Source organism: Rubrivivax sp. A210 (assembly GCF_904426505.1).
GTDB lineage: Bacteria > Pseudomonadota > Gammaproteobacteria > Burkholderiales > Burkholderiaceae_C > Rubrivivax.
Genome location: NZ_CAJGBN010000012.1, coordinates 501,960 through 557,959 on the forward strand (window position 1 = coordinate 501,960; position 56,000 = coordinate 557,959).

49 protein-coding genes (2 of these 49 cut by a window edge) are annotated in these 56,000 nt (G+C 70.9%); 18 read left to right on the forward strand and 31 right to left on the reverse strand.

The genetic code is table 11. The features are described 5' to 3' along the window. Positions 1-482, forward strand: partial view of an FAD binding domain-containing protein gene (locus tag JMV16_RS11005; protein WP_201494275.1) — the 3' portion only. It extends 304 nt beyond the left edge of the window; the window shows 482 of its 786 coding nt (coding positions 305-786); the start codon falls outside the window, past its left edge; it ends in the stop codon at positions 480-482. Between the two features lie 12 nt (positions 483-494). Here JMV16_RS11005 and JMV16_RS11010 read toward each other — a convergent pair whose 3' ends face one another. The 3 genes from JMV16_RS11010 to JMV16_RS11020 are packed head-to-tail and all read right to left on the reverse strand — an operon-like array spanning position 495 to position 3,445. Further along, on the reverse strand, positions 495-1,685 hold the full coding sequence (locus tag JMV16_RS11010; RefSeq protein WP_201494276.1) for an SUMF1/EgtB/PvdO family nonheme iron enzyme: 1,191 nt from the start codon (positions 1,683-1,685) through the stop codon (positions 495-497). Continuing rightward, positions 1,666-2,343 carry a response regulator transcription factor gene (locus JMV16_RS11015; protein WP_201494277.1) on the reverse strand — a complete coding sequence of 226 codons (678 nt, stop codon included), beginning with the start codon at positions 2,341-2,343 and terminating at the stop codon, positions 1,666-1,668. The genes JMV16_RS11010 and JMV16_RS11015 overlap by 20 nt, the downstream gene beginning before the upstream one ends. A 7-nt stretch (positions 2,344-2,350) precedes the next feature. After that, a complete protein-coding gene (locus JMV16_RS11020; RefSeq protein ID WP_201494426.1) occupies positions 2,351-3,445 on the reverse strand; it encodes a histidine kinase in 1,095 nt (364 codons plus the stop codon). 350 nt (positions 3,446-3,795) lie between these two features. Between JMV16_RS11020 and JMV16_RS11025 the strand changes: the two genes are divergently transcribed. The 9 genes from JMV16_RS11025 to JMV16_RS24230 all read left to right on the forward strand — a co-directional run bounded on the left by JMV16_RS11025 (position 3,796) and on the right by JMV16_RS24230 (position 14,554). Further along, the gene (locus JMV16_RS11025) at positions 3,796-4,200 is read left to right on the forward strand and encodes a hypothetical protein (protein WP_201494278.1); all 405 of its coding nucleotides are present in this window, start codon (positions 3,796-3,798) and stop codon (positions 4,198-4,200) included. A 51-nt stretch (positions 4,201-4,251) separates the two neighbouring features. Further along, positions 4,252-4,614, forward strand: a complete 363-nt coding sequence (locus tag JMV16_RS11030) for a response regulator (protein ID WP_201494279.1) — start codon at positions 4,252-4,254, stop codon at positions 4,612-4,614. Between the two features lie 23 nt (positions 4,615-4,637). Continuing rightward, positions 4,638-6,848 carry a chemotaxis protein CheA gene (locus JMV16_RS11035; protein WP_201494280.1) on the forward strand — a complete coding sequence of 737 codons (2,211 nt, stop codon included), beginning with the start codon at positions 4,638-4,640 and terminating at the stop codon, positions 6,846-6,848. A gap of 34 nt (positions 6,849-6,882) precedes the next feature. Further along, positions 6,883-8,472, forward strand: coding sequence for a methyl-accepting chemotaxis protein (locus tag JMV16_RS11040; RefSeq protein ID WP_201494281.1), 1,590 nt, complete (start codon positions 6,883-6,885; stop codon positions 8,470-8,472). A gap of 31 nt (positions 8,473-8,503) precedes the next feature. Further along, complete coding sequence (locus tag JMV16_RS11045; protein WP_201494282.1) at positions 8,504-9,805, forward strand: methyl-accepting chemotaxis protein; 1,302 nt, start codon at positions 8,504-8,506, stop codon at positions 9,803-9,805. A gap of 138 nt (positions 9,806-9,943) precedes the next feature. Then, the gene (locus JMV16_RS24530; RefSeq protein WP_201494283.1) at positions 9,944-11,683 is read left to right on the forward strand and encodes a methyl-accepting chemotaxis protein; all 1,740 of its coding nucleotides are present in this window, start codon (positions 9,944-9,946) and stop codon (positions 11,681-11,683) included. 89 nt (positions 11,684-11,772) lie between these two features. After that, a complete protein-coding gene (locus tag JMV16_RS11055) occupies positions 11,773-12,324 on the forward strand; it encodes a chemotaxis protein CheW (RefSeq protein WP_201494284.1) in 552 nt (183 codons plus the stop codon). A gap of 175 nt (positions 12,325-12,499) precedes the next feature. Next, the gene (locus JMV16_RS11060) at positions 12,500-12,955 is read left to right on the forward strand and encodes a cache domain-containing protein (RefSeq protein ID WP_201494285.1); all 456 of its coding nucleotides are present in this window, start codon (positions 12,500-12,502) and stop codon (positions 12,953-12,955) included. Positions 12,956-13,006: 51 nt separating this feature from the next. Next, positions 13,007-14,554 carry a methyl-accepting chemotaxis protein gene (locus JMV16_RS24230; protein ID WP_201494286.1) on the forward strand — a complete coding sequence of 516 codons (1,548 nt, stop codon included), beginning with the start codon at positions 13,007-13,009 and terminating at the stop codon, positions 14,552-14,554. A 20-nt stretch (positions 14,555-14,574) separates the two neighbouring features. On the opposite strand, the gene JMV16_RS11070 is transcribed toward JMV16_RS24230, so the two are convergent. Continuing rightward, positions 14,575-17,106, reverse strand: a complete 2,532-nt coding sequence (locus JMV16_RS11070) for an ABC transporter permease (RefSeq protein WP_201494287.1) — start codon at positions 17,104-17,106, stop codon at positions 14,575-14,577. A 163-nt stretch (positions 17,107-17,269) separates the two neighbouring features. Between JMV16_RS11070 and JMV16_RS11075 the strand changes: the two genes are divergently transcribed. Beyond that, a complete protein-coding gene (locus JMV16_RS11075) occupies positions 17,270-18,106 on the forward strand; it encodes a dioxygenase (protein ID WP_201494288.1) in 837 nt (278 codons plus the stop codon). Between the two features lie 25 nt (positions 18,107-18,131). On the opposite strand, the gene JMV16_RS11080 is transcribed toward JMV16_RS11075, so the two are convergent. From JMV16_RS11080 to lipA, 3 genes are all read right to left on the reverse strand, one after another. Next, entirely contained in the window at positions 18,132-19,154 is a 1,023-nt protein-coding gene (locus tag JMV16_RS11080) for an adenosine deaminase (RefSeq protein ID WP_201494289.1), read from the reverse strand. A gap of 16 nt (positions 19,155-19,170) precedes the next feature. Further along, entirely contained in the window at positions 19,171-20,253 is a 1,083-nt protein-coding gene (locus JMV16_RS11085) for an ABC transporter substrate-binding protein (protein ID WP_201494290.1), read from the reverse strand. Positions 20,254-20,441: 188 nt separating this feature from the next. Then, entirely contained in the window at positions 20,442-21,419 is a 978-nt protein-coding gene (lipA, locus tag JMV16_RS11090) for a lipoyl synthase (protein ID WP_201494291.1), read from the reverse strand. A 151-nt stretch (positions 21,420-21,570) separates the two neighbouring features. Here lipA and JMV16_RS11095 point away from each other — a divergent pair, with 151 nt between their 5' ends. After that, positions 21,571-23,193, forward strand: a complete 1,623-nt coding sequence (locus JMV16_RS11095; protein ID WP_201494292.1) for a DUF4139 domain-containing protein — start codon at positions 21,571-21,573, stop codon at positions 23,191-23,193. A gap of 12 nt (positions 23,194-23,205) precedes the next feature. Here the strand turns inward: JMV16_RS11095 and JMV16_RS11100 are convergent, their stop codons facing one another. From JMV16_RS11100 to JMV16_RS11110, 3 genes are read right to left on the reverse strand one after another with little or no spacing between them, the layout of a single operon-like run. Further along, positions 23,206-23,538, reverse strand: coding sequence for a polyhydroxyalkanoic acid system family protein (locus tag JMV16_RS11100; protein WP_201494293.1), 333 nt, complete (start codon positions 23,536-23,538; stop codon positions 23,206-23,208). An 18-nt stretch (positions 23,539-23,556) separates the two neighbouring features. Further along, a complete protein-coding gene (locus JMV16_RS11105; RefSeq protein WP_201494294.1) occupies positions 23,557-24,621 on the reverse strand; it encodes an aminopeptidase in 1,065 nt (354 codons plus the stop codon). A gap of 28 nt (positions 24,622-24,649) precedes the next feature. After that, complete coding sequence (locus JMV16_RS11110) at positions 24,650-26,731, reverse strand: molybdopterin-dependent oxidoreductase (protein WP_201494295.1); 2,082 nt, start codon at positions 26,729-26,731, stop codon at positions 24,650-24,652. 106 nt (positions 26,732-26,837) lie between these two features. Here JMV16_RS11110 and JMV16_RS11115 point away from each other — a divergent pair, with 106 nt between their 5' ends. Continuing rightward, entirely contained in the window at positions 26,838-28,037 is a 1,200-nt protein-coding gene (locus JMV16_RS11115; protein ID WP_201494296.1) for a M20 aminoacylase family protein, read from the forward strand. A gap of 11 nt (positions 28,038-28,048) precedes the next feature. After that, positions 28,049-29,137: a M14 family metallopeptidase gene (locus tag JMV16_RS11120; RefSeq protein ID WP_201494297.1), complete on the forward strand. Its 1,089-nt coding sequence runs from the start codon at positions 28,049-28,051 to the stop codon at positions 29,135-29,137. A 19-nt stretch (positions 29,138-29,156) separates the two neighbouring features. On the opposite strand, the gene JMV16_RS11125 is transcribed toward JMV16_RS11120, so the two are convergent. Genes JMV16_RS11125 through JMV16_RS11145 form a run of 5 tightly spaced genes read right to left on the reverse strand, consistent with a single transcriptional unit; the run spans position 29,157 to position 35,288 of the window. Further along, the gene (locus JMV16_RS11125; RefSeq protein WP_201494298.1) at positions 29,157-29,918 is read right to left on the reverse strand and encodes an ABC transporter permease; all 762 of its coding nucleotides are present in this window, start codon (positions 29,916-29,918) and stop codon (positions 29,157-29,159) included. Continuing rightward, on the reverse strand, positions 29,915-30,841 hold the full coding sequence (locus tag JMV16_RS11130; protein ID WP_201494299.1) for an ABC transporter ATP-binding protein: 927 nt from the start codon (positions 30,839-30,841) through the stop codon (positions 29,915-29,917). The genes JMV16_RS11125 and JMV16_RS11130 overlap by 4 nt, the downstream gene beginning before the upstream one ends. A gap of 56 nt (positions 30,842-30,897) precedes the next feature. Further along, the gene (locus JMV16_RS11135; RefSeq protein WP_201494300.1) at positions 30,898-32,037 is read right to left on the reverse strand and encodes a zinc-binding dehydrogenase; all 1,140 of its coding nucleotides are present in this window, start codon (positions 32,035-32,037) and stop codon (positions 30,898-30,900) included. A 21-nt stretch (positions 32,038-32,058) separates the two neighbouring features. Continuing rightward, positions 32,059-34,251: a patatin-like phospholipase family protein gene (locus tag JMV16_RS11140; protein WP_201494301.1), complete on the reverse strand. Its 2,193-nt coding sequence runs from the start codon at positions 34,249-34,251 to the stop codon at positions 32,059-32,061. Between the two features lie 41 nt (positions 34,252-34,292). After that, on the reverse strand, positions 34,293-35,288 hold the full coding sequence (locus JMV16_RS11145; protein ID WP_201494302.1) for an AAA family ATPase: 996 nt from the start codon (positions 35,286-35,288) through the stop codon (positions 34,293-34,295). A gap of 242 nt (positions 35,289-35,530) precedes the next feature. Between JMV16_RS11145 and JMV16_RS11150 the strand changes: the two genes are divergently transcribed. Further along, the gene (locus JMV16_RS11150; RefSeq protein ID WP_201494303.1) at positions 35,531-35,686 is read left to right on the forward strand and encodes a hypothetical protein; all 156 of its coding nucleotides are present in this window, start codon (positions 35,531-35,533) and stop codon (positions 35,684-35,686) included. Positions 35,687-35,800: 114 nt separating this feature from the next. Here the strand turns inward: JMV16_RS11150 and JMV16_RS11155 are convergent, their stop codons facing one another. From JMV16_RS11155 to dusB, 8 genes are read right to left on the reverse strand one after another with little or no spacing between them, the layout of a single operon-like run. After that, positions 35,801-37,669, reverse strand: a complete 1,869-nt coding sequence (locus JMV16_RS11155) for a sensor histidine kinase (protein WP_201494304.1) — start codon at positions 37,667-37,669, stop codon at positions 35,801-35,803. A gap of 32 nt (positions 37,670-37,701) precedes the next feature. Then, entirely contained in the window at positions 37,702-38,397 is a 696-nt protein-coding gene (locus tag JMV16_RS11160; protein WP_201494305.1) for a dienelactone hydrolase family protein, read from the reverse strand. Between the two features lie 28 nt (positions 38,398-38,425). Then, the gene (gene ruvC, locus JMV16_RS11165; protein WP_201494306.1) at positions 38,426-38,974 is read right to left on the reverse strand and encodes a crossover junction endodeoxyribonuclease RuvC; all 549 of its coding nucleotides are present in this window, start codon (positions 38,972-38,974) and stop codon (positions 38,426-38,428) included. Further along, the gene (locus JMV16_RS11170) at positions 38,971-39,954 is read right to left on the reverse strand and encodes a phosphatidate cytidylyltransferase (RefSeq protein WP_201494307.1); all 984 of its coding nucleotides are present in this window, start codon (positions 39,952-39,954) and stop codon (positions 38,971-38,973) included. Before JMV16_RS11170 ends, ruvC begins: the two co-directional genes overlap by 4 nt. Further along, a complete protein-coding gene (locus tag JMV16_RS11175; protein ID WP_201494308.1) occupies positions 39,951-40,598 on the reverse strand; it encodes a lysophospholipid acyltransferase family protein in 648 nt (215 codons plus the stop codon). The genes JMV16_RS11170 and JMV16_RS11175 overlap by 4 nt, the downstream gene beginning before the upstream one ends. Positions 40,599-40,645: 47 nt before the next feature. After that, a complete protein-coding gene (purH, locus tag JMV16_RS11180; RefSeq protein ID WP_201494309.1) occupies positions 40,646-42,223 on the reverse strand; it encodes a bifunctional phosphoribosylaminoimidazolecarboxamide formyltransferase/IMP cyclohydrolase in 1,578 nt (525 codons plus the stop codon). Further along, positions 42,220-42,456 (reverse strand): helix-turn-helix domain-containing protein, encoded by a 237-nt coding sequence (locus JMV16_RS11185; RefSeq protein ID WP_201494310.1) that lies wholly within the window; start codon positions 42,454-42,456, stop codon positions 42,220-42,222. The genes purH and JMV16_RS11185 overlap by 4 nt, the downstream gene beginning before the upstream one ends. Further along, positions 42,453-43,496: a tRNA dihydrouridine synthase DusB gene (gene dusB, locus JMV16_RS11190; RefSeq protein WP_201494311.1), complete on the reverse strand. Its 1,044-nt coding sequence runs from the start codon at positions 43,494-43,496 to the stop codon at positions 42,453-42,455. Before dusB ends, JMV16_RS11185 begins: the two co-directional genes overlap by 4 nt. 139 nt (positions 43,497-43,635) lie before the next feature. Here dusB and JMV16_RS11195 point away from each other — a divergent pair, with 139 nt between their 5' ends. Both JMV16_RS11195 and JMV16_RS11200 read left to right on the forward strand, forming a co-directional pair. Continuing rightward, entirely contained in the window at positions 43,636-44,118 is a 483-nt protein-coding gene (locus tag JMV16_RS11195; protein WP_201494312.1) for a YqaA family protein, read from the forward strand. A gap of 60 nt (positions 44,119-44,178) precedes the next feature. Further along, positions 44,179-45,672: a carboxypeptidase M32 gene (locus JMV16_RS11200; RefSeq protein ID WP_201494313.1), complete on the forward strand. Its 1,494-nt coding sequence runs from the start codon at positions 44,179-44,181 to the stop codon at positions 45,670-45,672. A 10-nt stretch (positions 45,673-45,682) separates the two neighbouring features. Here the strand turns inward: JMV16_RS11200 and JMV16_RS11205 are convergent, their stop codons facing one another. From JMV16_RS11205 to JMV16_RS11215, 3 genes are all read right to left on the reverse strand, one after another. After that, on the reverse strand, positions 45,683-46,111 hold the full coding sequence (locus JMV16_RS11205; RefSeq protein WP_201494314.1) for a hypothetical protein: 429 nt from the start codon (positions 46,109-46,111) through the stop codon (positions 45,683-45,685). Between the two features lie 119 nt (positions 46,112-46,230). Continuing rightward, positions 46,231-47,484 carry a patatin-like phospholipase family protein gene (locus JMV16_RS11210; protein WP_201494315.1) on the reverse strand — a complete coding sequence of 418 codons (1,254 nt, stop codon included), beginning with the start codon at positions 47,482-47,484 and terminating at the stop codon, positions 46,231-46,233. 84 nt (positions 47,485-47,568) lie between these two features. After that, positions 47,569-48,171 carry a phasin family protein gene (locus JMV16_RS11215; protein ID WP_201494316.1) on the reverse strand — a complete coding sequence of 201 codons (603 nt, stop codon included), beginning with the start codon at positions 48,169-48,171 and terminating at the stop codon, positions 47,569-47,571. A 230-nt stretch (positions 48,172-48,401) separates the two neighbouring features. Between JMV16_RS11215 and JMV16_RS11220 the strand changes: the two genes are divergently transcribed. After that, the gene (locus JMV16_RS11220) at positions 48,402-50,405 is read left to right on the forward strand and encodes an SDR family oxidoreductase (RefSeq protein WP_201494317.1); all 2,004 of its coding nucleotides are present in this window, start codon (positions 48,402-48,404) and stop codon (positions 50,403-50,405) included. Between the two features lie 9 nt (positions 50,406-50,414). On the opposite strand, the gene JMV16_RS11225 is transcribed toward JMV16_RS11220, so the two are convergent. From JMV16_RS11225 to dmeF, 5 genes are all read right to left on the reverse strand, one after another. Beyond that, positions 50,415-51,455, reverse strand: coding sequence for an NADP-dependent oxidoreductase (locus JMV16_RS11225; protein WP_201494318.1), 1,041 nt, complete (start codon positions 51,453-51,455; stop codon positions 50,415-50,417). A 94-nt stretch (positions 51,456-51,549) separates the two neighbouring features. Beyond that, positions 51,550-52,752 (reverse strand): hypothetical protein, encoded by a 1,203-nt coding sequence (locus JMV16_RS11230; RefSeq protein WP_201494319.1) that lies wholly within the window; start codon positions 52,750-52,752, stop codon positions 51,550-51,552. Positions 52,753-52,784: 32 nt separating this feature from the next. Further along, positions 52,785-54,728 (reverse strand): bifunctional metallophosphatase/5'-nucleotidase, encoded by a 1,944-nt coding sequence (locus JMV16_RS11235; RefSeq protein ID WP_236580459.1) that lies wholly within the window; start codon positions 54,726-54,728, stop codon positions 52,785-52,787. A gap of 36 nt (positions 54,729-54,764) precedes the next feature. Further along, the gene (locus JMV16_RS11240) at positions 54,765-55,340 is read right to left on the reverse strand and encodes a PEP-CTERM sorting domain-containing protein (RefSeq protein ID WP_201494320.1); all 576 of its coding nucleotides are present in this window, start codon (positions 55,338-55,340) and stop codon (positions 54,765-54,767) included. A 161-nt stretch (positions 55,341-55,501) separates the two neighbouring features. Further along, positions 55,502-56,000 carry the end of a CDF family Co(II)/Ni(II) efflux transporter DmeF gene (gene dmeF / locus JMV16_RS11245; protein ID WP_201494321.1) on the reverse strand. Its footprint extends 581 nt past the window's final position, so the window shows 499 of its 1,080 coding nt (coding positions 582-1,080); its start codon lies beyond the right edge, outside the window — the gene reads right to left on this strand; it ends in the stop codon at positions 55,502-55,504.

Below are 56,000 nucleotides of genomic sequence, written 5' to 3' on the forward strand. Positions count from 1 at the left end.
TGCGCCATCGCGGCACCCTGGGCGGCAGCCTCGCCAACAACGACCCCGCCGCCTGCTACCCGGCCGCCGTGCTGGCACTGGGCGCCACCATCCACACGGATCGCCGCGCCATCGCCGCCGACGAATTCTTCGCCGGCATCTACACCACGGCGCTGGCCGAGGGCGAGTTGATCACCGCGGTCAGCTTCCCCATCCCCGAGCGCGCCGGCTGGCAGAAGTTCAAGCAGCCGGCCTCGCGCTTCGCGCTGGTGGGCGTCTTCGTCGCACGCGGTCCGGCCGGCGTGCGCGTGGCGGTCACCGGCGCAGGCGCCAGCGGCGTGTTCCGCGCCACCGCGCTCGAGGCCCGGCTGGCGGCCGACTGGTCAGCCGCCGCGCTGGAGGGCACCAGCGTCGATGCCGAAGGGCTGAACAGCGACATCCATGGCTCGGCCGAATACCGCGCCGCGCTGATCCCGGTGCTGGCGGCGCGCGCCCTGGCCTGAGGCCGCGGGCGGTCAGGCCGCGCAGCTGCGAAAGCCGCAGCTGGCGCCGTCTTCATCGGGCAAGGCAAAGCGGCGCGCCTTGACGTGGCGCCAGCGCGGCGGCGTGGCGAAACTGGCGCCGCGCAATACACCGATGAGGCCGATCGGGCCGGCGTCGGCGGCCGGTATCAGGTCCAGCGTGCCCGGCGACGGTGCTCCGGCGCCCGGCCAGGGGCGGGCGCCGCCGGCCATCCATTCGAGCACGTCGCCCCAGGCAAAGCCCTGGCCGCCAGCGCGGGTGGCGGCCAGCTCCCATTCCGGCTCGGTGGGCAGGCGGCGGCCGGCCCAGCGACACCAGGCCTCGGCCTCGAAGCGGCTTACATGCACGGCCGCCTGCGCCGGATGCACGCGCACGACGCCGCGGCCGCGCTGCACCAGCACGCCACCGTGCAGCTGCTCGACATGACGCGGCGCGCGCCGGCCGCAGGCCTGGGCCCAGGCCCAGCCAGCCACGCTCCAGAGCTCGGCGCGGTCGTAGCCGCCGTCGTCGGCAAACTCCACGTAGCGCGCCCAGCTCACCGCCTGGGCGTCGATCTCGAACTCGGGCACTGCCACCTCGTGGGCCCAGCGCTCGCCCCAGGGCTGCAGGCCGCCGGCGCGTGGCGAGCCCAGCGCCCAGCGCTGGGCAGGCAGCCAGATCGGCTCGCGCTGGGGACGCTGCGGCGGTGTGCCGTGGCGGCCGGCCTCGACCAGGGCCTCGACCACGCGGTCCTCGTGCTGCAGCGCGAGGCGGAAGAAATGCAGCGCCGCGTCGTCCTCGGTGCTGGCGGCCAGCAGATCGAGCGTGATCTCCAGCGTCTCGGCGAGGTAGCTGCGCAGGTCGGCCGGCGCCGGTGGCGGGCCCTCGGGCGCGCGCCAGGCGTCGATGGCCAGCTCGATGCCGGCCAGCCGCGTCGCCGCCGGGTCGCAGGCCTCGCCGCGCTGGCGCTGCACATGGCAGGCGATCCAGTATTCCTGGAACCAGCCGGCCCGGGCCGCCAGGCGCAGCGCCGGGGCCGATTCGTCCTCGGCCAGCAGGGCGAGCAGGCGGTTGCGGGCGTCGATCAGAGCCAGCGAGAGCAGCTCGCGCCCGGCCGTGCGGATGGCCAGCGGATCGTCGAGCGCACGCGACCTGCCCCCGACAACGCTGTCACCGATGCCGCCGCTACTGCCCCACGAGCCCATTGCGGATGGCGTAGACCGTCAGCTCGGAGTTGTTGGCCAGCTGCAGCTTCTCGAGCACGCGGGCGCGGTAGACCGACACCGTCTTGGGGCTCAGCATCAGCTCTTCGGCGATGTCGGCCAGGCGCTTGCCGCTGGCGATCATCACCAGGGTCTGCAGCTCGCGGTCGGACAGCTTCTGGTGCGGGTGCTCGGTGGCCGGCGCGGTGAGGCTCTCGACCAGCATCTGCGCGATCTCGGGCGTGACGTATTTGCGTCCCTGGGCCACCGTGCGCACCGCCTGCACCAGCAGCTGCGGGTCGCCGCCCTTGTTGACATAGCCGTAGGCGCCGGCGCGCAGCGCGCGGATGGCGTACTGGTCTTCCGGGTACATGCTCACCACCAGCACCTTGATGGGGCTGCCCTCGTCCTTGAGGGCGTGCAACGCGTCCAGGCCGCTGCGGCCGGGCAGGTTGATGTCCAGCACCAGCACGTCGCAGGCCGCGCCGTGGGGATGCTCGGGCTCGGCGCCCTCGGCGCCGCCCAGGTTGCGTAGCAGCGCGCGCAATTCGCCGTAGTCGCCGGCCTCGCCGATGACGCGGATGTCGGCGGCGTCGGAGAGGGTGTCGCGGATGCCGCGCCGGATCAGCGCATGGTCGTCGCAGAGGATGACGTCGATCATGGGGCCTTCAGTTGCTGGTCCAGTTGCGGGAAACGGGATCCTCGGGTGCGCCGGGGCCGTCGCCATTGTGGCCCGGCAGGCTGCCGGTGGTGACATCGTCCAGCGGCACCGACAGGATGAGCGAGGTGCCGGCCGCGCCGCTGCTCAGGTCGACCCAGCCGCCCACGGTGGAGGCGCGCTCGTGCAGGCCGCGGATGCCGAAGCTGCGCGCCTTGGCCAGGTCGTCGGCCGCGAGGCCACGGCCGTCGTCCGAGACTTCGAGCGAGAGCACGCCGCCGGAAATCGACAGATCCACCACCACCCGCGTCGCCTGGGCATGCTTGCTCACATTGGTGAGCGCCTCCTGCGCCGTGCGGTAGGCCACCAGGGGCACGCCAGGCGGCAGCGCGGCGCGCTCGTGGCTGGTGCGGAACTCGCACGGGATGGCGGTGCGCTTCTCGAAGCGGCTGGTCATCCACTGCAGCGCCGCCACCAGGCCCTGCTCGAGGATGGCCGGACGCAGGTTCTGCATGATGCGCTGGCTGGCCTCGATGGCGCCGGTCACGGTCTCCAGCGCCGCCTGCGCGCGCTGCTGCACCTTGGGCTGGTCGGCATGGCGGCGGATCCAGTCGAGTTCGAACTTCAGTGCCGTGAGCGAGCCGCCGACGTCGTCGTGGATCTCGCGTGCGATCGCGTGGCGCTCGGCCTCGACGCTGGTCTGCAGGTGCTGGGCCAGCTCCGACAGCCGCCGGCGCGAGATCTGCAGTTCACGGTCGGCGGCCAGGCGGGCGCGGTGGGCCTCACCGGTGGCGATGGCGTGCTCGACCGCTGGCGCCAGCCGCGCCAGGTTGTTCTTGAGCAGGTAGTCGCTGGCGCCGTTGCGCATGGCCTCGACCGCCGTGTCCTCGCCGATCTGGCCCGACACCAGGATGAAGGGCACGGGCGGCGCCTCGCCGGGCGCGCGGGCGCGCAGAAGCTGCAGCGCCTCGACGCCGGTGAAGCCGGGCAGGTTGTAGTCAGAGAGGACGACATCCCAGTGCTGGGCCAGCGCGGCCTCGAATTCGGCGCGCGACTCGATGCGCAGCGCCTCGAAGCAGATGCCGCTGCGCCGGAGATGGGCCATGGCCAGAGCGTGGTCGGGCTCCGAGTCCTCGAGGTGCAGAAGTCGGAAGGTGGGGGCTGCGGTCACCGGAAAACCTTTGTGCGGCGGGCGGCGAGGCTCCTCCGCTGCCGCGGCGGCCCTGCCGATCCTCGAGCCCCGCAGTATCGCAAAGCAGTGCAGGAAGGATGCCCGGTCGTGAAATGACGCGCGAACAGCCGCAACTTTCGCTCAATGTCGGGGGCCTCGCTGCCGAAAATCCCCAGACAGACGCCCTTCGGGCCGGTCGGCAGTACGCATTCGCGGCGCTGCCTCGGCCCGCCAGCGGCGGCAACAGCCTTGGAGCCCGGATGTACGCTCAGGAAGAATTCTCAATGCCGGATGACGGCGGCGGCGGCATGCCGCTGCTGCTGGCCGCCGACCTGCAGGACGATCTGATGATCGCCGGCAACGACCTCGAACGCCTGCAGCGCCTGCTCGACGACGCCAGCGAGCTGCTGATGGGCCACTTCAACGCCATCGCCGTGCGCCTGTCCGAGGGCGACGCCGAATCGCGCGCCTACATCACCGGCGCCATCACGGCGCTGCAGTTCCAGGACATGGCGGGCCAGCTCATCGCCCACACCACGCGCCGCCTGCGCAGCTGCGCCGACCGCCTGGCGCGCAATGCCATGGGTGACGACGACGAAGACGGTTTCGGCGTCTTCGTCGAGCCCCCGATGAACCCGAATCCCGTGACTCAGGACGAGATGGACGCCGGCTCGATCGAGCTGTTCTGAACGTGCCTGCCACCCCTGACGATCACACCTGATGCCCCCGGAGACCCGCTCATGCACTCGATCCTTGCAGTAGACGACAGCGCATCGATGCGCCAGATGGTCAGCTTCACGCTGAAGAACGCCGGCTTCCACGTCGTCGAGGCGGTGGACGGCCAGGACGCCTTCGAGAAGGCCAACAGCCGCGATTTCAACCTCGTGCTCACCGACCAGAACATGCCCCGCATGGATGGCATCAGCCTGGTCAAGAAGCTGCGCGAGAACCCGCGCTTCAAGAGCACGCCCATCCTCATCCTCACCACCGAGAGCGGCGACCAGATGAAGCAGGCCGGCCGCGCCGCCGGCGCCACCGGATGGCTGGTCAAGCCCTTCGACCCCGCCAAATTGGTCGAGGTCATCGGCAAGGTCATCCGCTGAACAACCCGTCGAGGAGCACCGCCATGTCCGAATCCAGCCACGAAGGCGCGCACCTGTCCGCCGGCATCGACCTCACCCAGTTCTACCAGGTCTTCTTCGAGGAGGCGGGCGAGAACCTCGAGAAGATGGAGCAGATGCTCCTCGAGCTCGACATCGAGCACGCCGACGAAGAGCAGCTCAACGCCATCTTCCGTTGCGCCCACTCGGTCAAGGGCGGCGCCGCGACCTTCGGCTTCTCCGACGTCGCCGAGCTGACCCACCAGATGGAGACGCTGCTGGACAAGCTGCGCCGCCACGAGCTGCAGCCCACGGCGCCCATGGTCGACGTGCTGCTGGCCTCGGGCGATGCGCTCAAGGCGCAGCTGGCACGCCACCAGGGCAATGGCGCCGACGCGCTGGACACCAGCGAGTTGCTGCACTCGATACGCGGCCTCGTCGACGGCGGCAGCGCGCCGCCGCCGGTCGCCAGGCCGGCGCCGGAAGCGCCTCCCGCCCCGCCTGTCGTGGTGGAAGCGCCAATGGCCGCGCCTGTTGCCCCTGTTGACGCTGCGGCAGCCGCACCGGCCGCCAAGCCCGGCACCCGCCTGCTCGAGCTGACGGTGGGCCCCCTGGCCGATCCTTCCCAGGCCGACAACCTGATCGACCTGTTCAAGGAGATCACCGACCTCGGCAGCATCGAGCCTCTGGACGGTGGCCACGACGCCGACGGCATGCGCCGGTTCAGGGTGACGACGACCTCGTCGGACAACGACCTGCTGGACCTGTTCACCTTCCACATCGCACGCGAGCAGGTGCGTCTGGCGCCCCTGACGCGCGGCTACGGCTTCCACCGTGGCAGCCCCGGGGCCCCGACCGAAAGCGAGGCCGATGCGGCCGTGCTTGTGGTCGCCCCGGCACCGGCCAAGGACCCCGGCTACGGCTTCTTCGACGACGCCCCCGGCGCACCCGGCACCGCCGCCGCGCCCGCGGCCGCCCCCGCCGAGCCGGCCCCCGCTGCCGCCCCGGCAGTGGCCACTGCCGCACCGCGCACGGCCTCGCCGCGCGGTGATGTCCGCGCCGCCGCCGCGCCGGAATCGAGCACGCTGCGCGTCTCGGTCGAGAAGGTCGATCAGCTCATCAACCTGGTCGGCGAGCTCGTCATCACCCAGGCCATGCTGGCGCAGAACAGCAAGAACGTCGACGCCGCGCTGCACCAGCAGATGGCCTCGGGCCTGGCTGACCTGGAACGCAATACGCGCGATCTGCAGGAGGCCGTGATGGGCATCCGCATGATCCCGATGTCGCTCGTCTTCAACCGCTTCCCGCGCATGATGCGCGACCTCGCCGGCAAGCTGGGCAAGAAGGTGGAGCTGGTGCAGGTGGGCGAGGCCACCGAGCTGGACAAGGGCCTGGTGGAGAAGATCACCGACCCGCTGACCCACCTGGTGCGCAACAGCTGCGACCACGGCATCGAGCTGCCGGCCGAACGCATTGCCAAGGGCAAGCCCGAGAGCGGCACCCTCACGCTCATCGCCAGCCACCAGGGCGGCAGCATCGTGATCGAGGTGCGCGACGACGGCAAGGGCCTGAGCCGCGACAAGCTGCTCAAGAAGGCGCGCGAGCGCGGCCTCGACGCCCCCGACAGCATGAGCGACCAGGACGTCTACGCCCTCATCTTCGCGCCCGGCTTCAGCACCGCCGAGGTGGTGACCGATGTCTCCGGCCGCGGCGTCGGCATGGACGTGGTGAAGAAGAACATCACGGCGCTGGGCGGCACGGTCGAGATCGATTCGGCCGAGGGCTACGGCATGACGGTGCGCGTGCGCCTGCCGCTGACGCTGGCCATCATGGACGGCATGAGCGTGGGCGTGGGCGAGGAGTGCTACATCCTGCCGCTGTCCAGCGTGGTCGAATCCTTCCAGGTGCGCGACGGCATGATCCGCACCATCGGCGGCTCGGGCCGCGTCGTGCAGGTGCGCGACGAATACATGCCGGTGGTCGACCTCGAGAGCGTGTTCAACGTGCCGCGCTTCGACTTCGAGCGCGTCAGCTCCATCATGGTCGTGGTCGAGGCCGAGGGCGGCCGTGTCGCCCTGCTCGTCGACGAGTTGCTCGGGCAGCAGCAGGTGGTGGTCAAGAACCTCGAGAGCAACTACCGCAAGGTCGACGATGTCTCGGGCGCCACCATCATGGGCGACGGCCGCGTCGCTCTGATCCTCGACGTGGGTTCGCTGGTACGCCGTTCACGGCATTGATCCCGGCCCGCACCCAAGAGAAAGAGCCACTTCGATGAATGCGATCCAGGCGCTGCTGCGCAGCTATTCCATCCGCACGCGCATGCTGTGCACGATCGCGGTGCTGCTGGCGATGTTCGCCGTGGTCGGCGTGGTCGGCGCCTTGGGGGGCGAGAAGCTGCGCATGCTGAACGAGCAGTTCATGTCTCATTCGGTGCATGAGATGGTGTCGCTGGCCGCCATCCGCGAGCATCTGGCCAAGGTGCGCGTACACGAGAAGCAGATGGTCATCGACTACGACGACGCGGCCGCGGTGGGCACCCATCTCGCGGCCTGGCGGGCCGAGATCGCGGCTTGCCGCAAGGCCCTGGAAGCCATCCTCGAGGGCGAGGAAGACGCCGACAACCCGCCGGCGCGCGAGGCGCTGGCCCGCATGGACGCCTACGTCAAGCGCTCCGAGAGCGTGCTGAAGAACATCCAGGGCGGCAACTACGACAACCCGCGCGTGGCCGACCGCCAGCTCGGCCACGCCAAGGAAGAAGTGGCGCTGGCCGAAAAGCAGGTGGAACTCGTCGCCGGTGTGCTGGAGTCCGAATCCACCGCCACGCGGCAGGATTTCGATGCCTCGATGCAGATGGTGCAGCTCACCTTCATCGCCACCGTGCTGGTGGTGATGCTGACCATCGTGCCGCTGACGCTGGCGAACTCGAAGTCGATCACCCAGCCCATCCGCCACGCCGTCAAGCTGGCCGAGGCCATTGCCGGCGGCAACCTGGCGCTGCCCATCCGCGTCGAGGGCACCGACGAAGTGGGCAAGCTGCTGGCCGCGCTCGACCGCATGCAGACCGGCCTGCGCACGCTGGTGGGCAATGTGCGCGCCACCTCGTCGAGCATCGAAGTCGCCAGCGCCGAGGTGGCAAGCGGCAATTTCGACCTCAGCCAGCGCACCGAGCAGACCGCCAGCGCGCTGCAGGACGCCTCCAGCTCGATGTCGCAGCTGGCCGGCACCGTACACCAGAGTGCCGACTCGGCGCGCCAGGCCAGCCAGCTCGCGACCTCGGCCGCCGAGATCGCCCAGCGCGGCGGCGCCATGGTGGGCCAGGTGGTGGCCACGATGGAAGAGATCAACTCCAGCTCGCGCCGCATCGGCGACATCATCGGCACCATCGACGGCATTGCCTTCCAGACCAATATCCTGGCGCTCAACGCCGCCGTCGAGGCGGCCCGCGCCGGTGAACAGGGCCGCGGCTTCGCGGTGGTGGCCGGCGAAGTGCGCAGCCTTGCCCAGCGCAGCGCCGAGGCGGCGCGCGAGATCAAGAGCCTGATCGGCGCCAGCGTCGACCGCGTCGAGGCCGGCTCGCGCCTGGTCGGCGACGCCGGCCGCACCATGGACGAGATCGTCGCCAGCGTGCAGCGGGTCTCGCACATCATCGGCGAGGTCAGCGCCGCCGCCGACCAGGAAAACGCCGGCATCGGCCAGATCACCGAGGGCGTGGACCGGCTCGACCACATGACGCAGCAGAACGCCGCGCTGGTGGAACAGACCTCGGCCGCCGCCGAATCGCTCAAGGACCAGGCAGCCCGGCTCACGGCCCTGGTCGGCAATTTCAAGCTCGATACCGCCGCCGGGCTTCGCGCGGCCTGATCCCATTCGCCACCACCAGGCCAGGACCACCATGTTCTCCACCTTCTCGACATCCGCCCGCGTGGCCCTCATCGTTGCCCTGCTGGTCATCGCCCAGGTGGCTGAAGTGGGGGGCATCGCCCTGGGCTGGCCGGGGGCCTGGGCGCTCACGGCAAGCCTCATCGCCACTGCGCTGGCGGCCTTCGGCGTCGTCGCCGCCGCCGCCCGCCAGAAGCAGGCCGCGGCCGACCTGGGCCGCCATGCCGAGCGCATGGCCGGAGGTGACCTCACGGTCGACATCTCCGCCGCAGCCGGCACCGAGGCCGAGGCCGGCCTGCGCGCGCTAGCCCAGTTGCAGGCAGCACTGCGCCGTTCGGTGGGCAGCATCCGCGGTGGCGCCGACGGCGTCTCGCTGGCGGCGCAGGAAATCGCCCAGGGCAACGCAGATCTGAGCACGCGCACCGAGCAGACCGCCAGCAGCCTGCAGCAGGCCGCCAGCTCGATGGCCCAGCTCACCGGCACGGTGAACCAGACCGCCGAATCGGCGCGCACCGCACAGCAGCTGGCTTCGTCGGCCAGCGAGGTGGCCGGACGCGGCGGCAACGTCGTGGCCGAGGTGGTGACGACGATGAACGAGATCAACACCAGCTCGAAGAAGATCGCCGACATCATCGGCACCATCGACGGCATCGCCTTCCAGACCAATATCCTGGCGCTCAATGCCGCGGTGGAAGCGGCCCGCGCCGGCGAGCAGGGCCGTGGCTTCGCGGTGGTGGCCAGCGAGGTGCGCAGCCTGGCCCAGCGCAGCGCCGAGGCAGCACGCGAGATCAAGAGCCTGATCGGCGCCAGCGTCGACAAGGTCGAATCGGGTGCGCGCCTGGTGCAGGACGCCGGCCGCACCATGACCGAGATCGTCGCCAGCGTGCAGCGCGTGACCGACATCATCGGCGAGATCAGCGCCGCCGCCGCCGAACAAAGCTCGGGCATTGGCCAGGTCAACGACGCCGTGACCCAGCTCGACCAGATGACGCAGCAGAACGCGGCGCTGGTGGAAGAAAGCGCCGCCGCCGCCGATTCGCTGAAGGAGCAGTCGCGCCAGCTCGCCGACACGCTGTCGGGCTTCCGCCTTGGCGCCGGCACGTCGGCCGATACCGCGGTGGTGAGCCCTGCCAGCCAGGCACGCCACGCGATGCCCGCCGCCGCGAAGCCGAGGCCCGCCACGGCCAAGGCCGCGCGGCCGGCGCGCAAGCCCACCCAGGCGCAGGCCCCGCAGCCCGGCGCACCGGCCGCGCCCCGCCCCACACCGGCGCCTGCGGCGGTGGGTGGCGGCAGCGACGACTGGGAGACTTTTTGACGTCGGCGGCCGCGTCGCACGCTCAAGCCTCGGCTCCCCCTGCCGAATAACGGGGAGATCGGCCGCGGGGCCCGGCACCGGAGCAGCGGCTGCCGGTTGCCAGCCCGCGATGCCGCATCCAACCGAACGGAGCTGTCAATGAATTCAAGGCTGTCCATCGCACAGCGCCTGACGGCCGGTGTCGTCGGCGTCGTCGTCTTCGTCACCCTCGCCGCGGGGCTGACCTACCGCCTCAGCATGGTGGCCGACGAGGCCCTGCACCAGGCCGAGGCCGACGCCTCGGCCGGCACGGCCCTGGCCGGCGGCGAGAGTGCGCTGTGGAATCTGCGCTTCGGCATGTCGCAATTCATGTCCGGCGACGAGACCGTCCGCAAGCAGGTGGCGGAGATGGAGCCCAGGCTGCGCGGAGCCGTCAGCAAGGCCATCGAGCGCTTCAACGCCCACAACCCCAAGGGCGCCGAACAGCAGGCCATGGCCGCGCTGCAGCCCGCACTGGACCAGTACCTGTCCACCCGGGCCCGCGTGTTCGAGTTGCACGCGGCTGGCAAGGTGGAGGAAGCCCGTGAGCTGCAGGCCGCCAAGGCCGCGCCCCTGGGCAACGAGGCCGTCAAGCTCTTCGGCGCCCTGATCACGATCCAGGACAAGGCCGCCGGCGAAGACCTGGCCATCGCCGACCGCGAACTGGTGACCGAGCGGAGCCGAATCATCACGCTGCTGGCCCTGCTGGCGGCCGCCTCCACCGCCGCCGGCCTGTGGTTCGTGCGCTCGCTGCGCCAGTCGCTGACGGAGGTGAACGAGCTCGCGCGCCGCTTCGCACAGGGCGACCTGACGGCGCTGCCCGACGAGGCCAACCAGCACGAGATCGGCCGCCTCGCGCGCAGCCTGGGTCAGATGGCCCAATCCCTGCGCGGCCTGATCGGCAACATGAGCAATGCCTCGGACAGCATCGGCACGGCCAGCGCCGAGATCGCCAGCGGCAACCTCGATCTCTCGAGCCGCACCGAGCAGACCGCGAGTTCGCTGCAACAGACATCGGCCTCGATGGCCCATCTCACCGAGACCGTGAACCAGACCGCCGAATCGGCGCGCACCGCCCAGCAGCTGGCCTCGTCGGCCAGCGAGGTGGCGGCACGCGGTGGCAACGTCGTGGCCGAGGTGGTGACGACGATGGACGAGATCAACGCCAGCTCCAAGCGCATCAGCGACATCATCGGCACCATCGACGGCATCGCCTTCCAGACCAACATCCTGGCGCTCAACGCCGCAGTGGAAGCAGCCCGCGCCGGCGAGCAGGGTCGCGGCTTCGCGGTGGTGGCCAGCGAGGTGCGCAGCCTGGCCCAGCGCTCTGCCTCCGCGGCACGCGAGATCAAGAGCCTGATCGGCGCCAGCGTCGACAAGGTCGAGTCGGGTACGCGCCTGGTGCAGGACGCCGGCACCACGATGCAGGAGATCGTGGCCAGTGTGCAGCGCGTGACCGACATCATTGGCGAGATCAGCGCCGCCGCCGCCGAGCAGAGCAGCGGCATCGGCTCGGTCAACGCCGCCATCAGCCAGCTCGACCAGATGACGCAGCAGAACGCCGCGCTGGTGGAACAAAGCGCCGCCGCGGCCGAATCGATGCGGGAGCAGGCGCAGCAACTCGTCGGCTCGCTCGCGGGCTTCCGCCTCGCCAGCGGATCGGCGGGCGCGCCCCTCACGCCAAGGCTGGCGGCGCCAACGGGCATCAAGCCGGCTCCGGCCAGGGCTGCAGCCCGACCCGCAGCGGCCCGCCCGGCCGCGCCGGCGCCAACGCGGGCTCCCGCCATCGCCCAGCCCGCCACGCCGCGCCCTGCCCCGGCTGCAGCCGGCGGCGGCAGCGACGACTGGGAGACTTTTTGACGCGGTTGGCACCCGCAAAGGCCTAAACGCGCCGCCGCGACTGCCGATACAGCACTAGACGTCCCCAACATCCGCCCGAAGGAAACATGATGGAAATGATCACCGAAGCGTCACACGTCGCACGCCACGAAGCAGCACGCGCGGCAACGGCGGCCGGCGCCCAGGCGACCGCCGCCGGGCCTCACGGCGGCGAATTCCTCACCTTCCGCCTCGGCGAAGAGGAATACGGCATCGACATCCTGCGCGTGCAGGAAATCCGCTCCTACGAGCCGCCCACGCGCATCGCCAACGCGCCCTCCTTCATCAAGGGCGTGGTCAATCTGCGCGGCGTCATCGTGCCCATCATCGACCTGCGCGTGAAGCTGGGCTGCGAGACCATCGAATACAACACCTTCACCGTGGTGGTGGTGCTCAATGTGCGCGGCCGCGTCGTCGGCGCCGTGGTCGACTCGGTGTCCGACGTGCTGGCGCTGACCAGCGCCGACGTGAAGACCGCGCCCGAGCTGAACTCGGCGGTCGATGCCAGCTTCATCACCGGCATCGGCACCATCAAGAACGGCGATGTCGAGCGCATGCTGATCCTGATGGACATCGAGGCGCTGATGAGCAGCGAAGACATGGGCCTGATCTCCACCCACTGAAAGCCCACCGCGGGCGCCCTGCCCGCTACGAGCGCGAAAAAGGCCCGCATCGCACTGCGGGCCTTTTTCTTTTCGACGCTCAAGGCCTTGCAGCTGACGGTCGATATCCCCGCATACCGCGCTCGCCGCGGCCCACGCCCTCGGCATGCGCCGGGCCTGCCTTCTGGAGACTTCGATGCACACCTCCGTTCTCGCTGCCCTGGCCCTCATCGTGGCCAGCACCACCGCTTACGCCGCCGGCAATGCCACGCGCGACGAGGCCCAGGCCATGGTCAAGAAGGGCGTGGCCTACATCAAGGCCAACGGCGCCGACAAGGGCTATGCCGAGATCAGCAACAAGAAGGGCAGCTTCGTCGACCGCGACCTCTATCTCGTGGTCTACGGCCTCGACGGCAAATGCCTGGCGCACGGCGCCAATGACAAGCAGATCGGCCGCGACCTCATGGACCTTACCGATGTCGACGGCAAGTACTTCGTCAAGGAGCGCGTGGCGCTGGCCAAGAGCAAGCCGGCCGGCTTCTGGCAGGAATACAAGTTCACCAACCCGGTGAGCAAGAAGGTCGAGCCCAAGGTGATGTACTGCGAGAAGCTGGGCGAAACCGCCGTCTGCGGCGGCGTCTATCACCAGTAGACCGGGCGCTCCACGCAGTAGGCAGCCACGGCGCAGACGGGGACAAGCAGCATGAAACTGGGACTCAAGCTGATCGGCACGCCCGTGTTGATCGCCGCCGTGGCGCTGGCCTGCGGCGGACTCAATGCCACGATGGAACAGAGCCAGCGCGAAGAGACCCGCGTGCGCACCAGCGCCGATCTCGACAGCTTTCGTCAGATCGCCCACGCGCAGGAACAGCTCGCCACCGTGCGCGCCGAGGTCTTTCGCACCCTCACCCTCATCGCCTCGCTCGACGCCGCCCAGGTGAAGAAGGTGCGCGCCGACCTCGCCACCCAGGTGCAGGCAGTGCAGGCCGAGCTGGCCACCGTGGCCAGGTCGGGCGGCGGCGACGCCGAGATCGACCGCCTCGCAGCCCAGGCCGCGCCGCAGCTGCAGCAATACCTGCAACGCAGCGACAAGGCCATCGACCTGAGCGGCGTCGACCCCAACATCGGCGTGGGTGCCATGCGCGCAGCCGAGGAAACCTATGCCGCGCTCGGCAAGGGCCTGGAGGCACTGGTCAGCCGCATCGAGACCCGCCATGCCGAACGCGACCAGGCGGCGCAGGCCAGCACGCTGCGCCTGGCGGTGGCGCTGGCGGCGCTGATGCTGGGCTCGACCGGCGCCGTGCTGCTGCTGGCCTGGCGGCTGCGCCAGCGCATCCTGGCCGATCTGCAGGGCGCCATCACGCTGAGCGAAGCGGTGGCCCGGGGCGATCTCACGCAGCGCATGGACAGCCGCGGCGATGACGAGATCGCCGACCTCGTGCGTGCCCTTGCCACCATGGTGGCGCGGCTGCGCGATTCGCTGCAGACGGTGCGCACCGCGAGCGACCAGATCGGCACCGCGTCGAGCGAGATCGCCAGCGGCAACCAGGATCTGAGCCAGCGCACCGAGCAGGCCGCCAGCTCACTGCAGGAAACCGCCAGCTCGATGGAGCAGCTCACCGGCACCGTGCGCCACACGGCCGAATCGGCGCAGTCGGCGCGCCAGCTGGCCGATTCGGCCAGCGCCGTGGCCGGCAAGGGCGGCAGTGCGGTGGCCCAGGTGGTGGCGACGATGGAGCAGATCAACGCCAGCTCACGCCAGATCGGCGAGATCATCGGCACCATCGACGGCATCGCCTTCCAGACCAACATCCTGGCGCTCAACGCCGCGGTGGAGGCGGCGCGCGCCGGCGAGCAGGGCCGCGGCTTCGCGGTGGTGGCCAGCGAGGTGCGCAGCCTGGCCCAGCGCAGTGCCGGCGCGGCGCGCGAGATCAAGGGCCTGATCCAGGCCAGCGTCGAGCGCGTCGAGGCCGGCTCGCGCCTGGTCAATGACGCCGGCGGCACCATGACCGAGATCGTGGCCAGCGTGCAGCGCCTGTGCGACGTGATCACCGAGATCAGCGCCGCCACCGGCGAGCAGAGCCAGGGCATAGGCCAGATCAACCAGGCGGTCAACCACCTCGACCACTCGACGCAGCAGAACGCGGCCCTGGTCGAGGAATCGGCGGCCACCGCCGAGAGCCTGCGCCAGCAGGCGGCCAACCTGGCCACCGTGGTGGCGGCCTTCCGCATCGACGCCGGCCGCGCCTGAGCCCCTACACGTCTACACGGCTACACCGCGCCGGCGCGCCGCAGCGTCTCGAGCACCGGGCGCCGCAGCACCTCGCGCAGGCCCCACCAGCCCGCCGCCAGCGCCAGCAGCGCGCCAGTGGCGCTGCCCGCCAGCGGCACCCAGGGCGATGGGTTCCAGCTGAACTCGAAGGCATAGCGCGCCAGCAGCCAGCCCACCGCCACCGCCGCCAGCGAGGCCAGCAGGCCGGCCAGCGCGCCCACGCCCAGCAGCTCGGCGCGCTGCACCTGGGCCAGCAGGCGGGCGCTGGCGCCCATGGCGCGCATGATGGCGAACTCGCGCGAGCGCGCCTCGCGCGTGGCCGAGACGGCGGCGAACAGCACCACCAGGCCCGCCACCAGCGTGAAGCCGAACAGGAATTCGACCGCCCGTATCACCTGGTCCAGCACCTGCTGCACCTGAGCCAGGGTGGCCGAGACATCGATGCTGGTGATGCCCGGGAAGTCGCGCGAAAGCCGGTTGTCGAAGCCGGTCTGGGCCGGCGCGCGGAAGGCGCTGATGTAGCTCAGCGGCACCTCCGCGGCCATGGCGCTGCGCGGAAAGAGGGCGAAGAAGTTGACCCGCATGGAGCCCCAGTCGACCTTGCGCAGGCTGCTGATGCGGGCCTCGTGCAGCTGGCCGGCGATGTCGAAGCGCATGGTGTCGCCCAGCTTCAGGCCCAGCTCCTGCGCCAGCCCGGTCTCCACCGAGACCGTGCCCGCCTCGTCGGCCACCCAGCGGCCCGCGGCCAGCTCGTTGTGCCCGGGCAGGGTGGCGGCATGGCTGAGGTTGAACTCGCGCTCGGCCAGGCGGGCGGCGCGGCCGTCGCCGAAATCGGCCCCGGTGATACTGCGGCCATTGATGGCGACCAGGCGGCCACGGAACATCGGGTACCAGTCGTAGCGCGCCACGCCGGCCGCGGCCAGCACCTGCTGAAAGGCCTGGGCCTGGTCGGGCTGGATGCCGATGACGAAACGGTTGGGCGCATCGGGCGGCGTGGCCTTGCGCCAGCTGCTGATGAGATCGGTGCGCAGCAGCACCAGCAGCACCAGGGCCAGCAGGCCCACCGCCAGCGCCGAGACCTGCAGCACCGCAAAGGCCGGCCGCGCCGCGATCTGGCGCGTCGCCAGCACCAGCCAGCGCGGCGCCCGGCTCTCGGGCACCGAGCGCTTGAGCACGCTCACCGCCAGCCAGGCCAGCAACGCGAACAGCCCCACCGCGGCGGCAAAGCCGCCCACCGCAATGGCACCCAGCTTGATGTCCGATGACACCGCCAGCAGCAGCGCCGCAAAGCCCAGCGTGCCGGCCAGCAGCACACCCAGCGAGGCCGCCTTGAGCGAGCCGACATCGCGCCGTATCACGCGCAGCGGCGGCACGCTTGCCAGTTGCAGCACAGGTGGCAGGCCGAAGCCCAGCAGCAGCGTCATGCCGACGCCGATGCCGAACAGCGCCGGCCAGGGCCCGGGCGCCGGCAGGCCGGTCTCCACCAGGCCGGCCAGCAGCCAGACGAAGACGAAATGCACCGCCAGGCCGATGAGCACGCCCAGGCCGCTGGCCAGCAGGCCGATGAGCCCGAACTCCAGCGCATAGGCGCCGGCGATGCGCCGCTGCGACAGCCCCAGCACGCGCAGCATGGCGCAGTCATCCAGATGGCGGGCGGCAAAGTCGCGCGCCGCGATGCCCACCGCCACGGCCGAGAGCAGGGCCGACAGCAGGGCCACGAGGTTGAGGAATTTCTCGGCCCGGTCCAGCGTCTGGCGCATCTCGGGCCGGCCGCTCTGCAGCGATTCGACGCGCACCCCGCGCAACGGAACGGCCTTGATGCGGGCCTCGGCATGGGCCACGAACTCGGCCACCGCGGCGTCGCCGCGCGCCGCGCTCCAGGCGGCGGGCGCGGCCACCGCCAGGCGATAGCCGATGCGGCTGGCCGGCTGCACCAGGCCGGTGGCTTCGAGGTCGGCCTCGGCCAGCATCACGCGCGGCGCGAAGCTGGCGAAGCCGGCACCACGGTCGGGCTCGATCGCTATGACGCCGGCCAGCTTGAAGGCGGCCTCGCCCAGCCACAGCGTGTCGCCCAACTGCAGCTGCAGCGCCTCCAGCACCGCCGCATCCACCCACACCGTGCCCGGCGCTGGCGCGCCGGCGTAGGCCGGCCCGTTCTGCCCCGGCGCCGGCTGCATCTGCAGACGGCCGCGCAGCGGGTAATTAGGGCTCACCGCCTTCACCGCCACCAGGCGGCTGGCGCCGCCCTTGTCATCGGGCGCCCGGCCCATGCTGGGAAAACCGGCGCTGTGGGCCACGTTCAGGCCCAGGGCGCGCGCCTTCTCGGCCAGTTCGGGCGGTGCCGGCCGGTCGCTGCCGACCACGGCATCGCCGCCCAGCAACTGGCGCGCATCGCGCTGCAGGCCGGTGTTGAGGCGGTCGGCGAAGAAGCCCACGGCCGTGAGCGCGGCGACGGCCAGCACCACGGCCAACGCGAGCAGGCGCAGCTCGCCGGCGCGGAAGTCGCGCAGCGTCTGGCGCCAGGCCAGCATGGCGATGGAAGGAGGACGATGGGGCGGGGCAGACGCAGGCGTGGACAGGGGCTGGCTCATCCCGTCACGGTAGCCGATAAGCCGGCCCGCCGATGGAGCGGCTTGAATTGACCGTGCAAGCACGCTGAACCCCGCGCCGGCCGCGCGGTGCTTCAATGAGGGCATGAAGACCTTGCCCCCCCTCTACCTCTCGCACGGATCCCCGATGACGGCGCTCGAGCCGCGCGAGGCCGGCGCCTTCATGCAACGCCTGGGCCCGGCCATCGCAGCCACCTACGGCCGGCCCAAGGCCATCCTGGCGATCTCGGCCCACAGCCTGACGCGCGAGCCGGTGTTGCTGGCCGCGCCCCGGCACGAGGCGGTGTATGACTTCGGCGGCTTCGACCCGCGCCTGAACGAGATGCGCTACGACGCCCCCGGCGCGCCGGCCCTGGCCGAACGCGTGGCCGGCCTGCTGGCCGCCGCCGGTCTGCCGGTACACCGTGTCGAGCAGGGCGGGCTTGACCACGGCATCTGGACGCCGCTGCACTACATGTTCCCCGCCGCCGACGTGCCGGTGTTGCCCCTGGCCTGGCCGCCCAGCTGGACGCCGGCCCAGCTGTTCGCGCTGGGCCAGGCGCTGGCGCCGCTGGCCGACGAAGGAGTGCTGATCTTCACCAGCGGCAGCATCACCCACAACCTGAGGCGCGTCTTCTCCGGAGGCGGCATGCACCCGCCCGAGCGCCCGGCCACGCCCGAGAGCACGGCCTTCCGCGAATGGTTTGCCACGCGCGGCGCGGCCGCCGACTGGGAGGCCTTGTTCGACTACCGCCGCCAGGCGCCGCATGCGGCGCTGATGCACCCCACCGACGAGCACCTGCTGCCCTTCTATGTGGCCGGCGGCGCCGCCACTGCAGCCGGAGCAACGCCCGCCACGCGCATCCACGCCAGCCTGACCTATGGCGACCTGGGCATGGACGCCTATGCCTTCGGGCCTGGCGCGCAGGCGCTGGCGGTCTGACACCCGGCGGCCCGGGCACCGGGCGCTAGATCAAGCCGGCAAAGCAGTCGTCCAGCGCCGCCAGCCAGCGGGCCTTGTCGGCGTCGGCTGCGAAGCTGGCCTGCAGGCTGTTGCGCGCCAGGCCATGGGCCTGGCGCGCCCCGAGCTGTGGCAAGGCCTGAAAGGTTTCGACGAAGTTCTTCAGCAGATAGCCGCCGAAGTAGGCCGGGTCGTCGCTGTTGATGGTGGCGCAGAGGCCGGCGTCCAGCAGCGCCGGCAGGCAGTGGTCGGCCAGCGTGTCGAAGACGCGCAGCTTCACGTTGGACAGCGGACACACCGTCAGCGGCGTGCGCGCGGTGGCCAGCCGCTGCACCAGGGCCGGGTCTTCCAGGCAGCGCACGCCGTGGTCGATGCGCTCCACCTGCAGCACATCGAGCGCGCTCTCGATATAGGCCGGCGGACCTTCCTCGCCCGCATGCGCCACCACACGCAGGCCCAGCTCGCGGCAGCGCGCGAACACGCGTGCAAACTTCTCCGGCGGATGGCCGCGCTCGCTGCTGTCCAGGCCGACGGCTATGAAATGCTGGCGCCAGGGCAGGGCCTGCTCCAGCGTGGCCTGGGCCGATGCTTCGCTCAGGTGGCGCAGAAAGCACAGGATCAGCGCTGCGCTCAGGCCCAGTTCGGCCTCGGCACGGCGGCAGGCGCTGGCCAGGCCCTGGATCACCGCGGCGAAGGGCACGCCGCGCTCGGTGTGGGTCTGCGGGTCGAAGAAGATCTCGGCCCTCACCACGCCGTCGGCGGCGGCGCGCTGCAGGTAGGCCCAGGCCAGGTCGTGGAAATCCCGCTCGTGCAGCAGCACGGCGGCGCCGGCGTAGTAGATGTCGAGAAAGCTCTGCAGGTCGCTGAAGGCATAGGCGGCGCGCAGCGCCTGCACATCGGCATGGGCCAGCGCGACCCCGTTGCGCCGCGCCAGCGCGAAGAGCAGTTCGGGCTCGAGCGAGCCCTCGATGTGGATGTGCAGCTCGGCCTTGGGCATGCGCCGCAGCAGATCATGGAAGGCGGTTTCCATGTGCGGCCCCCTGCCCCTAGCGCATGAAGCGCCCGTCCTGGGTGATGATGGTCGAATCGACATAGGTCGAGCCGGTGCGGTCGCCCGGGCCGTAGTGCAGGCGGTAGCCGCCGAGGTCGATCTCGCCCAGGCCTTCGAGCGCCTGCACCAGGCTGGATGGCGTGATGTCCTTGCCGGCTCGCGCCAGCGCCTGGCCCAGCAGCTTGGCAACGGCGAAGCCGTAGAAGCCGGCATAGGACGGCGGCGTCTTGGCCGCAGCCGCAGCGGCGCCGTAGTCGCGCGCCAGCGCCGTGTTGCCGCTGAAGGGCGACGGCATCACCTGCATCACGATGGCGCCCCGCTTGTGCTCGCCCAGGGCCTCGATGTAATCGATGTTGCTGGTGTTGGACAGCGAGACGAAGGTGGCGGCCTGGCCCAGGCCGCGATAACCCTTGATGAACTCGGCCGCCGCCTTGCTGGACGAAATCAGCAGCACGACTTCGGGCCGCTTCTGGGCGATCTCGTGTACGGCGGCGGCGACATCGGCCTTGCGGTTGTCGAACCTGGCGATCACCGCTGGCGCCAGCTTGAGTTCCTTCATCACGCGGTCGACGCCGGCCATGGTGTCGCGGCCGAAGGCGTCGTCGGCGAGCAGCAGGCCGAAGCTGCGCACGCCAATGGAATGCTGCTGGCGGATGGCGCGCTCGGCTTCCTTCTGGTAGCTGGCGCGCAGCGGGAAGACCTCGCGCTTGGGCGGATCGTTGACGAAGGAGGCGCCGCTCTGCGGCCCGATCATCGGGATGCCGGCCTTGGCGATGAGGGGCAGCAAGGCCTCGGTCGACGGCGTCGTGCGCGGCATCAGCAGCGCCAGCACCTTCTTCTCGGCCAGCAACTGTTCGAGCAGCGCGGCGGCCTTCTTGGCGTCCTGGCCGTCGTCCAGCGTCTCCAGCTTGACCGGCCGACCGCCGACGCCGCCGCGCGCATTGAGCCCATCGAGAAAGAGCCTGGCGCCGGTGATGGCCTCGAGGTTGGAGCCCGCCAGCACGCCGGTGAAGGGGCCGATGTGATGCACGACGATGGGCGCCTGGGCCCAGGCAACGACGGGGCCCAGCAGGGCCATGCAAACCAGAATCAGGAGCCTCGCCACCATGCCACCCCTAGCCCCGGCAAATGCCGGAACGGCGAGTGTGCACCCTGGGAGTTACAGGTGAAAGGCGATCAGCCCACGGCACCGGCCCGGCCCGCCATAGTTCACGACTGCGGCGGGCAGGCCGCCTTCAATGGGCAACGGCGTCGGGCACGCCCGCCTTACTGGGCAACGGCGTCGGGCACGCCCGCCGCGTGGGCCTGCTGGTCGGCGTGGTAGCTGCTGCGCACCATGGCCCCCACCGCCGCATGGCTGAAGCCCATGGCCGCGGCCTCGCGCTCGAACATCTTGAAGGTGTCGGGATGGACATAACGCCGCACCGGCAGGTGGTGGCCGCTGGGTGCCAGGTACTGGCCGATGGTGAGCATCTCGATGCCGTGCTCGCGCATGTCGCGCATGACGGCCAGGATTTCCTCGTCGTTCTCGCCCAGGCCCACCATCAGGCCGCTCTTGGTGGGCACGCCCGGCACCACTTCCTTGAAGCGCTTGAGCAGGTTCAGGCTGAAGGCGTAGTCGGAACCCGGCCGCGCTTCCTTGTACAGGCGCGGAATGGTCTCGAGGTTGTGGTTCATCACGTCCGGCGGCGCCGCCTTCAGGATGTCGAGCGCGCGGTCCATGCGACCGCGGAAATCGGGCACCAGGATCTCGATCTTGGTCTCGGGCGACAGCTCGCGCGTCTTGGCGATGCATTCGACGAAGTGGCCGGCGCCGCCGTCGCGCAGGTCGTCGCGGTCGACGCTGGTGATGACCACGTACTTGAGCTTGAGCGCGGCGATGGTGCGCGCCATGTTCTCGGGCTCGGTGGGGTCCAGCGGGTCGGGCCGGCCGTGGCCCACGTCGCAGAAGGGGCAGCGGCGCGTGCACTTGTCGCCCATGATCATGAAGGTGGCCGTGCCCTTGCCGAAGCACTCGCCGATGTTGGGGCAGCTGGCTTCCTCGCACACGGTGTGCAGCTGGTGCTCGCGCAGGATCTGCTTGATTTCGTAGAAGCGCGTCGTCGGCGAACCGGCCTTGACGCGTATCCAGTCGGGCTTCTTCAGCGTCTCGGCAGGCACGATCTTGATCGGGATGCGCGAGGTCTTGGCTTGCGACTTCTGCTTGGCGCTGGCGTCGTAGGCCGCGGGGGGCGTGGTGCTCATCGTGCGGGACGCCGCAACCTTTTTGGGGCCTGGGCGCGCGGCTGGAAAGGGGACGCGCAGTTTAGCGGCCCCACCTGATGCATGCTGACGAGGGCGGGAGCCCGGGGCGCGGATACTGGCGGCTGCAAGCCGCATCCCCGGGAGCACCACGATGACGAAACCCTTGAACCTGACCCTGGCCACCGCCGCGATGGCTGCCTTGGCCGCCGCATCGGCCGCCCAAGCCGCAGACAACCGCGCCTCGCGCATCGAGCGCGTCACCGTCTACCCGGGCCTGGCGGCGGTGGAGCGCAGCGCCCGCGTCGCCGCTGGCGCACGCGAGCTGGTGCTGGACTGCCTGAGCCCGGAGTTCGACCTCGCCACGCTGCGCATCGAGGCCGACGCCGCCATCCGCATCGGCCCGGTGAGCGCCCGCAACCGCCCGCGCGCCGAGGTTGCCGAGTGCAGCGCCCACCCGCTGGACGGCCGCATCCGCGCCCTGGAAGACCGCATCGCCACGCTGCAGGCCGAGACCGGCGGCCACGACCTGGCCCTGGGCTTTCTGCGCGGCCTGGGCGCGGCCGAGGCCGCCAGCGCACCGCGCGCCGCGCCGCCGCCACCGACCGCCGGCCTGCCGGCCACGCTGGCCGCCATCCAGCGCGGTGGCCAGCAGGCGTTGCAGGAGCAGCACCGCCTGCAACGCGAGCGCGAGACGCTGGAGCGCGAGCTGCAGCCTCTGCTGGCCGAGCGCGAGCGCGGCGGCAAGCCACAGGGCAGCGTGCGCCAGCTGCGCATCGCGCTGGCCGCCAAGGCCGAGGGCGCACTGCGCCTGCATTACCAGGTGGCCGGGCCGACCTGGGGGCCGGCCTACCGCGCCGCCCTCGATGTCGAGGCCGGCCAGGTCGAGATCGAGCGCCAGGCCCAGGTGGTGCAGCGCAGCGGCGAAGACTGGACCGGCGTCTCGCTGCGCCTGTCCACCGGCACGCCACGCGGCGCCACCGCCGGGCCGCAGCCGCGGCGCTGGGAGGTCTCGCCACGCCCGCCGGTGCGGGAACGGGCGGAGATGGCCATGAGCTCGCGCAGCTTCGCAGTCGCCGCAGCGCCGGCGCCAAAGATGGCGCGCGATGCCGGCGCCGCTGAAGAGACGCCGGATTTCGAGGTCCAGGTGGTTCAGGGCGAATTCGCCACCGAGTTCGAGGTGCCGGGCGCGGTGGACGTGGGCAGCGGCGCCGAGCGCGTGAGCCTGAGCCTGGGCAGCGCGCGCTGGCCGGTGCAGCTCAAGGTTCAGGCGACGCCAGCGCTCGACGCCAGCGCCTGGCTGGTGGCCGAACTGGCGCGACCCGAGGGCGTCTGGCCCGATGGCCCGCTGCGCCTGATGCGCGGCAACCAGGTCGTGGGCCAGAGCGTCTTCAGCCTGGGCCCGCGCGAGCGCCTGACCCTGCCCTTCGGCCGCGACGAGCAGGTGCGTGTGCAGGTCGATCCGGCGCAGAGCAAGAGCGCCGAGACCGGCTTCATCGGCACCCGCAGCGAGCGCCGCATCACGCGCGGCTACACGGTGGAAAACCGCCGCCGCAGCCCCGTGCAGCTCGAGGTGCTGGAGGCCACGCCCGTGTCCACCGACGAGAAGATCACGGTGGCACGCCAGTTCAGCCCCGAGCCCCAGGCTGGCGATTGGCAGGAGCAGCCCGGCATCAAGGCCTGGCGCCAGACGCTGGCGCCGGGGCAGAAGCAGCGCTTCACGGCCGACTACCTGATCAGCCACCCCAAGGACATGCCGATCAGCGAGTCGCGTTAAGTCAACCTCGACTCAACCGGCCTTCTTCTTCGCTGCCGCCTTTTTGGCGGCGGGCGCAGCGGCGAGCAGGCCGTCGAGGTTCTTGGTGATCTCGGCTTCTATGGTCTTGGCGAAGGCGCCGAGCAGGAAGCCGAGCTTGGCCTCGAGGTCGAAGTGGTCGGCGGCGACGATGAGGCGCCCGTTGACGCCGCTGCGCGTGAATTCCACCGTGTCGCTGTCCTCGCCCTCGACCACGGTGCATTCCATGCTGAATTCCTTCTCGACCTGTTCGGCCCAGGCCCAGGCGATCTTGCGTGCCTTGGCCAGGCCCAGCGTGTGGTCGCGGTGGATGCGGATGTCGGCCACAAGCGGCTCCGTGTTCAGTCAGGATGGGGCGGCGAGTTTGGCGCGGCGCTGGTCTTTGGGCAAGGCGGCCAAGTCCTTGACGCGGGCATAGAAGCGGTCGAAGTCACCGCCCTCGCGCTCGAACAAGGCCTCGAACTGCGGCACCAGCTCGTTGTAGGCCGCCATCACGCCCAGGGCCGCGTTGTTGGCGCGCGCCATCCAGTCGTCCCAGCCGGCATGGCCGCCCCAGCGCGCGGCCTTGATCTCGGCGTATTCGGCGCGCATGCGCGCCATCGCCTCGGCCTTGCGGGCTCGCTTGGCCGCGTCTGCATCAGCACTGGCATAGATGGCGGCGAGCTCGCCGCGCCAGCGCAGCGCGAAGGCGCGGAACTCGGCGCGGCGCTGCTCCTGGGCCGCGGCCTCGGCGCGCGCCGCCTCACTGCCGTGCAGCGCCAGCCAGCGCCGGCCACCGATGCGTTCCACCGCCACGGCGAACGACTCGTTGAAGGTGGTGTCGTCGCCCGCGTAGGCCACCTGGTGCGAGACCTCGTGGAAGATCAGCCGCGCCAGGTCGGACTCCGGCCAGCCGATGAAGGTGTTGAGCAACGGGTCGCCGCCCAGCCAGTTGCTCCAGCCCAGGGTCGAATAGGCCGGCACGCCGTAGACGCTGGCCTCCAGCCCCTGGGCGCGCAATGCGGCCGCCATCGCGTCGGCATCGGCGCGATTGAAATAGCCGCGGTAGCCAGCGCAGCCCATCAGCGGGTAGCACCAGGTCTTCAGCTCCAGCGACAACTCGGGCGCCGCCACCACGTTCCACACCACGGCCTCGCGGCCCAGATCGGCATAGCGGCGGTAGCTGCTGTTGTCCGGCAGCCTCAGCTCGCTCACGGCAAAGTCACGCAGGCGCTGGCTCAGCGCCAGCCGCTCGCGCCGCGCCGGCGGCGTGGCCGCATCCTGCATCACCTCGGCCACCGGGCGCGAAAGCCGCATCAGCTCCAAGTGGCCGCCGGCGGCCTGGGCGTAGTAGCCCACCGAGGTGCAACCGCTGCCCAGGCTGGCGACTGCCATCAGCAGCACCGTGCCGGCCAGGCCCCAGGCGGCCATGCGTCGCCAGTCCCTCGCCACTGCGGCTTCAGGCCACGGCCGCCGGCCCGTCGCAGGGCGCGACCTCGACCAGGCAATCGTAGAAGGCGGGTGCGCGACCGATGTCGGTGAGCTGCTGGTGGGTCAGCTCGTTGACATTGGTGCCAGCCAGGCCGAACTTGCGCCACCACACGCCCAGGCCATTGACCACGCCCGGGCGGGCCCGGGCGTTCACTTCGGCCTTGCACAGATAGCTGCCGCGGTCATTGAACACGCGCACCGTGGCGCCACTGGCGATGCCGCGGGCGGCGGCGTCCTGCGCGTGCATCTCCAGCAGCGGCTCGCGCTCGGCGGCGCGCAGGCTGTCTACATTGGCAAAGCTGGAATTGAGGAAGTGCCGCGCCGGTGGCGAAATCATCGCCAGCGGGTAGCGCGCCGCCAGCTCGGGCGCGGAGCGCGGGCCTTCGTAATTGGGCATGTAGTCGGGCACGCCAAGCCCGGGAGCGGTGCCGGCGCGGGCCCGGCCGTCGGGCGTGGGAAAGCCGCCCTTGGCAAAGGGGGCGTCGGCGATCTTCAGCTTGGCCCAGCCCTTCTCGGCCAGCGCCGCGGGGTCCACATGCTCGGGGTCGAAGGCGCCGCGCGCCATGGCCTCGTCGCTGTCGGCGAAGCAGGGCTCGGTGTAGCCCATGCGCGCCGCCAGCTGGCGGAAGACCTCGGCGTTGGAGCGCGACTGGCCCAGCGGGGGAATGGCCGGCTCGTTGAGCATGGCGTAGGTGTGACCGTAGGCGCGGTGGGCATCCCAATGCTCGAGCTGGGTGGTGGCCGGCAGCACGTAGTCGGCGTGGTCGGCGGTGTCGGTGAGGAAGTGCTCGAGCACCACGGTGAACAGGTCTTCGCGCGCAAAGCCGCGCGCCACCTTGGCGCTCTCGGGCGCCACCGCCACCGGGTTGCTGTTGTAGACGACGACGGCCTCGACCCTGGGGCCGAAGCCGGCCGAGGTTTCGCGCAGCAGGTCGTCACCTATCGTGCTCATGTTGATGGTGCGTGGCCGCCTTTCGCCCAGGAGATCGGGCCGCTGCAGCCAGGCCGAGCGCATGTGCGGCCGGAACCAGCCCGAGCTGGACAGCAGCAGGCCGCCGGCGCGGTGGCGCCAGGCGCCCGTGAGGCAGGGCAGCATGGCAATCAGGCGCACGGCATTGCCGCCGCCGCGCACGCGCTGCATGCCGTAGTTCAGGCGGATGGCGGCGGGCTTCGTCGCGGCATAGTCGCGCGCCAGGCCGCGCACCTCGTCGGCCGTGATGCCGCACTCAGCAGCGGCGCGCTCGGGCGGCCATTGCAGCGCGCGCTCGCGCAACTCGGGCCAGCCCGCGACATGGCGCTCCAGATAGTCGAGATCGAGCCCGTCGTTCACGATCAGCTCGTGCATCAGGGCGAGGGCCAGCGCGCCGTCGGTGCCCGGCAGCAGGGCGATGTGCTGGTGGCATTTCTCGGCCGTCTCGGTGCGGCGCGGGTCTAAGCACACCAGCTTCGCGCCATTGCGCTTGGCCTGCTGGGCATAGGTCCAGAAATGCAGGTTGGAGGTGATGGAGTTGCTGCCCCAGATGAGGATCAACCGGCTCTCGGCAAAGTGCTCGGCGTGCATGCCCACCGGCAGGCCGTAGGCGGCGGTAAGCGCCTCGCCGCCGGCGCTGCTGCAGATGGTGCGGTCGAGCAGGCTGGCGCCCAGACGGTGGAAGAAGCGCGCCGCCATGCCGTCGCCCTGCACCAGGCCCATGGTGCCGGCGTAGCTGTAGGGCAGGATGGCCTGCGGGTCACGCGCCGCGATGGCCTGCAGGCGGGCGGCAATGTCGTCCAGCGCCTCGTCCCAGCCGCAGGGCTCGAAGCGGCCCTCGCCCTTGCGGCCGACGCGCTTGAGCGGTGTCAGCACGCGGTCCGGGTGGTAGCTGCGCTCGGGGTAGCGGCTGACCTTGGTACACAGCGCGCCATGGGTGGGCGGGTGGTCGGGGTCGCCGGCGACGCGGGTGACGCGGCCATCCTCCACCGTGATGCGCAGCGCGCAGGTGTCGGGGCAGTCGTGCGGGCATGCGCCGCGCACGGTGCGCGTGGCCAGGGAAACGGTGGCGGAGCTCATGGAAACACTATCGCACAAGGGCCCCGGGGTTTGCCCGGGCAGGGCTGCGGCGGCGGCCCGGCGTCGATAAGATCATCGGCTTACCCGCCCCAGAAGAGCCGCCGCCATGAAGCTGATCGAACCCATCCTGGCCGACGCCGCCGCCATTGCCGCCATCCGCCGTGACATCCACGCCCACCCCGAACTCTGCTTCCAGGAAGATCGCACCGGCGACGTCATCGCCCGTGCGCTGGCCGACTGGGGCATCCCGGTACACCGCGGCCTGGGCAAGACCGGCGTGGTGGGCATCGTCAAGAATGGCAGCAGCGCGCGTGCCGTGGGCCTGCGCGCCGACATCGACGCCCTGCCGATGACCGAGCACAACACATTCGCCCACGCCAGCCGCCACCCCGGCCGCATGCACGCCTGCGGCCACGACGGCCACACCGCCATGCTGCTGGCCGCGGCCCGTCATCTGGCGAAGCACCGCAACTTCGACGGCACCGTCTACCTGATCTTCCAGCCCGCCGAAGAAGGCGGCGGCGGCGCACGCGAGATGATGCGCGACGGCCTGTTCGAGAAGTTCCCCATGGAGGCCGTGTTCGGCGCCCACAACTGGCCCGGCATGCCGGTGGGCATGGTGGGGCTGAACCCGGGCGCGATGATGGCCTCGAGCAACGAGTTCCGCATCGTCGTGCGCGGCAAGGGCAGCCACGCCGCCCTGCCCCACCTGGGCATAGACCCGGTGCCGGTGGCGGCGCAGATGGTGATGGCCTTCCAGACCATCATCACGCGCAACCGACGACCGATAGACCCGGGCGTGATCTCGGTAACCATGATCCACGCCGGCGAGGCCACCAACGTGGTGCCCGACTCCTGCGAGATCCGCGGCACCGTGCGCACCTTCTCGGTCGAGGTGCTCGACCTCATCGAGCAGCGCATGCGCGACGTGGCCCAGCACACCTGCGCGGCCTTCGGCGCCGGCTGCGAATTCGAGTTCACGCGCAACTACCCGCCCACCGTCAACCACCCGGCCGAGACCGAGTTCGTGCGCCGGGTGATGGGCGAGGTGGTGGGTCCGGCCAACGTGGTGGCCTTCGAGCCCACCATGGGCGCCGAGGACTTCAGCTATTTCCTGCAGGCCAAGCCGGGCTGCTACTTCGTGCTCGGCAACGGCGACGGTGCCCACCGCGACGGCGGCCACGGCCTCGGGCCCTGCATGCTGCACAACCCCAGCTACGACTTCAACGACGAGCTGATCCCACTGGGCGCCACCGCCTGGGTGCGCATCGCCGAGGCCTGGCTGGCGGCGCCGTCGGACGCCTGAAGGCGGCCACCATGGGCAGCGCCGCCGGCTTCTTTGCCCAGAGCTATGCCGAGGCGCGCGCCAGGTTCGTCGCCGCGGCCGAGGCGGCGGGCCTGGACGTCCATGCCCACCGCCATCCGCTGCTAGGCCGCGACGGCGAGACGCTGGCGATGGACGTGGCGCGCCTGGGCGCGCCGGATGCGCAAGCCCTGCTCATCATCAGCAGCGCCTGCCACGGCGTCGAAGGCTATTGCGGCTCGGGCGTGCAGGGTGCATTGCTGGCCGATGCCGGCTTCCATGCCCAGGCGCGTGCTGCCGGCGTCGCGTTGCTCTATGTCCATGCGCTCAACCCCTGGGGCTTCAGCCACGGGCGTCGCACGACGCAGGAGAACGTCGACCTCAACCGCAACTGGCATGACTTCTCGCGTCCGCTGCCGGCCAACCCGGCCTACGACGAGATCGCCCACCTGCTGATCCCGGCGCAGTGGCCGCCCAGCGCCGACAACCAGGCCCAACTGGCCGCCTATGCCGCCCGCCACGGTGCGCGCGGCCTGCAGACCGCCATCAGCGCCGGCCAGCACGCCCACCCCCAAGGCCTGTTCTACGGCGGCGTCAACCCGACGTGGAGCCAGCAGACCCTGCGCCATGTGCTGCAGGAGCACGGCCGCCGCTGCACCCGCCTGGCCTGGATAGACCTGCACACCGGCCTCGGCCCCAGCGGCCACGGCGAGCGCATCCTGGCCTGCGCCGACGATGCCTCTGCCCTGGCCCGCGCCCGCGCCTGGTGGGGCGAAGGCGTGACCTCCATCTACGACGGCTCCTCGTCGTCGGCCCTGCTCACGGGCTTGATGTGGCTGGCGGCCTACCAGGAATGCGCCCAGGCCGAGTACACCGGCATCGCGCTGGAATACGGCACCGAACCCATGAACGCGGTGATCCAGGCGCTGCGCGAGGACCAGTGGTTCGAGAACCACCCCGAGGCCCCGCCGGCGCGGCGCGCCGCCGCCAAGCGGCGCATGCGCGACGCCTTCTACACCGACACGCCGGAATGGAAGCGGCGCATCGTCGAGCAGGGGCTGGAGGCGGCGCGGCAAGCGGTGTCGGGGCTGGGCGCCGCCTGACAAGCCCGCGCCGCCGGACTCATGCCTTCAATCGATAGCCGGTGCGGAACATCCAGGCCACCACCGCCAGAGAGGCACCCAGGAAGACCGCCGTCATGGCCAGGCTCCACCACAGGCTCACGTCGGCCTGGCCGTAGAAGCTCCAGCGGAAGCCGCTGATCAGGTAGACCACCGGGTTGAGCAGCGCCACCTTCTGCCAGAAGGGCGGCAGCATATCGATGGAATAGAAGCTGCCGCCCAGGAAGGTCAGCGGGGTCACGACCAGCAGCGGGATGACCTGCAGCTTCTCGAAGTTGTCGGCCCAGATGCCGATGATGAAGCCCAGCAGGCTGAAGCTCACCGCCGTCAGCACCAGGAAGAGCAGCATCCACAGCGGGTGCTCGACGCGCAACGGAACGAACAGCGTGGCCGTGGCCAGGATGATGAGCCCGAGGATCACCGACTTGGTGGCCGCCGCACCCACGTAGGCGAGCAGGATTTCGAGGTAGGACACCGGCGCCGAAAGCAGCTCGTAGATGGTGCCGGTGAAGCGCGGGAAGTAGATGCCGAAGGAGGCATTGGAGATGCTCTGCGTCAGCAGCGACAGCATCACCAGGCCGGGCACGATGAAGGCGCCGTAGCTGACGCCACCGACCTCGGGGATGCGCGAGCCGATGGCAGCGCCGAAGACGACGAAGTAGAGCGAGGTGCTGAGCACCGGCGAGACGATGCTCTGCATCAGCGTGCGCCAGGTGCGGGCCATCTCGAAGGCATAGATGGCCTTGACGGCGTGGACGTTCATGCGCGCTCCTGCACCAGGCTGACGAAGATGTCTTCCAGTGAACTCTGCGTCGTCTGCAAGTCCTTGAAGGCGATGCCGGCCGCGCCCAGCGCCTCGAGAAAGGCCACCATGCCGCTGCCGTGGGCGCGCGTGTCGTAGGTGTAGGTCAGCGCCAGCCCGTCGGCCGAGAGCGCCGGCGCGAAGGCGGCCAGGGCGCTTGGCAGGCGGTGCAGCGGCTGCTCGAGCTGCAGCGTCAGCTGCTTGCGGCCCAGCTTGGCCATCAGTTCGACCTTGCGCTCCACCAGCAGCAGCTCGCCCTTGCGCATGACGCCGATGCGGTCGGCCATCTCCTCGGCCTCTTCGATGTAGTGGGTGGTCAGGATCACGGTGACGCCGGTGTCGCGCAGTTCGCGCACCAGCTGCCACATGTCGCGCCGCAGCTCGACGTCGACGCCGGCCGTGGGCTCGTCCAGGAAGAGCAGGCGCGGCTCGTGCGACAGCGCCTTGGCGATCATCACGCGCCGCTTCATGCCGCCCGAGAGCGTCATGATGCGGGCGTCGCGCTTGTCCCACAGCGACAGCGCGCGCAGCGTGTTCTCGATGTGTACCGGGTCGGGCGCCTTGCCGAAGAGGCCGCGGCTGAAGCTGACGGTGGCCCACACCGACTCGAAGGCGTCGGTGGTCAGCTCCTGCGGCACCAGGCCGATGAGCGAACGGCTGGCACGGTAGTCGCGCACGATGTCGTGGCCGTCCACCGCCACCGTGCCGGCGCTGGCGCGCACGATGCCGCAGACGATGCCGATCAGCGTCGTCTTGCCGGCGCCGTTGGGGCCTAGCAGGGCCAGGATTTCGCCGCGCTCGACCGTGAGGCTGATGCCGGACAGCGCGCGCTGGCCCGAGGCATAGGTCTTGGAGACGCCGCGGATGTCGAGGATGGTGGGCATGGGCCGAGAATAGCGTGCGCCCCGTTTCGCCGCCCTCCCGCCCCCTGGCGCGCCGCTCAGGCGTTGGGGTTGATCAGCAGCTTGGCCCCGGTGGCGCGGCGGCCGTAGTCGGCGATCTCCCGCAGGTCCAGCGCCTGCAGCAGCGAAATCTCGCGCGCATAGTCGCTGCGGAAGGTGGTGCGCAGCTCGGCGGCGACGCGATCCTTCAAGCCCTGGGCCGCCGCCGCGCCGATCTTCTGCAGGAAGGGGAAGACCAGCCAGCCGCCCAGGCCCCAGCTCATGCCGAAGTTGCGCACGAATTCGGTCGGGCCGGTGTCCAGGCCACCGTAGAGATAGACCTGCTTGTGCGTGGTCGATCCATAGCGGCTGTAGCTGCTGGCGCCACGCACCAGGGCGGCCTCCATCGCGCCCAGGATCTGGCCGGCCAGCCGGCCGCCGCCGGTGGCGTCGAAGCCCAGCGTGGCGCCAGTGGCGGTGATGGCCTCGGTCAAGTCATCGTTGAAGCTCGGCGCCGAGGCATCGCAGACATGATGCGCGCCCTGCCCTCGCAGCAGCGCCACCTGCTCGGGCCGGCGCACGATGTTGACCAGGCCTATGCCGTCCTGCAGGCAGACGCGGTTGAGCATCTGGCCCAGGTTGGACGCCGCCGCCGTGTGTACCAGGGCGCGGTGGCCCTCGCGCTTCATCGTCTCGACCATGCCCAGCGCCGTGAGCGGGTTGACGAAGCAGGACGCGCCCTCGGCCGCGCTGGCGTCGGGCGGCAGCAGCAGGCACTGGGCGGCGTCGACCACGCGCAGCTGGCTGTACATGGCCCCGCCCAGCACCGCGACGCGGCGGCCCAGCAGGGCCTGGGCCGCGCTGCCGGCGTCGGCCGCGACCACCGTGCCGGCGCCCTCGTTGCCCGGCGCCAGGGATTGGTCGAAGCGCCCCGCCATGCCGGCCATGGCCGCCGCCGGTATCGGCGCCGTCACCACCGGGCTTTCGGGCGTGCCCGAGGCGCGCAGCGCGGCCATGTCGGCGGCGCCGAACATGAGGCCGATGTCCGAGGGGTTGAGCGGCGCCGCCTCCACCCGCACCAGCACCTGGCCCGGCCCCGGAGCGGGCACGTCGATGCGGGCCAGGGACAGTTCGAGCTCGCCGCTGCGGCGGACGAGGGAGCGCAGTTGCAGCGCGCTGCGGGGGAGGTCTTCGGCCAAGGCGGGTCTCCGGGAATGGATTCAGGGCGTGCCGATGAAGAGATAGGCATTGGTGGACTTGCCGCTGCCCTGGCCCAGGCCCAGGAAGACCGGGCCCAGCGGCGTCTCGCCACCGATGTAGACGGCCAGCGACTGCAGCCAGCCGTCGCGGCGCTGGCGCGCATAGGGCAGGCCGACGCGGCCGGTCTCCAGCGCCACGCCCAGGCGCATGTCGCCGCGCAGGCCCAGTGGCAGGCGGCCGATGATGCGCTCGGCGCGCACATGGGCATAGGCCACGTCGTCGCCGATGAGCTGGCCGTTGGCAAAGCCGGTGAGGTTGAGAAAGCCACCCAGCCGGCCGGCATCGGACAGCGGCAGTTCCCCGCGCGCTGCGCCGACCCAGGCCACGCGGCTGCCGACGACGTAGTTCTGCCAGGGCATGGCGCCGCGAACCTCGAAGCTGGCGCGCGAATAGTCGCGCCGCGGCGACTCGAACCAGCTCGCCTGCAGCGCCCAGCCGCGGCGTGGCGCGTAGAGGCGGTCGAGCCGGTCGGCATCCAGGCTCAGCAGCCAGCCGCCGATACTGCGCTCGGGCATCAGGGCGAAGATGTCGACGCCGGTGTCGAGCCGGTTGTTGATGCGGGTTTCGCGCCAGCCCAGGCGCAGCTGCCCCAGCTGGGGCAGGGTGAGGCCGGCCGCCACCTCCAGCCGCGAGCGACCACTGCGGTATTCGGCCACGCGCTGGTCGAGGAAGAAGTAGTCCAGGCGCTCGCGGCGGTACTCGGCCTGCGCTTCGACGAAAGTGCGCTGGGCAGCGTCCAGCGGCTGGTGGAAATCGGCGGCCAGCCCGGTGCTGCTGCCGATCTCGCCGCTCACCAGCAGCTCGCCACCCAGCGCGTTGAGCCAGGTCTTCTGGTAGCCGGCGCGCAGGCGATAGGTCGAGCCCTGGCTGAGCGTGCTTTCAAGCCGCAGGCCCAGGCGCAGGTAGTCGGGGCCCCAGGGCTTTTCCACCGGCAGCACGCGCAACACGCGGCGGTCGTGCTCGTCCAGGATGCTGTAGTCGACGCGCTCGAAATGGCCGTCGCCATAGGCGCGCAGCAAGTCGCGCGTGAGCGCCTGGGTGTCCAGCGGCGCGCCCAGGCGCTGCTCCAAGTGGCGGCTTACCACTGCCGGGTCGGCGCGCTGCAGGCCGGCGATGCGGATCTCGTCGATGCGCGGCGGCGCGCGCTCGCCCACCGCCACCTGGCGGCGCCAGGCGGCATAAGGCTCGGGCGCCAGCGCCAGGCGAGCCAGCGCCGCGGCTTGGGCCTCGGCGGCGGCGCGCCCGCGCTCGGCGGCTTCGGCGTGGCGCTCGAAATCGGCCGCGCCGATGGCGCCGAGGTCGGGCTTGATGAGGATGTCACCCGCGCCCAGCGTGGCCAGGGTGGCGCTGACGTTCTGCTCGGTGAGCAGGGCGATGACCTGGGCCGTGATGCTGAGCAGGCCGTTCACCTGCTCGGGCGCCAGCGGCGCCGAGCCGACGTTGACCGCAATCACCACCTGGGCGCCACAACGCTCGCGCACCTCGCGCACCGGCAGGTTGTCGACCAGTCCGCCGTCGACCAGCTTGCGCGAGCGATAGTCCAGCGGCGCCATCAGCCCCGGCACCGACATGCTGGCGCGCATCGCCAGCGTCAGGCTGCCGTCGCGGTAGACCACGCGCTCGCCGGTGCCGATGTCGGTGGCGACGATGGACAGCGGCAGCGGCAGGCGCTCGATCAGCGGCTCGCCGGTGTCGGCGCGCACCAGGTGGTTGAAGAAGAGCTTGATCTTCTGCCCCGACACCACGCCCGGCGGCCCTACCGCCTCCAGGCCCTTGAGCCCCGTCTCGCTGCCAGGCAGGAAGCGCTGCAGCAGGCGCTTGTTGCGCACGTCGAGGTCGGTGTAGTCGGGGTTGTCCTGGAACATGTCGTTCCAGTCCACCGCGGCCAGCTCCGAGCGCATCTGCGCCGGCGACAGCCCCGCGGCCCAGGCGCCGGCCACCAGCGCACCCATGCTGGTGCCGGCCACGCAGTCCACCGGCACGCGCAGGCGCTCCAGCACCTCCAGCACGCCGATGTGGGCGGCGCCACGCGCGCCGCCGCCGCCCAGCACAAGGCCGATGCGAGGGCGAGCAGGCTCCTCGGCCCTCGCCGGCGCCCCAGCGAGCGGCAAGATCGCCAGAAGGAGCAGCAGGCGGGCGGGCAAGAACGGCATGCGCCGATTCTGGCGCGACCGCAGCCCGGGCTTGCCAGGGGTCAGTGCATGAACCCGATCGGCTGCCGCTTGGCGCCGGTGCCCGGCAGGTCGGCCACCTCGATGGCGTAGCGGCCGGCCAGGCGGGCATTGCCGAAAGCCGTCATCCAGGCCCGCCGCATCTCGCGCGGCGCCACCTGCATCAACACCTCCAGCACGGCGTCGGCCGGCGTGTCGTCGAAGCGCAGGCCCCAGTCGTGCTCGGCGCGCAGTTGACGGTACAGGCGCAGCGCGATGGTGCGCGCCGCGTCGGCATCGGGCGCGCGCACCTCGATCACGTTCATGCGGTTGAGGATGGGATCGGGGATGCCGCGCTCGTCATTGGCGGTGGCAACCCAGATCACCTGGCTGGCGTCTATCGGCACTTCGGCGAATTCGTCGGTGAAGGCGCCGGCCGTGTCGTGCTCGAGCAGGCTGTAGAAGGCGCCCAGCGGGTCGTAGGCATGCTCGGCGCGCGCCTTGTCGATCTCGTCGACCACCATCACCGGATTGGCGTAGTCGCCGTGGACCAGGGTCTCGAAGACCTTGCCGGGGCGGGCGCCCTTCCACTGGCTGGAAGCGCCGCTGAGCACCCAGCCGGCCGTGAGGCTGCTCATCGCGACGAAGCCCAGGCCGGTGCCCAGCAGCCTGGCCACGCCGCGGGCGAAATGCGTCTTGCCGATGCCGGGCGGGCCCAGCAGCAGCATGGGCGCGATCTCCAGCGCATCGCGGCTGTCCTGGCACAGCGCGAGCTGGCGCTTGATCTCGTCAAGCGCCTCGCCGAAATTGGGCATCTCGTCGTAAAGATGCTCCATCGCCGGCAGGCCGCCGGGCTTGACCTGGAAGCGCTCGGCGCCCTTCTCGAGCATGCGCTCGTAGGTGTTGCGCAGGCTTTCGTGCTCCTGCGACTTGAGCTTGTCAAGGCGCTGCTCGACCTCCTGCAGCCGGTAGACCGCGCGCATGCGCGCAATCGGCAGCGAGCCGTGGTTCAACGGGGCCAGCGAACGATCTTCGCTCATGCGCATCTCCTCAGAGGTGGGCTTGCAGGACTTGGGCGATGGACGCCTGTGCTGCCCTCAGGCTAGCAAGGCGCGGACCACGGCCTCTTTATACGGCCTGGGCCGCCACGCGACACCGCTCGTCGACCCTGAGCGCGCTTCGTCGGCCGTGATGCACCACACGTCGCAAGCCGCTCGTGCAACGCGGCGCGGCTTTCTAAATTACGGCCATCGACACCCGCCCACCGCCCCAGGAGCCCACCATGAACACCGCCCCTCGCACCCCCGCCGCCCGCCGCCTGGCCTCCTTCGCGCTGGCCGCCCTGCTGACGTTGTCGACGCTGGCCGGCATCGATGTGCTGGCCAGCGTCGAGGCAGCGGCGCCGCAGATGGCTCAGGGCAAGCAAGCCACGGCCTGAGCGCCAGGCAGGCCGCCGGGCCCCGGCCGCCACAACCCGTCTCCCTCCTGAGTCTCGTCCGCGAGACACTTCGCGCCCCGGCGATCCCGGGGCGCTTTTTTGTCCTTCGCCGAATCAGGCCGCCCCCGCGAGCGGCAGTTCCAGCGTTGCCACCGTCCCGGCACCGGGCTGGCTGGCCAGGCTGACCTCGCCACCCAGCATGTGGGCGAGCTGGCGCGTGATCACCAGGCCCAGGCCGCTGCCGGGCAGGCCGGAGTTCTCCTGGCCCAGGCGCTCGAAGGGGTGGAAGAGGCGCTGCAGCTGCGCCGCCGTCATGCCGCGGCCGTTGTCCTCGACGGCAATGCGCACGCGATCACCGTCCCGCTCGACGCGCACGACGACGCGGGCGCCGCGACCAGCGTACTTGACGGCGTTGGAGGCCAGGTTGAGCAGGATCTGGCGCAGGCAGCGCGCGTCGGTCTGCAGCGTCAGAGTCGCCGGCGCCTCGACCAGCAGGCTCACGCCGGCCTCGAGCGCAGCCGGCGCCAACAATTCGGCACAGGCCGCGAGGTGCCGGCCCAGGTCCAGCGGCGCCAGCTGCGGCCGCAGGCTGCCCTGCTCCAGTCGCTGCAGCTCGAGCAGGTCGTCCACCAGCGCCAGCATGTGGCGCCCGGCCTGCACGATGTAGCCGATGTGCTCGAGCGCGTGCGTGCCCGCCAGCGTGCCGTCGTGCTGCAGCAGTTCGCCGAAGCCGAGCACCGCGTTCAGCGGCGTGCGCAGCTCGTGGCTGACGCGCGACATGAAGCCGGCCTGGCGCCGGCCCGCCTCTTCGGCCACGGCCTGGGCCTGGCGCGCGGCCTCGATCTCGCGCACCTGGGTCACGTCGACCACCGTGCCGACGTGCCCGCTCACGGTGCCGTCGGCGCGCCGTATGGGGCTGGAACGCACCGCCACGCGGCGCACCTGGTCGGCGGCAAGGATGCGGAACTCCTGCTCGAAGGTGGCCGTGGCCGCGGCGGCGGCCAGCCACTGCTGCTGCACCGTCTGGCGGTCTTCGGGGTGGAGTTGGGCGACCCAGCCCGCGCCCAGGCTTTGCTCCAGCGTAAGGCCGTAGATGCGCTGCCATTCAGGGTTGGCGTAGCTGCAGGCGCCGTCGGCATCGGTCATGAAGATGCCCAGCGGCGCGGCCTCGGCCATGTCCTGGAAGCGGCGCCCGAGCTGGACGTTCTCGGTCACGTCGCGCACCAGCATCATCGTGCGGCCACCGTCCAGCGCGACATAGCGCGCCTCGAAGGCACGCACCTGCCCGTCCCTGACCTTCAGCTCGTAGTGGTGGCTTTGCGGCTGGCCGCTGCGGTGGGCGAGCGCGATCTTGCCGGCGATCAGCCGCGCCAGATCGGGCTCCAGCGCATCGATCAGGCGGCGACCCAGTTTCTCAGGCCAGGGCGCCGAGAGCGCCGGGTGCCCGGGGTCGCTGACCTCGGCATAGCGGCCCTCGTCGTCGATGACCAGCCAGAGATCGGGGATGGCGGCCAGCAACGCCTCGTGGCGCTGGCGCGAAAGCTCGGTGTCGGCGGCGAGCTGGGCCTTGGCGCCCGCATCGACCACCACCACCAGGCGCGCCAGCCGGCCCTTGAACAGCACCTGCATGCCGCGCACGTCGGCGTGCAGCAGGCGGCCGTCGCGGGCGCGCTCGCGCCAGACGCGCGGCTGCGGCGGCAGGCGGCCTGCAGCAACATCGGCGAGCAAGGCGTGCAGGGCCGGCACTTCCTCGGGCAGCAGCAGTTCGGGGCGGCTCAGCGCCAGCAGTTCGGCCCGGCCGCAGCCATAGCGCTGCAGCGCCGCCGCATTGGCCGCCAGCAGCCGCAGGCTGCCCCATTCATAGACCAGGTGGGGCAGCGGGTGCTCTTCGAGCAGCGGCCCCCAGGCCAGGGGAACCGGCGGCGCGGCGGCGGCAGCGGCGGGGGCAGCGGCCAGCGGCTTGTGTTGATCGGCGTCCGTCATGGACTGCAGCATGCCATTGCCCGGACGCCCCTTCAGCCCCAGCGCAAATGCGCGGCCAGGAAGGCCAGGGTGCGCCCATGGGCCAGCGCCGCGCTGGGCGCGTGGTAGCTGGCACGCGCCCAGCAATTGAAGCCGTGTTGGGCCCCGGCGTAGCGGTGGAACTCGGCCGGCTTGCCGGTGAAGGCGGCGCGCACGGCATCCACGGCCGCGGGCGGGATGTGATCGTCCAGCCCGGCGTGGTGAAACTGCAGCGGGCAGGCGATGGCGGCGGCGCGGTCCAGCTGACCCTGGATGCCACCACCGTAATAGGCCACGGCGGCGTCCACGCCGCCACCGGCCGCGGTGAGGTAGGCCAGCCGCCCGCCCATGCAGTAGCCGAGGCTGGCCATGCCGCCGGCCACCTCGGGCCGAGCTCGCAGCGCGGCCACGGCGGCGGCGATGTCGGCGGTTGTCTCAGCCGCGCCGTGTGCCTGCATCAAGGCCAGCGCACGCTCGCGGTCGGCGCCGACATAGCCGAGGTCGACACGCGGCTGCTGGCGCCAGAAGACATCGGGAGCCAGCACGACGAAGCCATCGAGCGCGTACTGCGCGGCGACAGCGCGGATGTGCGCATTGACGCCGAATATCTCCTGCCACAGCAGCAGCCCCGGCCCGCGGCCGGCCGGCGGCAGGGCCAGCCAGCCATCGAAGCCGGTGGCGATGGCGGCCCATTGCGGGGCTGTATTCATGTCGGCTCCTGACGGGTGCTGCGGGGAATCAATAGGTGCGGCCCTTGCGGTACTGCGCATGCTGGCGGCGCGCCAGCGGCGCGGCCTGGGCCAGCGCCGCCATGCTGGCGCCGGCATGGGCGTGCGTGATGGCCAGGCCCAGCGCGTCGGCCGCATCCTTGCCCGGCAGGCCGGGCAGCGTGAGCAGGCGCTTGACCATCTCCTGCACCTGGGTCTTGGCGGCCAGGCCGTGGCCGACCACCGCCTTCTTCATCTGCAGCGCCGTGTACTCGGCCACCGGCAGGTCGGCGCTGACCAGGGCTGCCAGCGCCGCGCCGCGCGCCTGGCCCAGCAGCAGCGTGCTCTGCGGATTGACGTTGACGAAGACGATCTCGACGCAGGCGCAATCGGGGCCGTAGCGCTGCACGACCTCGCGCACGCCTTCGAAGATGAGCTTCAGCCGCAGTGGCAGGTCGCCACGCGGCGCCTCCAGCGTGCTGATGGTGCCGCTGGCGAGGTAGGCCAGGCGCGCGCCCTCCGCTTCGATCAAGCCGAAGCCGGTGCGTTGCAGGCCGGGGTCGATGCCGAGGATCTTCATCCCGGCGGCCGGGCCTGGAAATACCAGCGCACCGAGTGGAAGAACACCGGCGCCGCGAAGCACAGGGCGGCAACGCGGTCGAGCAGACCCACGGCGCCGGTGACCGAGCTGTGGTTGCCCCAGAAGCGCACGCCGGCGTCCTTCTTGAGCGCCTTCATCACGAACTCGCCCAAGGTGCCGGCGCCGGCGGCAATGAAGCCCATCGCCAGCGCCTGGGCGATCTTGAAGGGCGTGATCCAGAACAGGGCCGCACCCACCAGGCCGGCAGCCAGCGCGCCGGCGGACCAGGCGCGCCAGGAGAACTGGCGATCGATGTGACGCGCCACCGGGCGCCGTCGCAGCCAGCTGCCGGCCGCCGCCTGCACCAGCTGCGCCACCGAGGCGACGACGACGAGGAAAAAGACGAGGAAGGCGCCGCGCCCCTCGTAGCCCTTGAACTGCAGCAGCAGCAGCGCCGGCGCATGGCTGAGGCCGTAGACGCAGACCATCAGCCCCCACTGGATCTTGGCGTTGCGCTCCAGAAAGCGCTGCGGATCACCCGCCAGCGCGCTGACCATGGGCAGGGCCATGAAGACATAGACCGGCACAAAGACCGTGAAGAGGTCGAAGGCGCGCGTACCGACCAGCAGGTATTGCAGCGGCAGCACGGCGAAAAACACCAGGATCAGGCTGCGGTGGTCGCCGCGTCGCGTCTGCACCAGGGTGATGTATTCGCGCAGTGCCAGGAAGGAGACGATGCCGAAGCACAGCGTTGCGCCCACCGGCCCGGCGGCCCAGGCCAGCCAGAACAGCGCCGCGCCCAGCCACAGCACGCGCAGCTCGCGCTTCAGGTGATGCACGCGCGTGGCGTGCTTCTCGTCGTCGCCCCAGCGCAGCGAGAGCACCACCACCACCGCGGTGGCCAGCATCAGCGCGCCGAAGAGCAGCACGAAGAGCAGCGCCACCTGCTGGTCGACCGACAGCGACTTGAGCCGGCTCATGCCGTGGCCGGCCGCAGCGCGATGACGGCGGCGCGGGCACGCACCAGGAAATCGCGCTTGTCCTCGCCCGGCTGCGGCGCCAGCGGCGCACCGAAGGTCACGGTGCAGAGTATGGGCACCGGCACCACCTCGCCCTTGGGCATCACGCGCTGCACGTTGTCGATCCAGGCCGGAATCAGCTGCACGCCCGGAAACTGCTCAGCCAGGTGGTAGAGGCCGCTCTTGAAGGCCTGGGGCTCGCCACGGTGGCTGCGCGTGCCCTCGGGAAAGAGCACCAGCGAATCGCCGCGGCGCAGCGCTTCGGCCAGCGGCTCGAGCGGATCCTGTTCCTCGCCGCCTTCACCGGCATCTCCTGCCCTGGCGCGGGCACGCTCGACATAGACGGCGTTGAACACTGCCGTCGTCAGCCACTGCTTGAAGGGCGTGGCGGTCCAGTAGTCGCGCGCCGCGATGGGGCGCGTGCGCACGCGCAGCTCGCGCGGCAGCGCGGCCCAGATCAGCACCCAGTCGAGGTGGCTCTGGTGGTTGGCGAAGTAGATGCGCTGCTCGGCCATGGGTGGCGCACCCTTCCAATGGCCCTGCGCCCCGGTGACGAGCCGTGCGATGAAGGCCAGCACCAGGCCCATGAGGTCGGCAAGCGACATGGGCGGGATGCTAGCCCAGGCCGGCGCTGCCGCCGGCGCCTGGCCACTCAGTGCCGGAAGTGGCGCGCGCCGGTGAAGACCATCGCGATGCCGCGCTCGTCGGCGGCGGCGATGACTTCCTCGTCGCGCATGCTGCCGCCGGGCTGGATGACGCAGCGCGCGCCTTCGTCGATGACCACGTCGAGGCCGTCGCGGAAGGGGAAGAAGGCGTCGCTGGCGACCGCCGAGCCTTCGAGCGAGAGCCCGGCATTGCCGGCCTTGATGCGCGCGATGCGGGCGCTGTCGACGCGGCTCATCTGGCCCGCGCCCACACCCAGCGTCATGCCGCGGCCGCAGAAGACGATGGCATTGCTCTTCACGAACTTGGCCACCTTCCAGGCGAACAGCAGGTCTTCGAGCTGGGCCGCGCTGGGCGCCAACTTGGTCACCACACGCAGTTCGGCGGCGGCCACGTTCTTCGCGTCGGGCGTCTGCAGCAGCATGCCGCCGCCCACGCGCTTGAAGTCCAACGCATTGGCGCCGCTGCCCAGGGCCACCTCGAGCACGCGCACGTTCTGCTTGGCGGCGAAGATGGCGCGCGCCTCGGGGCTGATGGCGGGCGCGATCAGCACCTCGACGAACTGCTTGTTGTCGCCGATCTGGCGCGCCGTGGCCTCGTCCAGCGGGCGGTTGAAGGCCAGGATGCCGCCGAAGGCCGAGGTCGGGTCGGTCTGCCAGGCCTTGCCGTAAGCCTCGGCCAGTGTGGCGCCCACGGCTACGCCGCAGGGGTTGGCGTGCTTGACGATGACGCAGGCCGGCACGTCGAAGGTCTTGACGCATTCCCAGGCGGCGTCGGCATCGGCGATGTTGTTGTAGCTCAGCTCCTTGCCCTGCAGCTGGGTCCAGCCGGCCAGCAGGCCGGCGGCCGGCCGGCCCTCGCGGTAGAAGGCGGCAGCCTGGTGCGGGTTCTCGCCGTAGCGCATGTCCTGGGTCTTGGCCAGTTGCAGCGTGTAGGTGGCCGGGAAGGCGGCACGCGGCGGCACCGCATCGCCCTGCTCCTCGGCGCCCGGCTGCACCGCGCCGAGGTAGTTGCTGATCATGCCGTCGTAGGCTGCGGTATGGGCATAGACCTTGGCCGCGAGGCGAAAGCGCGTGGCGCGCGCCACCGCGCCGGCGCGCAACTCGGCCAGCACGCCGGCGTAGTCGGCGGGGTCGATCAGCACTGTCACGCCGGCCCAATTCTTGGCCGCGGCGCGCAGCATGGCCGGGCCGCCGATGTCGATGTTCTCGATCGCGTCGTCGAGCGTGCAGTCGGCACGCGCCGTGGCCTGGGCGAACGGGTAGAGATTGACGACCAGCAGGTCGATGGTCTCGATGCCGTGCTGCTGCAGCGCGGCCATGTGCTCGGGCAGGTCGCGCCGCGCCAGCAGGCCGCCGTGGATGGTCGGGTGCAGGGTCTTGACGCGGCCGTCCAGCATCTCGGGGAAGCCGGTGTGCTCGGCCACCTCGGTGACGGCCAGGCCCGCCTCGGCGAGCAGGCGGGCGGTGCCGCCGGTGGACAGCAGCTTGACGCCGAGGGCGGCAAGCTCGCGGGCGAGGTCGACGATGCCGGTCTTGTCGGAAACGGAGAGGAGCGCGGTGGTCATTCGGTGAGCTTGTGATCCAGCAGCTTGCGCCGCAGGGTGTTGCGGTTGATGCCCAGCCATGCGGCGGCCTTGCTCTGGTTGCCCTCGGCCTGGCGCAGCACGACTTCGAGCAGGGGGCGCTCGGCGGCGGCGATGAAGATCTCGTGCAGCGCCACGGGTTGGGCGCCGTGCAAGTCCTTGAAATACTGCTCCACGCTGGCGCGCACGCAGTCGTCGATGGCAAGGCGGCTCATGCGGCCAGGCCTTCGGGCAACCGGCCCGCTTCGTTGACGGGCGGCAGCGGCAGCAGCGGGTAGCGGTCGGCCAGGGCCTCGAAGTAGGCGGTGAGCGCGCGCAGTTGTTCGTCGCCGCCCTCGATGCTGTTCATGCGGGCGCGGAATTCGGCGCCGCCGGGCAGGCTGTGTACGGCCCAGGCGATGTGCTTGCGCGCACTGCGCACGCCGCTGCGCTCGCCATAGAGGGCGTGGTGGTCAAGCAGGTGCTGGGTGAGCCAGCCCTGCACCTCGCGCGTGGCCGGCGGCGGGCGCAGGCTGCCGTGTTCCAGAAAGTGCGCGATGTCGCCGAAGAGCCAGGGCCGGCCCTGGGCCGCGCGGCCCACCATGATGGCGTCGGCCCCGGTGCGGGCGAGCACGTCGCGCGCCTGCTGGGGCGTGGCGATGTCGCCATTGGCCACCACCGGGATGCGCAGCGCCGCCTTCACCGCGGCCACCGTGTCGTGCTCGGCCTGGCCGCCATAGCCCTGGTCGCGCGTGCGGCCGTGTACCGCCACCATGGCCACGCCGGCCGCTTCGGCCGCACGCGAGATCGACAGCGCATTGCGCTCGCTGACGCTCCAGCCGCTGCGCATCTTCAGCGTCACCGGCACGCCGCGCGGCGTGCAGGCGGCAACCACGGCCTCGACGATGGCAAGCGCCAGCTTCTCGTCCTGCATCAGCGCCGAGCCGGCCCACTTGGCGCACACCTTCTTGGCTGGGCAGCCCATGTTGATGTCGATGATCTGGGCACCGCGGTCGATGTTGTAGCGCGCGGCATCGGCCATCTCGGCGGCGTCGACGCCGGCAATCTGCACCGCGATGGGGCCGGGCTCGCCCGTGTGGTCGGTGCGGCGCGAGGTCTTGAGGCTGTCCCACAGCTCACGGCGGCTGGTCACCATCTCGCTCACCGCATGGCCGGCACCAAGGCGGCGGCAAAGGATGCGGAAGGGGCGGTCGGTGACGCCGGCCATGGGCGCCACGAACAGCCGGTTCGGCAGGCTGAAGGAGCCGATGCGCATGGAAGGAAGGCGGTACTGCTTAAAAATGAGGCAAGAGTATAGCCGCCGGCCCGCGGCTGTCCTGACCGCGGCCTGACCGCCATCCGGCCGTGGCCTGGCCCGCAGACGGCCACGGCCGCCTGCCCATAATGGGCCGCACATGGACGCTTGGCTGCACACGTTGCTCACCGCGCTGGCCCTGCCGCAATACGGGCTGGCCACCGTCTTCGTGGTCGCCGTGGTCTCGGCCACGCTGCTGCCGGCGGGCTCGGAGTTCGCGGTCATCGGCCTCGTCAAGCTCAACCCCGAGCTCTTCTGGCCGGCGATGGCCGTGGCCACCGTCGGCAACACGCTGGGCGGCGCCATCAGCTGGTGGATGGGCTATGGCGCCGAGGCGCTGTACGAGCGCATGAAGCATCGCCAGCTGCAGCTGCGCGCGCTGGAATGGCTGCGCCAGTTCGGGCCCCGCGCCTGCCTGCTGGCCTGGCTGCCCATCGTGGGCGACCCCCTGTGCGCCATCGCCGGCTGGCTGCGCCTGCCCTTTTGGCCCTGCATCGCCTACATGGCGGTGGGCAAGTTCCTGCGCTACCTGATCATGACGGCCGCCCTGCTGTGGTTGTTTCCGGGCCCGTTTTCGCCTTGATCAGGTGCAGGCCAGAATGTCCGTCTGGCCGCGCCGCCGCGGCCGCCGAAAGGGAGAACCATGAAAGCCACGCCGGCCTACGACGAGCTGTCCAGCACCTGGAAGCGCATGCACCACCTGGGACACCTGCAGTCCATTGCCGGTTGGGACCAGGCCGCCAACATGCCGCCCAAGGGCAATGAGGCGCGCGCCGCCGCGATGGCCGAGATGGCTTCGCTGCTGCACCGCATGGGCACCGACCCGCGCCTGCGCGACTCTCTCGCGCGTGCCGAGCAGGAGCCGCTGGACGAGATGCAGCGCGCCAACCTGCGTGAGATGGGCCGCCAGTGGCGCGCCGCCACCGCCCTGCCCGAGACCCTGGTGCAGCGGCGCCAGCTCGCCACCTCGCGCTGCGAACACGCCTGGCGCCGCCAGCGCCCGGCCAATGACTGGGCCGGCTTCCTGCCCCAGCTCCGCGAGGTGCTGGCAGTGGCCCGCGAAGAGGCCACCCTGCTGTCGCAGCAGGCCGGCATCGGCCCCTACGACGCCATGGTCGACCGCTACGAGCCGGGCATGCGCTGCAGCCAGATCGACACCGTCTTCGGTGAAGTCAGGCAGTGGCTGCCGGGGCTGATCCGCCAGGTGATGGAGCTCCAGTCGCGCGAGCCCGTGGTGGCGCCGGTGGGGCCGTTTGCACTGGCGGCGCAGAAGGCGCTGTGCGAGCAGGTGATGCGCATGCTGGGCTTCGATTTCGAGGCTGGGCGGCTGGACGTGAGCACGCACCCCTTCTGCGGCGGCGTGCCCGAGGACGTGCGCATGACGACGCGCTTTCGCGACGACGATTTCCTCGGCAGCCTGATGGGCACGGTGCACGAGACCGGCCACGGGCGCTACGAACAGAACCTGCCGCGGCCGTGGCTGGGCCAGCCGGTGGCCGACGCACGCAGCATGGCGCTGCACGAGAGCCAAAGCCTGAGCTTCGAAATGCAGTTGGGCAGCCATCCGGGCTTCGTCAACCGCATCGCGCCCCTGGTGGCGCAGGCCTTCGGCCGCCAGCCGGCCTTCGAGCCGCAGAACCTGCACCGGCTGATGACGCGCGTGAAGCCGGGATTCATCCGAGTGGAGGCCGATGAAGTGACCTACGCGGCGCACATCATCCTGCGCTACGAGATCGAGCGCCCGCTCATCGAAGGCGCCATCGAAGCCGACGACATCCCGGCGCTGTGGGACGCAAAGATGATGGAGCTGCTGGGCGTGGACACGCGCGGCAACTTCAAGGACGGGCCTATGCAGGACGTGCACTGGCCCGAGGCGCTGTTCGGCTACTTCCCCTGCTATTCACTGGGTGCGATGTACGCGGCGCAGTGGTTCGCGGCGATGCGGCGTGCCATGCCCGACCTCGACGCCCGCATCGGCAGCGGCGACCTGGCCTCGGTCTTCGACTGGCTGCGCGAAAACATCTGGAACCAGGCCAGCCGCTGGACCACCGACGAACTGGTGCGCCGCGCCAGCGGCGAGACGCTCAACCCGGCCCACTTCCGCGCCCACCTGGAGGCGCGCTACCTGCAGGGCTGAGGCTGCGGCTTCAGGCGTCGCGGCGGCGCGGCGCCTCGCCCCGCTCGGCAGCCTCGAACTCGCTGTGGCTGGCCTCGGACACCATGAGCCGGCTGTCGCTGACGAAGGTCGAGACGAAGGGCTGGGGCAGCTCATGGCTGTCCATCAGGTCGAGCAGGCGGCCGAGCAGGTCCACCAGCGGTGGGTCTTCGGCCGGCATGGGCAGGCTGGAGAGCTGGGTGCAGATGCGCTCCAGCGCCTTGGATGGAAGGCTGTCCAGGCCGCGCACGCCGCGCTTGGCAATCAGGCTCTCGAGCGCCGCCACATGCACCAGCACCTGGCGCGAGCCGGCCACCTGGTCCAGCAGCGCCTTGAGCGAATTGCGCATCAGGCGGCTGCGCACGCGGTCGGCGTCTGAGACGACGTAGGCCTGACCGCGGGCCGGCGCGTGCGGCGCCATCGGTGCGGGCTGCGCGGCTGGCGGAACGAGATTCTGAGCGACCATGGCTGCCCCGACGAGATTCCTTCGTCCACGCCTTATCGACAGCGCGCGGCCCCGCTTGAGGCCGATTGCGGGACTTAAACCACGCCGCGGGCAGCAAGCAGGCGATCGAGGTCGCTCAGCACTTCGTCCAGCCTTCGCAGCGTGTACCCGGCCCGGGTGCCGCGCGGCTTGTGGCCGCGTCCGCGCGGCAGCAGGCGGCGCGCGGGGTCGTCGAGCGCCGCTTCATCGAGCGCGAGCCCCAGGCGGGCCAGCCGCGAGCGCAGCTCGCCGCGGCGCGAGCGCAGATCGGCGCGCGTCTGCTGGTAGGCGTGCTCGGCCATCGCGCGCCGGCCGGCATAGCCGAAGGTGTTGGCCAGGAACATCTCGGGGTCGCGGTGGTCGGGCTCGAAGAGCAGGATGTCGGTACCCGGGTGGCTGGCCTCGTAGCCCTTGAGGCCGATTTCCAGGCGCGAATGGATGAGCGAGCGGAAAGTCTGGCTCAGCACCACCGGCAGCCCGCCCTGCACCAGCTGCGGGATGGCGCCGCCCAGCACACGGTGGCGGCCCGCGCCGGGGCGGCCGGCGTCGAAGGGCACGAGCGGGTTCAGGCACAGCAGCAGATCGAGCCCGAGGTCGAGCAGCACGCGCGCATGCAGGGTCTTCTTGAGCGCGCCGTCGACATACCAGCGGCCGTTGATGGCCACCGGCGGAAACAGCCCCGGCAGCGCGGCGCTGGCCGCCACCGCCTGCGAAACCGGCACCGCGTCCCAGCCCGGCAAGCCGAAGGGCGCGGCGGCGCCGCTGTCCAGATCGGTGGCAACGATGACCAGCGGGCGGCGCAGCTTCCGGAAATCGTCGCTGCGCCCGGGCCGGCTCAGCAGCGCCTGCAAGCGCGCCTGCAGCGGCGCATTGCTGAACAGGCCCGTGGGCAGGGCTCGCCCCAGGCGCTCGAGCAGGGCCAGCAGCGACTGGCGCTGGAAGGCGTACTCGAGCCCGGCATGGGCCAGCAGGCGCGGCAGGCTGGCCAGGCGGCCGGCGATCTCGCCCCAGGCCGGGCTGACGAAGAGGCCGGGCTGGATGATGTCTTCGGGCGGGCCCTCGTTCTGGATGAACGAGGCGCAGAGCTGACGCGGCGTCATGCCATTGGCCAGGCCGGCGGCCACGAAGCCCCCGGCCGAGACGCCGACGCAACCGTCGAGGGCGTTGAAATCCACGCCCGGCAGCGCCTCTTCGAGCGCGCACAAGGCGCCGATCTCGTAGACCGCGCCCAGCGGCCCGCCGCCGGCCAGGGCCAGGCCGACGCGGGGCCGCGGGTGCTTGGAGGGGCGTGGATTGCTGGGTGGGCTCATGCGCGTACCGGCCATGCGATGAAGGGCGCTTGCGCGCCCTCCGTACTGGTCAGAGGCGCCGCAGCGCCCCAAGGATCAGGAAGCTCAGGCGGCCTCGGCGGCGGGCGCGGCCGCGGTCTTGCGCGCACGCTTGGCCGGAGCCTTGGGCGCCGGGGCGGCCTCGGCTTGCACCACAGGGGCCGCCTTGGGCGCACGCTTGACGGCGGCCTTGGGCGCAGCAGCCGGCGCTGCCTTGGACAGCTTGGCCACCGCGGCGGCGAGCGCGTCGACGCGCTGGCTCAGCGCCTCCACATCCTTGGCGGTGGGCACGCCGAGCTTGCCCATGGCCTTGGCGGTGCGCGCCTCGAAGATGGATTCGAGCTTGTCCCAGTTCTGGCCGGCCTTGGCGCTCACGGTGTCGGCCATCGCCGTCATGCGGCCGGTGACCTCGCTGATCTTCTCTTCGGCGATGCCCTGGGTCTTCTTCTGCAGCGTCATGCCTTCCTTGACCAGAGCCTCGAAGACCTTGCTGCCTTCTTCCTGCGCCTTGGCGAAAGCGCCCATGCCGGCAAGCCAGATCTGCTGCGCCGAATCCTTGACCGAACTGGCGAGCTGGCTGTCGAGCAGGCCGGCGGCGGCTGACTTGCCAGTTGCCTTGGCGGTGGACTGGGTGGACTTGGTGGCGGCGCTCTTGATCTTCTTGACCATGGTGGGTTCCTTGCAACGAGAGTGGATCGGGTGGCGGAGCCGCCCTGCGGCGCCCCGTCCATGCCGCAACTGTAGGAGCCGGCCCTGGAGGGCGCAGCCTAAAAAGCTAGTGAGCCGGCTCTACGGCCGGAAACCCGCTCTCGGGGTTAGCGCGCAAGGGGCCGACGCGGTGCATGGCTAAGAATCGGCGTTTGCGCCGCCGCTGGCAGGCCCCACGAGAGGAGAACCCCATGCAATATTTCGTCACTGGCGCCACCGGCTTCATCGGCAAGCGCCTGGTCAAGGCCCTGCTGGCCCGCCGCGGCGCCACCGTGCAATTCCTGGTGCGCCCGGGCAGCGAGTCCAAGCTCGATGACCTGTACGCCTTCTGGGGCCTGGCCACCAAGGCGGCGCGCGCACGCGCCCTGCCCGTCACCGGCGACCTGACGGCTGCCAAACTCGGCGTCGCCGCCGAGACGATCAAGGCGCTCAAGGGCAGGATCGACGCCGTCTACCACCTGGCCGCCGTCTACGACCTCGGCGCCGACGCCGACAGCCAGGTGCAGGTCAATGTCGATGGCACGCGCAACCTGGTCGAGTTCGCCCAGGCCGTGGCCGCCGGCCACCTGCACCACGTCAGCAGCATCGCCGCCGCCGGGCTTTACGAGGGCGTGTTCCGCGAAGACATGTTCGACGAGGCCGAGGGCCTGGAGCACCCGTACTTCATGACCAAGCACGAGAGCGAGAAGATCGTGCGCCGCGAGTGCAAGCTGCCCTGGACGGTCTACCGCCCGGCCCTGGTGGTGGGCGACAGCCAGACCGGCGAGATGGACAAGGTCGACGGACCCTACTACTTCTTCAAGCTGATCCAGCGCATGCGCCAGATCCTGCCGCCGTGGCTGCCCAGCGTGGGCATCGAGGGCGGGCGCATCAACATCGTGCCGGTGGATTTCGTTGTCGCCTGCATCGACCACATCAGCCACGCCAAGGAAGCGCAGGCGGGCAAGTGCTACCACCTCGTCGATCCCAAGGGCTACCGCGTGGGCGACGTGCTGGACATCTTCAGCAAGGCGGCCCACGCACCCAAGATGAACCTCTTCGTCAACGCGGCCCTGCTGGGCTTCGTGCCCAAGAGCGTCAAGAAGGGCCTGATGGCGCTGTCGCCGGTGCGGCGCATCCGTGCCGCGGTGATGAAGGACCTGGGCCTGCCCGACGACATGTTCACCTTCATCAACTTTCCCACCCGCTACGACCGGCGCGAATTGGACAAGGCGCTGGCCGGCAGCGGCATCGAGTGCCCCGACCTGCACGGCTACGCCTGGGTGCTGTGGGACTACTGGGAGCGCCACCTCGACCCCGATCTCTTCATCGACCGCAGCCTCAAGGGCACGGTGGGCGGCAAGGTGGTGCTGGTCACCGGCGGCAGCTCGGGCATAGGCCTGGCCGCCGCGCACAAGTTCGCCGAGGCCGGCGCCACCACGGTGATCTGCGGGCGCGACCAGGACAAGCTGGATGAAGCCTGCGCCGAAGCGCGCGCCAAGGGCTATGCCTTCGTGGCCTATGCCGCCGACATCGCCGACATGGCCGACTGCGACCGCTTCATCAAGCTCTTGATCGAGAACCACGGCGGCGTCGACTTCCTCATCAACAACGCCGGCCGCAGCATCCGCCGCGCCATCGAGAGCAGCTACGACCGCTTCCACGACTACGAGCGCACGATGCAGCTCAACTACTTCGGCTGCCTGCGCGTCACCATGGGCCTGCTGCCGGGCATGGCGGCGCGCCGCAAGGGCCACGTCGTCAACATCAGCAGCATCGGCGTGCTCACCAATGCGCCCCGCTTTTCTGCCTACGTCGCCAGCAAGGCGGCGCTGGACGCCTGGACGCGCTGCGCCAGCAGCGAGTTCGCCGATGTCGGCGTGACCTTCACCACCATCAACATGCCGCTGGTGCGCACGCCGATGATTGCGCCGACCAAGATCTACAACAACGTGCCGACGCTGAGCCCCGAAGAAGCCGCCGACATGATCGCCCAGGCCTGCATTGCCAAGCCGGTGCGCATCGCCACCCGCCTGGGCATCACCGGCCAGCTGCTGCACGCGCTGATGCCGCGCGTGGCGCAGATCGGCATGAACACCAGCTTCCGCATGTTCCCCGATTCATCGGCGGCCAAGGGCGACAGCAAGACTGCCAAGCCCCAGCTCAGCCCCGAGGCGATGGCGATGCAGCAGCTGATGAGCGGCATCCACTTTTGAACGACCCGTTCAGGGCGCGATCTGGAGCACCAGCTTGCCGAAGTTCGCGCCCGTGAAAAGCTTGTTGAGCGTGTCCGGGAAGGCCGCCACACCGCCCTCGACCAGGTCTTCGCGGCTCTTCATGCGGCCGTCCCCCAGGTAGCCGGCCAGCTCGGCCACGGCCTGCGGGTAGCGCTCGGTGTAGTCGAAGACCACCATGCCTTCCATGCGTGCCCGGTTCACCAGCAGGCTGAGGTAGTTCTTCGGCCCCTGCACCGCCGTCGTGTTGTTGTACTGGCTGATGGCGCCGCAGATGACGATGCGGGCGCGGCGGCGGATGCGGGCCAGCACGTCGTCGAGGATGTCGCCGCCGACGTTGTCGAAATAGAGGTCCACGCCCTCGGGGCACAGCTGCTTGAGGCCGTCCTTGACGCTGCCGACCTTGTAGTCGATGCAGGCATCGAAGCCCAGCTCGCGCACCACCCATTCGCACTTGGCGGCGCCACCGGCGATGCCGACGACGCGACAGCCCTTGATGCGCGCCAGCTGTCCCACCGTCTGGCCCACGGCGCCGGCGGCGCCCGACACCACCACGGTCTCGCCGGCCTTGGGCTGGCCCACGTCCATCAGCCCGAAATAGGCCGTCATGCCCGGCATGCCCAGCACATTGAGCCACTGCGTGGCGCGGCCCAGGCCGAGGTCGATCTTCGCCAGGCCGCTGCGCGCCAGTTGCCCGGCGGCGATGGACCAGTACTCCTGCACGCCGGGGTAGCCGCCCACCGCGTCGCCCACCGCAAAGCCGGGGTGGCCTGACGCAATCACCACCCCGACGCCGCCGGCGCGCATCACCTCGCCAATGCCCACCGGCGGGATGTAGCTCTTGCCCTCGTTCATCCAGCCGCGCATCGCCGGGTCCAGCGAGAGCGCGCCCACCTTGACGAGCACGCCGCCGGCCTCGGGCACGGCCACCGGCTCCTGCGTGAACTGCCAGTCGGCCGCGGTGGGCAGGCCCACGGGCCGCGCGGCCAGGCGCACCTGGTGGTTGACGAGCGAGGACAGGGTTTCGGTCATGGCGGGCTCCTCGGCACGGCTGGGGGGATGGCGATGCTAGACCCGGCACGGCCGCCTCGGTGTCGCCCGGGTGACGACTTCGGCCAGGACATGATCAAGGCGCCACCAGCACCTGCAATGCCAGCCTCATGCCGACTTCGTAAACGCTGTCGACGGCAGCGCGTTCGCCGCCAGGCAAGGCTTCGCCAACCGGCGGCAGCGGCAGCCCCGCGGCGCGCGCCAGCGCCTCGGGGTCGACCAGGCGGTCGCGGCCATCGCCGCCGGGCACGGCCAGGCCGGCCAGGCGGCCCTGGGCGTCGAAGACCGGGCCGCCGCGCGGGCCGGGCGGCAGATCGATGCCAAGCAGTCGATCCCCGGCGGCGGCCAGCGGCCGGCCCAGAAAGCCTAGCCGCAACCGCGGCCAGGCGGCCGTGCCATCGGCGGCCGCCGAGTACTCCACCGTGTAGGCCGGGCTGCCGGCAAAGGGCGGGCGCGGTGGCGTGGGCAGCGTGGGCAGCGCCGGCAGCGGCGCGGCCAGGTGCAGCAGCGCCAGGGCGGGGGTGTCGGGCAGTGGCGACACCGTGGCAGCGACGGTGGCGCCCAGGGCATTGCGCAGCCAGACGCGACCGGTGCCGGACGGGCCGGCCCGGACGCCCGCCAGCGTCGCCGCCGGCACCAGCGCCAGGCGGCCGTCGCCCATCAGCAGTGCCGTGCCGGCAACGCGTGCGCCGGCCGGCAGATCGTCGGCGGGCGCGGCATAGGGCGCGGCGCGCAGCGGCGGCGCCATCAGCACGCCCTCGGGCAGGGCCTGCGGACCGTCGAGCAGGGCCTTGGCGGCCAGCAGCGCACCATCCTCGGGCCAGCGCTCCAGCGCATCGCGCAGAAAGCGCCGGGCCACCACGCCCTGGCCGCCGATTTCCAGCAGCCAGACATACAGTGCGGTGCCGCCCGGCACCTGACGGTGGGCGCCGGCCGTGTGCGAGACGAAAGTGAGGGCGCGGCGGTAGTCGCCGGCCTGCATGTAGCTGCGCACCAGGCCCAGTTCGATGTCGGCCGAGTGCACCATGGCCGCGGCACGGTCGAAGGCGGCCTGGGCGCCCTCGACATCGGCCGCCGCCAGGCGTTCCTCACCCAGTTGGGCCAGGCGCTGGCGCTCGGCCAGGTCGCGTGCGATGTTGGTGCCGGCACCGGCGGTGAGCCGGCGCTGGGCCTCCAGGCTCCAGGCGGGCACCTGGGCCGCGGCAGGAGCAGCCAGGAAAAGGGCCGCCGCCCCGCTGAGCAGGGCGGCGGCCAAGCGCCCCAGGCGCCGCAAGCGCATCACCGATGCAGGATTCGCCGCTGCGTTCAGCGTCAGTTGCGGATGCGCGGCTTGGCCAGGAAGGCGCTGGCCGGGTCGTAGGCCGCGGCCGGCGCCTTGAAGGCGGCCAGGTAGGCCACCAGGGCGTCGATGTCCTGGGCGCCGCCGAGCTGGTTGAGGCCGGCGACCAGGGTCGTGAAGCCGTCACCGCCGGTGGCCATGAAGTTGTTCACCGTGACGCGGTAGGTGCGTGTCGGGTTCTGCACCACGCCGGCGATGACCAGGTTATCGGTCGGGCCGGTGACGGTGGGCAGGGCCGGGTTGCTCACCAGGTCGGTGGGCGTGAACGAGACATCGGTGATGCGCGTGTCGCAGCTGCCGGCCGGGTTCCAGCGGTAGCTGAAGCCGTTGCTGATCTGCATGATGCGGTTGGCGGTCTGGCCGCGGCAGCCCGAGAACTGCTGCTCCAGCACATTTTTGATCTGTTGCGCCGTCAGCGTCATCGTCACCAGGCTGTTGCCGAAGGGCTGGGTGGTGAAGGCGTCGCCGTAGGTCAGGTCATAGGGGTAGACCGCGGCGGCCGGCTTGACGAAGCCGGGGTTGCGCACGCCGCCGGCGTTCATGAAGGCGATCTGCGCCCCGCCCACGGCGGCCGGCTGGGTGGCCTGCAGCTGGGCATCGGCGATGAGGTCGCCGGCCTCCATCTCGCCGGATGCGTTGGCGGCATCGCTCATGCCGGTGGTGATGGTGGCGATGACGGCATTGGCCAGCGGCGACACCGCGGTCTTGTAGGCGGCCACGACATTGCGCACCGAGGGGTCGGCGGCGATGGCGGCGTTGATGGCCGGGTTGCTGCGGTCCACCAGGCGGTTGACCGGGCTCACCGAGACGATGTCGCGGGTGCTGGTTTCCAGCACCAGGTCGACCTCGGTCAGCACGCGGCCGAAGGCGCTGGCGCTGGTCACCGGGATCAGGCGGCCAGCGCGGTTGGGCATGCCGGTGGGGCGCGCGGTGGTCACGGCATTGGCCAGCGTCGTGCCGCGCACGTCCACGGTGTTGGCCGAGCAGTTGTAGGCGGCGTGGGTGTGGCCGCTGATCACGAGGTCGACCGCGTTGTCGAGCTGGCGCACGATGGCGCGGATGTCGGAATCGCTGCCGTCGACGTTCTTGATGTCGCCGGTGCAGCCGTTGATGTCCGAGGTGATGGGCTGGCCGGCCACGCCGGCCAGCGTGTTCTGGAAGCCGCCCTGATGCACCAGCACGACGATGGATTCGATGCCCTGGGCGCGCAGCCTGGGCACGAGGGCGTTGACCGTCGCGGCCTCGTCGGCAAAGCTCAGGCCGGCCACGCCGGTGGGGGTGACGATGCCGGGCGTGCCCCTGAGCGTCATGCCGATGAAGGCCACGCGCACGCCGCCGAAGCTCTTGACGCCGTAGGCCGGCAGCAGCGGCCGGCCGGTGGCCGTCTCGATGACGTTGGCCGCCAGCCACTTGAAACGCGCGCCGTCGAAGCTGCCCGTGGCGGCCGAGCCGAAGCCCTTGCAGCTGTTCGGGTCGGCCGGGATCTTGCAGCCGCCGTTCTGCAGCCGGCGCAGCTCGTCCTTGCCCTTGTCGAATTCGTGGTTGCCGACGGCGACGAAATCGACGCCGATCTTGTTGAGCGTCTCGACCGAGGGCTCGTCGAAGAAGAGGGCCGAGATCAGCGGCGTGGCGCCGATGAAGTCGCCGGCGCCGACGACCACGGTGTTGGGGTTGCCCGCCTTCATGGCGGCCACATAGGCGGCCAGGACCTCGGCGCCGCCCACGGCCGGACGGCTGGCCGTGGGCACCAGGGTGTTGACGCCGAAGCTGCCCGGGCTCTCGAGATTGCCGTGGTAGTCGTTGAAACCGATGATCTTGACATTGACGGGGGCAGCCTGAGCGGCCAGGGCGACGCCGAGCGTGCAGCCGACGAGCGCGCGCACGACGGCGCGGGCGATGGCATTCATCTTGAACATGGATACTCCTGTCGGATGGGTTCTGGGGCGCGTCACTTACTGCGTGCGGCGGCGGCGGGCCGCACCGGCCAGGCCAAGACCGGCCAGCAGCAGCGTCACGGTGGCGGGCTCAGGAACCGCCGAGACTTCGAGCTTGAGCGCGCCAACCGTCGAGTTGAGGGGCCCGAAGTCATCCAGCACGCTCTGCACCAGCAGACCGCTGACGCTGTAGGTGCCAGCCTGGAAGGCGTAGATGCCGCGACTGAAGGCGGGCGTGGTCAGCGCGAGGTCGAAATCGGTGCCGGCATCGGGCGCGGCGGCGTAGCCCTGCACCGCGACCGCCGAGGTGTTGCCCAGGCCCACGCCTTTGGCGACGACGCTGAACACATCGCCGGCGAAGCCGGCGTCGACCACCGTCAGCCGGCCCACCGTGCCGGCCGCCACGGTGAAGCTGAAGCTCAGCGCCTCGCCGCTGTTGTCGATCCAGCCCAGGCCGCCGTCGACGGCCAGAAGTTCACCGACGAGGAAATCGTTCCAGTTGCCATTGGCCGCCAGGTTGACGACGGCGGCTTGGGCGCTGGTCAGGCCAGCCAGGGACAGCAGGCCGGCGGCCAGCAGATGACGGTGCTTCATGGGGGAACGTTCCTCGTCGGGGGATGGGCGCCGGCTGGGCGCCGGTCGGATCGGACGACGATTTCACGTTCGGGTGACAGCACCGTGACCCCGGCCGGCCGTGCGGCATCCCAAGGGGCCACGCGGGGCGGGGGCCGGCGCCTTCCGCGCCGGTCGACCCCTCAGGTGCGGGGGGTCGCGAGCGCCGCCCCCGGGCAGCGATGCACTTCCACCGTCACATGGCGCAGCAGCGCCAGCGCATCCAGGCGGCTGCGGTAGTCGGCCGCCGGCAGCGGCCGGTCGGCCACCACCGAGAGCGCGGCACACCAGGCCTGGGCGCCGACCTGCCAGACATGCAGATCGGCGACCTGGGCGTCGCCGTCGGCCTCGATCAACTCGCGCACGCGGCGGGCGATGGCCGGGTCTTCGGTGGCATCCACCAGCGCCGCCGCGGTGGTGGAGAGCATGCGCCAGGCCCACTGGGCGATGACGGCCGCGCCCAGCAGCGCCACCGCCGGGTCCAGCCAGGTCAGGCCGTACCAGGCGCCGCCGGCCAGCGCCGCGATGGCCAGCAGCGAGGTCAGGGCGTCGGCCATCACATGCAGGTAGGCGGCGCTGAAGTTGTGGTCGTGGGCGGCATGGCCGTGGTGGTGGCCGTGGTGGCCGTGGTCATGGTGGCCG

Coding starts and splice junctions, on each gene's coding strand:
- JMV16_RS11185 (WP_201494310.1), bottom strand. CDS start 42,456: ATGAGCCGCCTTGCCATCGACGACTGCGTGCGCGCCAGCGTGGAGCAG.
- JMV16_RS11125 (WP_201494298.1), bottom strand. CDS start 29,918: ATGAACGTCCACGCCGTCAAGGCCATCTATGCCTTCGAGATGGCCCGC.
- JMV16_RS11200 (WP_201494313.1), top strand. CDS start 44,179: ATGAAAGCCACGCCGGCCTACGACGAGCTGTCCAGCACCTGGAAGCGC.
- JMV16_RS11030 (WP_201494279.1), top strand. CDS start 4,252: ATGCACTCGATCCTTGCAGTAGACGACAGCGCATCGATGCGCCAGATG.
- dusB (WP_201494311.1), bottom strand. CDS start 43,496: ATGCGCATCGGCTCCTTCAGCCTGCCGAACCGGCTGTTCGTGGCGCCC.
- JMV16_RS11055 (WP_201494284.1), top strand. CDS start 11,773: ATGGAAATGATCACCGAAGCGTCACACGTCGCACGCCACGAAGCAGCA.
- JMV16_RS11230 (WP_201494319.1), bottom strand. CDS start 52,752: ATGCGCTTGCGGCGCCTGGGGCGCTTGGCCGCCGCCCTGCTCAGCGGG.
- JMV16_RS11140 (WP_201494301.1), bottom strand. CDS start 34,251: ATGCCGTTCTTGCCCGCCCGCCTGCTGCTCCTTCTGGCGATCTTGCCG.
- JMV16_RS11195 (WP_201494312.1), top strand. CDS start 43,636: ATGGACGCTTGGCTGCACACGTTGCTCACCGCGCTGGCCCTGCCGCAA.
- JMV16_RS11095 (WP_201494292.1), top strand. CDS start 21,571: ATGACGAAACCCTTGAACCTGACCCTGGCCACCGCCGCGATGGCTGCC.
- JMV16_RS11160 (WP_201494305.1), bottom strand. CDS start 38,397: ATGAATACAGCCCCGCAATGGGCCGCCATCGCCACCGGCTTCGATGGC.
- ruvC (WP_201494306.1), bottom strand. CDS start 38,974: ATGAAGATCCTCGGCATCGACCCCGGCCTGCAACGCACCGGCTTCGGC.
- JMV16_RS11150 (WP_201494303.1), top strand. CDS start 35,531: ATGAACACCGCCCCTCGCACCCCCGCCGCCCGCCGCCTGGCCTCCTTC.
- JMV16_RS24230 (WP_201494286.1), top strand. CDS start 13,007: ATGAAACTGGGACTCAAGCTGATCGGCACGCCCGTGTTGATCGCCGCC.
- purH (WP_201494309.1), bottom strand. CDS start 42,223: ATGACCACCGCGCTCCTCTCCGTTTCCGACAAGACCGGCATCGTCGAC.
- JMV16_RS11210 (WP_201494315.1), bottom strand. CDS start 47,484: ATGAGCCCACCCAGCAATCCACGCCCCTCCAAGCACCCGCGGCCCCGC.
- JMV16_RS11215 (WP_201494316.1), bottom strand. CDS start 48,171: ATGGTCAAGAAGATCAAGAGCGCCGCCACCAAGTCCACCCAGTCCACC.
- JMV16_RS11145 (WP_201494302.1), bottom strand. CDS start 35,288: ATGAGCGAAGATCGTTCGCTGGCCCCGTTGAACCACGGCTCGCTGCCG.
- JMV16_RS11205 (WP_201494314.1), bottom strand. CDS start 46,111: ATGGCGCCGCACGCGCCGGCCCGCGGTCAGGCCTACGTCGTCTCAGAC.
- JMV16_RS11110 (WP_201494295.1), bottom strand. CDS start 26,731: ATGAGCTCCGCCACCGTTTCCCTGGCCACGCGCACCGTGCGCGGCGCA.
- JMV16_RS11155 (WP_201494304.1), bottom strand. CDS start 37,669: ATGACGGACGCCGATCAACACAAGCCGCTGGCCGCTGCCCCCGCCGCT.
- JMV16_RS11240 (WP_201494320.1), bottom strand. CDS start 55,340: ATGAAGCACCGTCATCTGCTGGCCGCCGGCCTGCTGTCCCTGGCTGGC.
- JMV16_RS11040 (WP_201494281.1), top strand. CDS start 6,883: ATGAATGCGATCCAGGCGCTGCTGCGCAGCTATTCCATCCGCACGCGC.
- JMV16_RS11070 (WP_201494287.1), bottom strand. CDS start 17,106: ATGCTGGCCTGGCGCCAGACGCTGCGCGACTTCCGCGCCGGCGAGCTG.
- JMV16_RS11130 (WP_201494299.1), bottom strand. CDS start 30,841: ATGCCCACCATCCTCGACATCCGCGGCGTCTCCAAGACCTATGCCTCG.
- JMV16_RS11080 (WP_201494289.1), bottom strand. CDS start 19,154: ATGGAAACCGCCTTCCATGATCTGCTGCGGCGCATGCCCAAGGCCGAG.
- JMV16_RS11045 (WP_201494282.1), top strand. CDS start 8,504: ATGTTCTCCACCTTCTCGACATCCGCCCGCGTGGCCCTCATCGTTGCC.
- JMV16_RS11025 (WP_201494278.1), top strand. CDS start 3,796: ATGCCGGATGACGGCGGCGGCGGCATGCCGCTGCTGCTGGCCGCCGAC.
- JMV16_RS11235 (WP_236580459.1), bottom strand. CDS start 54,728: ATGTTCAAGATGAATGCCATCGCCCGCGCCGTCGTGCGCGCGCTCGTC.
- JMV16_RS11225 (WP_201494318.1), bottom strand. CDS start 51,455: ATGACCGAAACCCTGTCCTCGCTCGTCAACCACCAGGTGCGCCTGGCC.
- JMV16_RS11015 (WP_201494277.1), bottom strand. CDS start 2,343: ATGATCGACGTCATCCTCTGCGACGACCATGCGCTGATCCGGCGCGGC.
- JMV16_RS11105 (WP_201494294.1), bottom strand. CDS start 24,621: ATGGCCGCCTGGGGCCTGGCCGGCACGGTGCTGCTGATGGCAGTCGCC.
- JMV16_RS11085 (WP_201494290.1), bottom strand. CDS start 20,253: ATGGCCCTGCTGGGCCCCGTCGTTGCCTGGGCCCAGGCGCCCATCGTC.
- JMV16_RS11115 (WP_201494296.1), top strand. CDS start 26,838: ATGAAGCTGATCGAACCCATCCTGGCCGACGCCGCCGCCATTGCCGCC.
- JMV16_RS11120 (WP_201494297.1), top strand. CDS start 28,049: ATGGGCAGCGCCGCCGGCTTCTTTGCCCAGAGCTATGCCGAGGCGCGC.
- lipA (WP_201494291.1), bottom strand. CDS start 21,419: ATGAGCACCACGCCCCCCGCGGCCTACGACGCCAGCGCCAAGCAGAAG.
- JMV16_RS24530 (WP_201494283.1), top strand. CDS start 9,944: ATGAATTCAAGGCTGTCCATCGCACAGCGCCTGACGGCCGGTGTCGTC.
- JMV16_RS11010 (WP_201494276.1), bottom strand. CDS start 1,685: ATGGGCTCGTGGGGCAGTAGCGGCGGCATCGGTGACAGCGTTGTCGGG.
- JMV16_RS11175 (WP_201494308.1), bottom strand. CDS start 40,598: ATGTCGCTTGCCGACCTCATGGGCCTGGTGCTGGCCTTCATCGCACGG.
- JMV16_RS11020 (WP_201494426.1), bottom strand. CDS start 3,445: ATGGCCCATCTCCGGCGCAGCGGCATCTGCTTCGAGGCGCTGCGCATC.
- JMV16_RS11075 (WP_201494288.1), top strand. CDS start 17,270: ATGAAGACCTTGCCCCCCCTCTACCTCTCGCACGGATCCCCGATGACG.
- JMV16_RS11035 (WP_201494280.1), top strand. CDS start 4,638: ATGTCCGAATCCAGCCACGAAGGCGCGCACCTGTCCGCCGGCATCGAC.
- JMV16_RS11060 (WP_201494285.1), top strand. CDS start 12,500: ATGCACACCTCCGTTCTCGCTGCCCTGGCCCTCATCGTGGCCAGCACC.
- JMV16_RS11170 (WP_201494307.1), bottom strand. CDS start 39,954: ATGAGCCGGCTCAAGTCGCTGTCGGTCGACCAGCAGGTGGCGCTGCTC.
- JMV16_RS11220 (WP_201494317.1), top strand. CDS start 48,402: ATGCAATATTTCGTCACTGGCGCCACCGGCTTCATCGGCAAGCGCCTG.